This is a genomic window from Photorhabdus kayaii (genome assembly GCF_025384895.1).
GTDB lineage: Bacteria > Pseudomonadota > Gammaproteobacteria > Enterobacterales > Enterobacteriaceae > Photorhabdus > Photorhabdus kayaii.
Genome location: NZ_JAJAFZ010000039.1, coordinates 1 through 46123 on the forward strand (window position 1 = coordinate 1; position 46123 = coordinate 46123).

The 46123-nt window shown below is 40.6% G+C and carries 36 protein-coding genes and 2 pseudogenes; 21 read left to right on the forward strand and 17 right to left on the reverse strand.

Annotated features, from left to right (window positions below):
* Positions 1–537 precede the first annotated feature (537 nt).
* Complete coding sequence (locus LGZ98_RS14640) at positions 538–669, forward strand: hypothetical protein (protein ID WP_262405182.1); 132 nt, start codon at positions 538–540, stop codon at positions 667–669.
* Between the two features lie 604 nt (positions 670–1273).
* On the opposite strand, the pseudogene LGZ98_RS14645 reads toward LGZ98_RS14640, so the two are convergent.
* The 5 genes and pseudogenes from LGZ98_RS14645 to LGZ98_RS14665 all read right to left on the reverse strand — a co-directional run.
* Positions 1274–1436: pseudogene (locus tag LGZ98_RS14645) on the reverse strand (transposase); the annotation flags it as partial.
* A gap of 127 nt (positions 1437–1563) precedes the next feature.
* Positions 1564–3594 (reverse strand): hypothetical protein, encoded by a 2031-nt coding sequence (locus LGZ98_RS14650; RefSeq protein ID WP_113043856.1) that lies wholly within the window; start codon positions 3592–3594, stop codon positions 1564–1566.
* Positions 3595–3596: 2 nt separating this feature from the next.
* Positions 3597–4403: a hypothetical protein gene (locus LGZ98_RS14655; protein WP_262978225.1), complete on the reverse strand. Its 807-nt coding sequence runs from the start codon at positions 4401–4403 to the stop codon at positions 3597–3599.
* An 8-nt stretch (positions 4404–4411) separates the two neighbouring features.
* On the reverse strand, positions 4412–4789 hold the full coding sequence (locus tag LGZ98_RS14660; RefSeq protein ID WP_262978226.1) for a hypothetical protein: 378 nt from the start codon (positions 4787–4789) through the stop codon (positions 4412–4414).
* The gene (locus LGZ98_RS14665) at positions 4777–5073 is read right to left on the reverse strand and encodes a hypothetical protein (protein WP_262978227.1); all 297 of its coding nucleotides are present in this window, start codon (positions 5071–5073) and stop codon (positions 4777–4779) included. Before LGZ98_RS14665 ends, LGZ98_RS14660 begins: the two co-directional genes overlap by 13 nt.
* 520 nt (positions 5074–5593) lie before the next feature.
* Between LGZ98_RS14665 and LGZ98_RS14670 the strand changes: the two genes are divergently transcribed.
* Together LGZ98_RS14670 and LGZ98_RS14675 are read left to right on the forward strand one after the other, a co-directional pair.
* Positions 5594–6961, forward strand: coding sequence for a pyridoxal-phosphate dependent enzyme (locus LGZ98_RS14670; RefSeq protein ID WP_113043858.1), 1368 nt, complete (start codon positions 5594–5596; stop codon positions 6959–6961).
* Between the two features lie 17 nt (positions 6962–6978).
* Entirely contained in the window at positions 6979–8133 is a 1155-nt protein-coding gene (locus LGZ98_RS14675; RefSeq protein WP_113043859.1) for a trans-sulfuration enzyme family protein, read from the forward strand.
* 90 nt (positions 8134–8223) lie between these two features.
* On the opposite strand, the gene deoD is transcribed toward LGZ98_RS14675, so the two are convergent.
* From deoD to LGZ98_RS14695, 4 genes are all read right to left on the reverse strand, one after another.
* Positions 8224–8940: a purine-nucleoside phosphorylase gene (gene deoD / locus LGZ98_RS14680; protein ID WP_262978228.1), complete on the reverse strand. Its 717-nt coding sequence runs from the start codon at positions 8938–8940 to the stop codon at positions 8224–8226.
* Between the two features lie 78 nt (positions 8941–9018).
* The gene (gene deoB, locus LGZ98_RS14685; RefSeq protein ID WP_262978229.1) at positions 9019–10242 is read right to left on the reverse strand and encodes a phosphopentomutase; all 1224 of its coding nucleotides are present in this window, start codon (positions 10240–10242) and stop codon (positions 9019–9021) included.
* Between the two features lie 199 nt (positions 10243–10441).
* The gene (deoC, locus tag LGZ98_RS14690; RefSeq protein ID WP_113043862.1) at positions 10442–11221 is read right to left on the reverse strand and encodes a deoxyribose-phosphate aldolase; all 780 of its coding nucleotides are present in this window, start codon (positions 11219–11221) and stop codon (positions 10442–10444) included.
* A gap of 326 nt (positions 11222–11547) precedes the next feature.
* Positions 11548–12813 (reverse strand): NupC/NupG family nucleoside CNT transporter, encoded by a 1266-nt coding sequence (locus LGZ98_RS14695; protein ID WP_191214955.1) that lies wholly within the window; start codon positions 12811–12813, stop codon positions 11548–11550.
* Between the two features lie 345 nt (positions 12814–13158).
* On the opposite strand from LGZ98_RS14695, the gene LGZ98_RS14700 reads away from it, so the two are divergent.
* Complete coding sequence (locus tag LGZ98_RS14700) at positions 13159–13854, forward strand: phosphohydrolase (protein ID WP_109791941.1); 696 nt, start codon at positions 13159–13161, stop codon at positions 13852–13854.
* 204 nt (positions 13855–14058) lie between these two features.
* Here LGZ98_RS14700 and LGZ98_RS14705 read toward each other — a convergent pair whose 3' ends face one another.
* Both LGZ98_RS14705 and LGZ98_RS14710 read right to left on the reverse strand, forming a co-directional pair.
* Positions 14059–14832 carry a TatD family hydrolase gene (locus LGZ98_RS14705; RefSeq protein ID WP_113043864.1) on the reverse strand — a complete coding sequence of 258 codons (774 nt, stop codon included), beginning with the start codon at positions 14830–14832 and terminating at the stop codon, positions 14059–14061.
* An 11-nt stretch (positions 14833–14843) separates the two neighbouring features.
* Positions 14844–14981, reverse strand: a complete 138-nt coding sequence (locus LGZ98_RS14710) for a hypothetical protein (protein ID WP_158536608.1) — start codon at positions 14979–14981, stop codon at positions 14844–14846.
* Positions 14982–15231: 250 nt separating this feature from the next.
* On the opposite strand from LGZ98_RS14710, the pseudogene LGZ98_RS24135 reads away from it, so the two are divergent.
* Positions 15232–15522 (forward strand): annotated as a pseudogene (locus LGZ98_RS24135) (hypothetical protein); the annotation flags it as partial.
* 220 nt (positions 15523–15742) lie between these two features.
* The gene (tcaC, locus tag LGZ98_RS14720) at positions 15743–20197 is read left to right on the forward strand and encodes an insecticidal toxin complex protein TcaC (protein WP_113043865.1); all 4455 of its coding nucleotides are present in this window, start codon (positions 15743–15745) and stop codon (positions 20195–20197) included.
* Here tcaC and LGZ98_RS14725 read toward each other — a convergent pair.
* Both LGZ98_RS14725 and LGZ98_RS14730 read right to left on the reverse strand, forming a co-directional pair.
* Positions 20157–20543, reverse strand: coding sequence for a hypothetical protein (locus LGZ98_RS14725; RefSeq protein ID WP_146748128.1), 387 nt, complete (start codon positions 20541–20543; stop codon positions 20157–20159). The two genes, tcaC and LGZ98_RS14725, sit on opposite strands and share 41 nt — an antisense overlap.
* A complete protein-coding gene (locus LGZ98_RS14730; RefSeq protein WP_262978230.1) occupies positions 20491–22083 on the reverse strand; it encodes a glycosyl hydrolase family 18 protein in 1593 nt (530 codons plus the stop codon). The genes LGZ98_RS14725 and LGZ98_RS14730 overlap by 53 nt, the downstream gene beginning before the upstream one ends.
* Before the next feature lie 719 nt (positions 22084–22802).
* Here LGZ98_RS14730 and LGZ98_RS14735 point away from each other — a divergent pair.
* Complete coding sequence (locus LGZ98_RS14735; RefSeq protein ID WP_113043867.1) at positions 22803–23021, forward strand: hypothetical protein; 219 nt, start codon at positions 22803–22805, stop codon at positions 23019–23021.
* A 140-nt stretch (positions 23022–23161) separates the two neighbouring features.
* Here LGZ98_RS14735 and LGZ98_RS14740 read toward each other — a convergent pair whose 3' ends face one another.
* Positions 23162–23830, reverse strand: a complete 669-nt coding sequence (locus LGZ98_RS14740; protein WP_113043868.1) for an epoxyqueuosine reductase QueH — start codon at positions 23828–23830, stop codon at positions 23162–23164.
* Positions 23831–24241: 411 nt separating this feature from the next.
* Between LGZ98_RS14740 and LGZ98_RS14745 the strand changes: the two genes are divergently transcribed.
* The 14 genes from LGZ98_RS14745 to LGZ98_RS14810 all read left to right on the forward strand — a co-directional run bounded on the left by LGZ98_RS14745 (position 24242) and on the right by LGZ98_RS14810 (position 42216).
* Positions 24242–25435 (forward strand): benzoate/H(+) symporter BenE family transporter, encoded by a 1194-nt coding sequence (locus LGZ98_RS14745; RefSeq protein ID WP_113043869.1) that lies wholly within the window; start codon positions 24242–24244, stop codon positions 25433–25435.
* Between the two features lie 152 nt (positions 25436–25587).
* Positions 25588–26589 carry a hypothetical protein gene (locus tag LGZ98_RS14750; RefSeq protein WP_113043882.1) on the forward strand — a complete coding sequence of 334 codons (1002 nt, stop codon included), beginning with the start codon at positions 25588–25590 and terminating at the stop codon, positions 26587–26589.
* Entirely contained in the window at positions 26589–27734 is a 1146-nt protein-coding gene (locus tag LGZ98_RS14755; protein WP_113043870.1) for a BamA/TamA family outer membrane protein, read from the forward strand. The genes LGZ98_RS14750 and LGZ98_RS14755 overlap by 1 nt, the downstream gene beginning before the upstream one ends.
* Positions 27731–28852 carry a DUF4056 domain-containing protein gene (locus tag LGZ98_RS14760; protein WP_262978231.1) on the forward strand — a complete coding sequence of 374 codons (1122 nt, stop codon included), beginning with the start codon at positions 27731–27733 and terminating at the stop codon, positions 28850–28852. The genes LGZ98_RS14755 and LGZ98_RS14760 overlap by 4 nt, the downstream gene beginning before the upstream one ends.
* 953 nt (positions 28853–29805) lie before the next feature.
* The gene (locus LGZ98_RS14765) at positions 29806–30387 is read left to right on the forward strand and encodes a fimbrial protein (protein WP_262978232.1); all 582 of its coding nucleotides are present in this window, start codon (positions 29806–29808) and stop codon (positions 30385–30387) included.
* Positions 30387–30551 (forward strand): hypothetical protein, encoded by a 165-nt coding sequence (locus LGZ98_RS14770; RefSeq protein ID WP_162120596.1) that lies wholly within the window; start codon positions 30387–30389, stop codon positions 30549–30551. The genes LGZ98_RS14765 and LGZ98_RS14770 overlap by 1 nt, the downstream gene beginning before the upstream one ends.
* 28 nt (positions 30552–30579) lie before the next feature.
* A complete protein-coding gene (locus LGZ98_RS14775) occupies positions 30580–31278 on the forward strand; it encodes a fimbrial biogenesis chaperone (protein WP_113043873.1) in 699 nt (232 codons plus the stop codon).
* 25 nt (positions 31279–31303) lie between these two features.
* Positions 31304–33778 (forward strand): fimbria/pilus outer membrane usher protein, encoded by a 2475-nt coding sequence (locus LGZ98_RS14780; RefSeq protein ID WP_113043874.1) that lies wholly within the window; start codon positions 31304–31306, stop codon positions 33776–33778.
* Between the two features lie 11 nt (positions 33779–33789).
* On the forward strand, positions 33790–34896 hold the full coding sequence (locus LGZ98_RS14785) for a fimbrial protein (RefSeq protein WP_229015779.1): 1107 nt from the start codon (positions 33790–33792) through the stop codon (positions 34894–34896).
* A 1271-nt stretch (positions 34897–36167) separates the two neighbouring features.
* Positions 36168–36956, forward strand: a complete 789-nt coding sequence (locus LGZ98_RS14790; RefSeq protein ID WP_113043875.1) for a protein bax — start codon at positions 36168–36170, stop codon at positions 36954–36956.
* A 377-nt stretch (positions 36957–37333) separates the two neighbouring features.
* Positions 37334–38755 carry an MBOAT family O-acyltransferase gene (locus tag LGZ98_RS14795; RefSeq protein ID WP_113043876.1) on the forward strand — a complete coding sequence of 474 codons (1422 nt, stop codon included), beginning with the start codon at positions 37334–37336 and terminating at the stop codon, positions 38753–38755.
* Entirely contained in the window at positions 38742–39878 is a 1137-nt protein-coding gene (locus tag LGZ98_RS14800) for an SGNH/GDSL hydrolase family protein (RefSeq protein WP_113043877.1), read from the forward strand. The genes LGZ98_RS14795 and LGZ98_RS14800 overlap by 14 nt, the downstream gene beginning before the upstream one ends.
* Positions 39865–41085, forward strand: coding sequence for an SGNH/GDSL hydrolase family protein (locus tag LGZ98_RS14805; protein WP_113043878.1), 1221 nt, complete (start codon positions 39865–39867; stop codon positions 41083–41085). Before LGZ98_RS14800 ends, LGZ98_RS14805 begins: the two co-directional genes overlap by 14 nt.
* Positions 41086–41295: 210 nt before the next feature.
* Positions 41296–42216, forward strand: coding sequence for a GNAT family N-acetyltransferase (locus LGZ98_RS14810; RefSeq protein WP_113043879.1), 921 nt, complete (start codon positions 41296–41298; stop codon positions 42214–42216).
* A gap of 110 nt (positions 42217–42326) precedes the next feature.
* On the opposite strand, the gene gntU is transcribed toward LGZ98_RS14810, so the two are convergent.
* The 3 genes from gntU to gntR all read right to left on the reverse strand — a co-directional run bounded on the left by gntU (position 42327) and on the right by gntR (position 45366).
* Complete coding sequence (gene gntU, locus LGZ98_RS14815; RefSeq protein WP_113043880.1) at positions 42327–43664, reverse strand: gluconate transporter; 1338 nt, start codon at positions 43662–43664, stop codon at positions 42327–42329.
* Positions 43664–44203 (reverse strand): gluconokinase, encoded by a 540-nt coding sequence (gene gntK, locus LGZ98_RS14820; RefSeq protein ID WP_113043881.1) that lies wholly within the window; start codon positions 44201–44203, stop codon positions 43664–43666. Before gntK ends, gntU begins: the two co-directional genes overlap by 1 nt.
* Before the next feature lie 167 nt (positions 44204–44370).
* Positions 44371–45366, reverse strand: coding sequence for a gluconate operon transcriptional repressor GntR (gene gntR / locus LGZ98_RS14825; RefSeq protein WP_112879097.1), 996 nt, complete (start codon positions 45364–45366; stop codon positions 44371–44373).
* Positions 45367–46123 lie beyond the last annotated feature (757 nt).

Here is a 46123-nt window from a genome sequence, read left to right on the forward strand (position 1 = left end):
TATTTAAAAATATTATTAAAATCGATTCCTTTGGGAAAATAGATCATCTAATTAAATTATTCATATGTTTATCTTCCTTTTTTCCAGGAATATGAATATTAACAAAACCCATTTTTTTCTTGTTTTTCACTAAAATGTTTATGATGGGTAAGTTTTAAACTACTATTAAAAATCATTTTTTAATCTCTGGTTTTAATCGGCATAAGGTTTTAACCGTTATTTTTACCCTCTCTACATTTTATTTTTACTGGCTCTGTTTTACTGGCAATCCTAAGAGCCTATCCCAATAAGCGTAATTGTTGCAGGCCGTTCTTATAAATAAACAGTGAACATGGACAGCGCGGAAAAATCGGAACGTACACGTAGTACGTGAGGATTTTGAGCACTGCCCAGGTTCGCTCTTTATGGCAAAGAATAGCAAATAAAATAGCCCTATTGGGATAAGCAGTAAGTGGCTTTTATACCCTATAGATTTCAAGATGCATCGCGACGGCAAGGGAGCGAATCCCCGGGAGCATAGATAACTATGAGACCGGGGTGAGTGAGTGCAGCCAACAAAGAGGCAACTTGAAAGATGACGGGTATATAAATCAGCCAGTAAATAGCCTGACTATATTAAAGATATCTCTTGATGTTTTCTCGGATAAACCCTCCTTTTCCATGGCTTAAATCCTGCCAAATTAACCGTTTTATCTCTTTTTTATTGCATTATTTTTATAGCTTACGTCTTAAAATGACGGTGAGAAAACATCTCACTTTCAGTTCATTAAAAAACTTTCCCTATCGTGCTGATTTCTTTTCAACTTTCCGTTAATGGTTAATAGGTTTCGATTAAATATCATTAACTATTCTGCTAAAAAGTGGTATTTATTATGTTAAATCAACCTGTTATATAAAAATTTAATCTCTCTGTATTCGTGCTTTTAAATGGTTATGGCAGTAAATAGGCCATCTTTAATCACTCTATACCTTTTAAAAATCTGGCATTAATGGAGTATCTGTTTTTCCCCCTTAGCTGACTAATCACCGATAAAAAGGATTTTACGACCGCTAGAAAAGATTTAATGAATGATATTTACGTTTTATAGCCTATATTTATCCTCCCCATTTTCATTAAATTGGCATTCAGTTTTCTCGTTTTTCCTGTATTTTATTTTTCAGGTTTAAAACTAGATTAGCTAATGGTATTAAAATCAAAACCCATTTTTTTAATCATTTTCAAAATCCCGTTAATCCTGTTAAATGTTTTGAATCAGTTCAGGAATATGTAAAAACTAAGGTTTTTCACCTTTAAGTCCTCAATGACGATCATTGAGTGGTTTTTGCTGGTGGTTTTCGCTGATAGTCATCGTGACTTTATGAAGGTAATCTTTGCGGATATTGGCGATACGGGCATGTATGCGCTGGATTTTGCGTTTCTACTTTTGCCAGTTATTCCCCTCCCGCTTTATGTCAGCGGGAGTACCCTTTCGAAGGAAGAGATGGCACCGTGACTTTTAGCATGGCCTCGGTGCCGCCGGTATAATCCTTCCGCTTTTTCAGAGAAAACCTTTTAATTTTCACCTAGTTTTCAATGTATATCTTAGCTATTTTCTCAAATAAAGAGCTTTTACTAACTTCCCTTAACCTTAATATATCGCTGGTAAAAGAACGTAGGAAAATAGATGTAATATTTTGTTCCATCGCATTTATCTGTTTACCCTCTTTATCCATAGTCAGAATATTATAAATTAAGTTCTCTTTTGCAATCGTTTGATGAGGTGAATTGCATGGTGATACAAAATACAATAAGTCATCTCCCCTCGGTTGAAGATAAATATGTTCATACTGACTATTCTGTTTAGGCGCTAAGTAATAGGGCAAAACTGTTTCAATCGGATTACATACCCTATTCACTAAATTTTCATCTTCCAAGGCATATTCAATATTATCTATTTTCTGATTACCGATGATTCTAGGAATTCTATCCGAGTGATATCGACTAAGACATACTTTTTCAACATTATCAAACAAATAAAAAGAATCATTATAAAGTTTTGATATTTTTTTCATAAACTTGCATTTTTCCCCAAGAGCATCTGCATTATTCACCAGTGAATGCTCATTGATGAAAAGCGTTTTATTATGAATATCAACATCAACTATTGAAGCAAGTATTTCCTTATTTTTCTTATATTCTTCTGGAATCCTAATATACACAAGAGTTATCTTTAAATCAGGAAGATCAATATTTTCAATTTTTTTCTCTTTGAAAATTCTCTCTTTTAACCAAAGTTCACTTTTGATCTTTTGAATTTTTATAATTATTTTATTACTTAATCTTTCCAAGCCGGTCTTCTTATCGTTTTCCACAATATCATTATCTAAATTTATACCCTGAATAACTGTTTCACCTTGCTCTTCAAACCTATAGTGTTTTAATTCCGAATAGTAATCCAATTCAGCATCTTCTATTCCCTTTTCTCCAATATGCTTAAATGCATCCCATGTCGTGTTTTTAATTTCACCCTTGACCAATATACTGGTTTTAGCTCCATCATCCAATGAATTGAGAACTAAATAGTTTTTATTTTTATCCAATGCATTAAAATCTTTAGCAGAAGAATAAGTTAATTCTTTTAGTTCAAATACTTCCTTAATCTCTTTTTCCAAAAACATTTTGGATTTACTATCAGCAGAATGCTTTGGCATTCTGGCATCTATTAATACCAGAGGATGTAATAAATTTTTATTAACCGTGATAAAGTCATGAAGGACATAATCAGCTCTAAAGTATCTTTCATTAAAAGAGATCTCAGCATGATTTAATAGTTCTTTTATTTTTTGTATAATCAAGTTTTGAACATAATTTTTACTATTTCGATATCCTTTCATGAATCGCATAAATTTTTTCTCAGAGTGTTCATTGGTATTGATATTATCTGTGACCTGAAAATTATTTTCTTTAGTTCTAAATAACAATTGAATTTCTTCTGTATTGTATGAATCCACTTTTTTTTCAATTCTAAAAACCTTTCTATGTAAATTTACGACTAATTCTTTTTGATAAAAGAAATGAAAATGTGGATAAAAAGTATCAATTATATTACCTCGTTGTTCTGCTGATAAATAAATTCGTGAATTATAAAATTCAGGTTCTATTTCATAATTCTCTGCAAGTTCTTTCAGAAAAATTCTTTTAATATGCAATCCCACAATCGCAGAAAAAACATTGCATAAAAATTTGCTATTTTCTTCAAGTTTATCAATAAACCCTTTTATGTCATATTCCTGGTCGGAAAGATAAAAAAAGTGAACTGCTTTATTACTCCAAAAACTATCGTAAAACACTTTTTCTGATGGATTTAAATTTAGTTTTTTCCTTATGATTTTTTGTATTTCCTTATCTACTTTAGTATAGAAATCTTTGTCTCTTTCTCCTACTTCTTTAACAAAACTCTTTTGACCGTGAGTAATATATAATCCACTACCATCATCTACTTCAAATAGCTTTTCTATATTAACAGAAATACTCCCGTCAATGTCTAAAATATTAGTTTTAGCTACAGGAGAAACGCCAGAACAATCTTTAGCAATATCAGCTAACTTTATCATTATCAACCACCTTGCAATAAGTTTAAAATTTGTTTATTAATACGAACTTCTTTAACTAACTCACTTCCTGAACCTATACGAAAATCCTGATCATAATCTTGCTTTTTGTTTTCATACCCAAAGTATTCTTTAAATAAGTTAAGATAATAAATTTTACTATCTGAAGATATTTCTTGTTCAAGATTTAATGGGTTATTTTCTATACGAGTATTTAAGTATACGAACTTAACCGATTCATATTTATTATCAATATAACTTAAAATAGTTTCAGCTTTTCTTTGCGCATTATTATGCGTTTTTAAAGATTGATATCTTTTATCTAAAGTAGATGACCAATTTTTTGTATCAACACAAATTAAATGCTTATCCACCTCAATATAAAAATCAAACAACTCATAAGCTTTTTTTCCTATTTTTCCACTCAATAATTTAGGATCTATTGGCTGACAATGATGTAATCTAGCCAAAAGTAAGGTAAATAAATACTCACCAATATTCCCTTTGAGCAATGGAATAAAAAAGGGATGTGGAATGCAATCTTTAAACACATTCTTGCTTAGAATTGTAATTTCTTTTAAAAGATGTGTGACATGTTCATCTTTTCTACCACCAACTCGATTACCAATACCTGAAAATATCCATTCCTTAGGATGATATATTGAATAGCCATGTTCAATATCAGTTAACGTTACTATCCCATCTTCAAGATTTTTAATACTTAACTTTAACTGTGGAGCAGTAGATATATCAATATACCCATCATCTTTCAAGTTGCCTCTTTGTTGGCTGCACTCACTCACCCCGGTCACATAGTTATCTATGCTCCCGGGGATTCGCTCCCTTGCCGTCGCGATCCATCTTGAAATCCATAGGGTATATATAATGCATCAACCGCATCCATCATTACTTGGTATTTTTGAACATGAGGATTTGATTTCAATTTTTTTACATAGTTTGATGGCGATATCAAACTTTCAATAGATCGAAGCTGTTCATTAAATATAATCGCTTCAACATTATCTTTCCTTGCAACTGAGAGAATCTCTGGAACAAAATCTTCAAAAAATTCTTTAAGTAAAGCCGAATTTCGAGCTATTTCTTTCTCAAATGATTTTCTCTCTTCACACGATTTAAAACTACATATCACTCTTTCTTTTTCGCATAGCCGCATAAAATTATGATTTAATAGAGACATACTCTCCAATATCGGACGATTTTTTTAATTCGAGTAAATTGATTAAACAGAACTATTCCATCCTCTACAGCACTATCTGGAATAAATATCTCTGTGTTCATCTTCGTATCTTTACGCTCAACGCGCCCAATAGCTTGCATTAAATCTTTTAGTTTAGAAATCATATGCTCACGCATTAAAAACTGGTAATCTTCACCACTAGATAAATTGATATCAAAATCTTTTAGAAATTTTTCTTCATCTGAATCAGAACATTGTTTCATTAACAGCAGATAGTTTTGCAACGAGTGAAGTGTCCTATCATTTGTTTTTTCATCCTTAATGATCGCACTCCAGAATGGTACACTCGTTAATTATTTTTTCACGATCAAACTCTACACAAAATGCATATGATTTTCCAGAGTAAAAAAATCTCATATCTTAATGACAGTAAACAGGAAGATGTTATTTTAAAATCACAACGGAGACTCCAAGAAACAAGATGAAAATAGCCATCATCTTGTTCATGGAATATTTTTGAAACCTGAATACTTCTTAGATTAATAACTAAGTTATCGAAGTATAAATTGTCGATAAAAATCATCGTTTTTATTCTGATTAGCTCCTGACAGTAAATTAAATGATTTTATTTACCTCACACTTTAATAAATCAGGAAATCTAAACGTCTATACTTCTTCACATCTAAAGTAAAACTAATATATTCCTTTTGGCTATATATGGTTGCTATTCATTCTTTCAAACAAATACATATACAGCGTTATCCTCCATAACTATCTGAATACAACGGATTATCTGGATATGATATGACCACATCACGCTCTGTTCTCGATATGATTGGCAATACCCCGTTGCTGGAGTTAACCCATCTAAATACCGGCCCATGTCAATTATTTATTAAGCTGGAGAATCAAAATCCCGGTGGCTCTATTAAAGATCGCGTTGCTCTTTCCATGATCGAGCAGGCAGAAGAACAGGGGCTACTTCAATCTGGTGGTACAATTATCGAAGCGACTGCTGGTAATACCGGCATCGGGTTGGCACTGGTCGCCGCCCTGAAAGGCTATAAATTGATTCTGGTTGTTCCAGATAAGATGAGCCGAGAGAAGGTGTTTCATCTGCGTGCACTAGGTACCGATGTACGTCTTACCCGTTCTGATGTCAGCAAAGGTCATCCAGAGTACTATCAAGATTATGCCCTACGTCTGGCGCAAGAGATCCCCGGTGCTTATTACATCGATCAGTTCAATAATCCAGCTAATTCAGCAGCGCACACTACCACTACCGGACCGGAAATCTGGCAGCAAATGGACCACAATGTCGATGCAGTGGTGATCGGTGTCGGGTCCGGTGGCACGCTTGGCGGCTTGAGCCACTATTTCGCTCAAGTTTCGCCGGAAACTGAATTTGTTCTGGCAGACCCAAATGGTTCTATCCTGGTGGACTATATCGAACACGGCAAATATGGTGAGGCCGGGAGTTGGCAAGTGGAAGGTATTGGCGAAGATTTTGTCCCTCCTCTGGGCAATTTTAGTCGAGTGCGCCACGCATACCGTGTCAGTGATGCAGAAGCTTTCTCCAGTGCCCGTGATCTGTTGCTAAAGGAAGGTGTGCTGGCGGGTTCTTCCAGCGGAACCTTGCTCGCCGCCGCACTGCGCTATTGCCGAGCGCAAACTACCCCCAAACGTGTGGTTACGCTAGCGTGTGACAGTGGAAACAAGTATCTGTCAAAAATGTTTAACGATTATTGGATGCTAGAACAGGGGTTCCAATCGCGTGTGCTACAGCACGATCTCAGCGATTATATTACTTACCGTTATCAGGATGGCGCTACGGTTTTTATATCGCCAGAAGATACGTTAAAAACGGCACATACCCGAATGCGCTTGTATGAGATTTCTCAATTACCCGTGCTGGAAGGAGGGCAAGTCGTTGGCATCATCGACGAGTGGGATTTGATGCACACCGTGCAGGCTGATCCACGCAATTTTAGCCTGCCCGTTAGCCACGCCATGACTCATCAGGTGAAAACGCTGGATAAGAACGCTTCTTTGCAACAATTGATGGCAACTTTCGACGCCGGACATGTGGCGCTGATCGTCAATAATGACCATTTTCTTGGGCTGGTAACTCGCACAGATGTGCTGAACGCATGGCGTCAGCAACTTAATTGATTTTTAGGAATGACTTTATGACCAAGTTCGATACTAAAACTGTTCACGCCGGCTACACACCAGATCACACTGGTGCGGTAATGCCGGCAATTTATGCAACATCAACTTACGCCCAATCAGCCCCCGGTCAACACACGGGTTATGAATATTCCCGCAGTGGTAATCCGACACGTGACGCTCTGGAAAGCGCGATAGCCGAACTGGAAAACGGTAGCCGAGGCTACGCTTTTAGCTCAGGGCTCGCTGCCAGTTCCACGGTGCTAGAACTCTTGGATAAAGATAGCCATTTGGTGGCAGTCGATGATCTGTACGGTGGTACCTACCGGCTACTCGAAAAAGTACGTAGCCGCACCGCCGGTTTGCGTGTCACTTACGTGGAAGCCAATGACATTACCGGCCTTGAAGCAGCTATTCGTCCCGACACAAAAATGATTTGGGTGGAGACCCCCACCAATCCCTTGCTGAAACTGGCAGATCTGACGGCTATCGCACAAATAGCGCAACGTCACAGTATTATTAGTGTGGCAGATAACACTTTCGCCTCACCATATCTCCAGCGCCCACTTGATCTGGGATTTGATATCGTCGTGCACTCCGCCACTAAATATTTAAACGGCCACTCCGATGTGATCGCCGGGCTGGCAGTTGTCGGAAAAAATGCAGAGCTAGCAGAAAAACTTGGTTTTCTGCAAAACTCTGTAGGTGGTGTGCTCGATCCATTTAGTAGTTTCCTGGTACTACGCGGAATGCGGACACTTGCTCTGCGTATGCAACGCCACATTGACAGTGCATCAAAGATCGCTCACTGGCTGGAACAACAGCCTCAGATCGAAACCGTCTTCTATCCCGGCCTCGCTTCCCATCCACAGCATGAACTGGCGAAACGTCAAATGAAGGGCTTTGGCGGTATGATTTCTGTTCACTTAAACGGTGATGATGATTATGCCCGTCGGTTAATTCAAGAGCTAAAACTATTTACCCTGGCAGAAAGTCTGGGCGGGGTGGAGAGTCTGATCAGCCAACCATTCAGTATGACTCACGCGTCTATTCCATTAGAAAAACGCCTTGCTTCTGGGATCACGCCACAGTTGGTACGCATTTCTGTGGGTATAGAGGATGCAGAGGATCTTATCGCCGATTTGGCTCAAGCGTTAGAAAAAGCCACTCAATAAAAAAGCAATGCCAGCCAATTTTTTCAACTGGCTGGCATTTAAATAAAAACGGCTCTTTTTATGCAATCAACAGCAAATGTAGAACCGGAATTATTTATCACCCAACAGAACGGATTCCAGTGCGATTTCAATCATTTCATTGAAAGTCGTCTGGCGTTCCTCGGCGGTCAGTTTTTCATGAGTGCGGATGTGATCAGAAACGGTACAGATAGTCAGTGCTTTTGCGCCATATTCAGCCGCAACACCGTAAAAACCCGCAGCTTCCATTTCTACGCCCAGAATGCCATATTTTTCCATGATATCGAACAGTTGTGGATCAGGAGTATAGAACAGCTCAACCGAGAAAATGTTACCTACGCGCACATTGATGTTTTTTGCTTTAGCCGCATCAACAGCGTTACGGACCAGATCGAAATCAGCAATCGCCGCAAAATCGTGATCTTTAAAACGTATACGGTTAACTTTGGAATCAGTACATGCCCCCATGCCAATAATTACGTCACGCAATTGAACATCTTGACGTACTGAACCACAGGAACCTACACGGATAAGGACTTTAGCACCAAAATCAGTGATCAGCTCTTTCGCATAGATAGAGCAGGATGGGATACCCATACCATGCCCCATCACAGAAATCGGGCGGCCTTTATAAGTACCGGTAAATCCCAACATGCCGCGTACATCGTTTACCTGCCGCGCATTTTCCAGAAAAGTTTCAGCAATATATTTCGCACGTAACGGATCGCCAGGCATCAGAACAACATCTGCAAAATCACCCATCTCAGCATTAATATGGGGAGTAGCCATCATTAAATTCCTTATATTTTTTTATTTACTGGTTATTTTAGTGATATTTGGCTGCCCAAAAGCAGCCAGTCAGTAGGTTCAGAACATTGATTTGCCATATTCCATTGGCGACAGTTCGAAATATTTAGCGACTGTCTGTCCAATATCAGCAAAAGTTTCACGGTGACCCAATGAACCAGGTTGCACTTTTGGTCCATAAATCAGCACCGGAATGTGCTCACGAGTGTGGTCAGTACCAGACCACGTTGGATCACAACCGTGGTCGGCGGTCAGGATTAAAATGTCATCATCTTTCACCCGTTTCAGCATTTCAGGCAGACGACGGTCAAACAGTTCCAATGCCGCCGCATAACCCGGAACATCACGACGATGACCATAAGAAGAGTCGAAATCGACAAAGTTAGTGAATACGATGGTGTTATCACCTGCTTTTTCCATTTCCACCAGCGTTGCATCAAACAATGCATCAATGCCGGTCGCTTTCACTTTTTGCGTAATGCCGACGTTTGCATAGATATCGGCAATTTTACCGATAGAAATGACTTCGCCATTTTTCTCATCGACTAATTTTTTCAGCATGGTAGGAGCAGGTGGCTCTACCGCTAAATCATGGCGATTACCGGTACGCTGGAAGTTACCCGCTTTGTCTCCAACAAACGGACGCGCAATCACCCGGCCAATGTTGTAACCGCCATCAGTCAATTCTTCACGGGCAATTTCACATAGCTCATACAGACGATCTAAACCGAATGTCTCTTCGTGGCAAGCAATCTGGAATACCGAATCAGCAGAAGTATAGAAAATCGGTTTACCCGTTTTCATATGCTCTTCACCCAGTTTATCCAGAATAACCGTACCAGAAGAGTGGCAGTTACCGAGATAACCTGGCAGATTTGCGCGTTCTACCAGTTTATCCAACAATGCCTGCGGAAAGCTGTTTTCTTCATCTTTGAAGTAACCCCAGTCAAACAGCACCGGGACACCGGCAATTTCCCAATGACCTGACGGTGTATCTTTACCGGAAGAGAGTTCACTGGCGTAAGCGTAAGCACCAATAATGTCCGCGTCTTTATCCAAGCCGACAGGGAAAGTTCCACAGGACTCCTCAGTCGCTTTCCCCAAACCTAAACGGCTTAAGTTCGGCAAATACAGAGGCCCTTTGCGACCGATATCCGCATCACCACGGGCACACGCTTCTGCAATGTGCCCCAAGGTGTTAGATCCTTGATCACCAAATTTTTCGGCATCTTTACTGGCACCAATGCCAAAAGAATCCAATACCATGATGAATGTACGTTTCATAATTTTCTCCTGCGTCAAATCACGCTATACCCGTTATCTTTCAAATTGCCTCTTTGTTGGCTGCACTCACTTACCCCGGTTACATCGTTCGCTATGCTCCCGGGGATTCACTCCCTTGCCGTCGCGATCCATCTTAAAATCCATAGGGTATTAATCATGATTAAAGCCGTTACGCGCCGACTGATGCGGTGAGCGATTATCAATAATGGCTGCTTTGTTTTTGCCCCTGATGACCCAGAGTATTTAGCAAGTTGCCTAACAAGCTAGAAGCCCCAAAACGAAAATGACGGGCATCAACCCATTTGTCACCCATGATATGATCAGCTAATGCCAGATATTGTGCAGCCTCTTCAGCGGTACGCACGCCACCAGCCGGTTTGAAGCCAACCGTTTCACCCACACCCATCTCATGAATCACCTTCATCATGATTTCAGCACTTGCCAATGTCGCGTTAACCGGCACTTTACCTGTAGATGTTTTGATAAAATCGGCACCCGCGTTGATTGAAATTTCAGATGCCTTACGGATCAGAGATGCCTCTTTCAGTTCACCCGTTTCAATAATAACTTTTAGCAGCACATCCGCTTCTGCACAGGCGGCTTTACACGCTTTTACCATCTCAAAACCGACTTGTTCATTACCGGCCATCAATGCACGGTATGGGAAAACCACATCGACCTCATCAGCGCCATAAGCAATAGCCGCTTGGGTTTCAGCTAAAGCGATGTCAATATCGTCATGACCATGTGGGAAGTTTGTCACTGTTGCAATGCGGATTTCAGGTGTGCCCTGTTCACGTAATACTTTACGTGCCAGAGGAATAAAACGAGGGTAGATACAGATAGCCGCAGTATTGCCCGCGAGGCTTTTCGCCTGATGACAAAGTGCCGTCACTTTTTCATCGGTATCATTATCATTGAGTGTCGTTAAATCCATCAAACTCAGCGCACGCTGCGCTGCTGCGGTTAAATCGGTCATAAAACTCTCCAACGTTATTATCGCGGCTAGCTTCTGCTAGATTATCATCAAATAATACACGACAAAAAATATATACCCTATGGATTTCAAGATGCATTGCGGCGGCAAGGGAGTGAATCCCCGGGAGCATAGATAACTATGTGACCGGGGTGAGTGAGTGCAGCCAACAAAGAGGCAACTTGAAAGATGACGGGTATAACTCACGTCCAACAAACAATAGAGTATAAAGAGTATAAAGACGCTGCTTCTTCATCACGAATTAAAGATAAACCGGTAGGACGATAGATTGCAGGCGGGATTATCCCACCTGCCTAATTTCAGCAACGTTACAGAGCCAGGAAGAAGCCTGCGATAGTTGCACTCATTAAGTTGGATAATGTGCCCGCGATAATGGCTTTCATTCCCAAACGAGCAACATCTCCGCGGCGGTTCGGTGCCATACCGCCCAGACCCCCTAGCAGGATAGCAACGGAAGCAAGGTTAGCAAAACCACACAATGCGAAGGAGATAATTGCTTTAGTATGATCTGATAGAACCTGCAAACCCGCCGCCATAACCACATCATCCGGTTTCAAATAGGCACCGAAATTCATAAAAGCAACAAATTCGTTCACAACTATTTTTTGACCGATGAAAGAACCTGCTACCGTTGCTTCATTCCACGGAACACCAATCAGGTAAGCAATTGGCGCGAAGACCCACCCCAACACCAGTTCAAGAGAAAGTTGTGGATAATTAAACCAACCACCGATTCCACCGAGAATACCATTCAACAATGCAATCAGGGCAACAAACGCCAATAACATTGCCCCGACGTTCAATGCCAATTGCATACCAGAAGCAGCACCAGAGGCGGCTGCATCAATAATGTTAGCAGGACGTTCCTCTTCAGCGACCAGTGACATTGCATCAACAGTATCGCGTGGCTTTTCAGTTTCAGGCACCATCAATTTCGCGAACAACAGGCCACCTGGTGCCGCCATAAAGGAAGCCGCAATCAGATATTCCAAAGGAACACCCATTGATGCATAACCCGCCAGTACTGAACCCGCAACGGATGCCAGACCACCACTCATTACCGCAAACAGTTCAGATTGAGTCATAGTCGCAATATAAGGGCGAACAACCAGTGGTGCCTCAGTTTGGCCCACGAAAATATTCGCTGTCGCAGACAAAGATTCTGTACGTGAAGTTCCGAGAATCTTTTGCAGCCCCCCCCCCAAGACTTTGATAACTAGCTGCATAACACCAATGTAGTACAACACTGCAATCAATGAAGAGAAGAAAACAATAATAGGCAGTACACGCAGGGCGAAAACAAATCCCCCACCACCAAACAGTTCAAACATTTTGGGGGAAACTAATCCACCAAAAATAAAATCCATTCCTTGTTGACCAAACTGGATAACACTAGAAACTCCCTCAGACATACCCATTAATATTTTCTTACCTGTGGGAACATAAAGTACAAAAGCACCGATAGCGATCTGAATCAAAAAGGCACCAAGGACAGTACGGAGTTTAATAGCGCGATAATTACTGGAAAAGAGTACTGCGATCAAAATCAGCACTACCATCCCGACCAGGCTCATAAAGAGTTGCATTGGAAGAATCCCTGTTCACTTAATAATAAATTAAATATGTCAGTTGAACGTAAATCGCTCACTGACGCTGAGTCGGCGCTGATTATACTCAGTCATCGGAATGAACAAGCTATTGACATCACAAATATCTACTGCAAAAAGCAATAAAAAAATGATAAATGTGATGTGAATCACACAAATTTGCGGAAATAATCTTCAATAGATAATCTAATCTCGGAATGGCAAAATAATCAACAATTAAGAAATAATTATCAGGTAAGCACAGCTAAAGGACAGAAGATAGAAGATAGAAGATAGAAGATAGAAGATATGAAGACATATTATATGAAAATAATGAAAGCCAATATGCTAGAAGAACGCTTGAGAGAATTTTTGAAACATCGACTCGCTCACTCTAATGATAATGCTCATGATATTGGGCATCTGATCCGTGTTGCAAATAACGCGAAAAGAATCATGGAGAAAGAAGGAGGTGAGCCTTTAATTATCATTGCCTCAAGTTACTTACATGACATTGTGTCATTACCAAAGGATCATCCAGAAAAAAAACAGTCTTCAAAACTTGCAGCACAGGAAGCCGTAAAAATTCTATCTATTGAATTTCCAGAGTTCCCAAAAGAACTTTATGATGCGGTAGAACACGCCATTATAACCCATAGCTACAGCGCAAACTTACCTGCCAAAACAATAGAAGCTAAAATACTCCAAGATGCAGACCGATTGGATGCATTAGGGGCTATTGGACTCGCCAGAGTATTTTATATAGCGGGTATGCTCGGTCAGGGGCTTTTTCATCATGATGATCCCTTTGCACTTAATCGCCCCTTGGATGACAAATCCTATACAATCGATCACTTTCAGACAAAGTTATTTAAACTCCCCGAAAAAATGAATACCACAGAGGGTAAGAAGATTGCACAATTGAATGCCCAATATTTGGTTGACTTTTTGAGCAAACTGTCGAGCGAAATTAAAGGTGATTTAATTGATACGGATGAATTTATAAAGGATTTTTTCAAGGAAAATTAATTGCAAATATTATAACCTTGGAGCTTTACCAATAGTCGTTAAAATCACTCTGTAACTGCCTATCCCAATAGAGCTATTTTATTTGCCATTTTGAACCTGGGCAGTGCTCAAAATCCTCACGTACTACGTGTACGCTCCGGTTTTTCCGCGCTGTCCGTGTTCAAACTGTCTGCAACAATTACGCCTATTGAGATAGGCTCTAAATCATATAATTAATCCAAATAACTCAACACTGTTATGATAAAGTTGGCGAGCAATCTCATCAGGAACTTCGCGGCGGAGCTCACATAACGAAGCAAAAACTCCGGCAATTTTTTCCGGCCGGTTAGGTTCTCCCTGAAAACCGAAAAGCGGCATATCTGGAGCATCGGTTTCCAGCACCAGAGACGTTAACGGGAGTTCAGCCATTACGCGACGTGTTTTCTGCGCTCTTTCATAAGTAATGGTTCCCCCTACCCCAAGGTAATATCCCAAACCGATAAAAGCCTCCGCCTGCGATAAGCTACCCGCAAATCCGTGTACTACACCGGTACGGTGAAGGTTGATTCTTCTTAGGATCGCTGCCAGTTGATCATGGCTTTTTCGGGAATGAAGGATAACCGGCAGTTCATACTGTTTTGCTAACCGCAATTGATCGCATAACAACGCTTTCTGTTTTTCAAATTGGGGTTCAGTCATATAGAGATCAAGCCCAATCTCCCCAACCGCCACCAACTTTTCGTGTTTCTGTTTCAGAAACGATTCCAAATCCGCAAGATGCGCTTCCTGATGTTGATCGATATAAAGAGGATGTAAACCCAATGCAGCATAAATTGCAGGATAAGTACAAGCCAATTCAGATACCTGTTGCAAATTTGCACTACTAATAGCGGGGACAATAATTCTATCCACACCAACCTGTGCCGCCCGTTGCAGGCTCTGCTGTTCATCATCACGAAACGGAGGGAAATCAAAATGGCAGTGAGTATCAATAAACATGAAACTATCCGTTATTTATCTGTTCTGACGATAGAAAAATTGAGGGCATACTGAATATCAATACCATTTTTGACGGAAACTGTGTAGATATCTATGCCGATAAGGCGAGGAGCCATCACCCGGTAAAAGACCAGAAATGCCCCGATCAATTCAAGTCTGATTATTTTCAGTCTGAAACTGTTACGAGGTTTCTTTACCGCTATGATTAAATTAATTTTTTATTCCTACATTAATAAAAATTAAGCTTAACATAATAAGCTTTCACGCTATAAAGTCATTCCTCCATCAGTTAACACTCTTACCAAATAGTGAAAATGATTCTAAATACCTAAGATAGATATTGATTGCGGGTAATCCAGATCAAGCCGCCGCTTCAATAGTTGTACCACTAAAACTCACTTATTACTCACACTATCATGTTTTAAATAGTGGCAAACTCAGGTCACCGTTTCCCGTGATGAAATGATCCGCTATTTCGATCAATTAAATGCTAAAGATATGACGGCTGAAAATGCAGCTTCACTTATCGCCACATTGCATGAGATGGATAAAGGTACGATAGCGCAAGTGAATACCTTGCTATTAGGAGAAAATAACTGGCCGAAAAGTTTTACATCACTTTGGCAACGTCTGACCTGGTTACGTGTCGGACAAAGTTTGAATGTCGGTAGTACCACTCTGAGCAACCTAGATAGCCGTTTTCTGCCTTTTGAAGGTCGAAAAGCAACAACCGGTACACTGGAGCTCAATATTTTCCATGCCGGTAAAGAAAGAACGCAACGTGGGCTAGTTGCCAATCTGAGTGACATCATTGTGCATCTGAATTACATCATTCGAGACGCATAAATTTTTTTTCTTTGTCGATCACAGGTCCCTCCCTATTAGGGGCCTGTTATTAAGGAGTACTTTTATGCAGGATTCACCAGAAGTATCGATTACAACGCTGTCACTTCCCAAAGGTGGCGGAGCTATCAATGGCATGGGAGAAGCGCTAAGTGCTGCCGGCCCTGATGGAATGGCCACTCTATCTCTGCCGTTGCCCCTTTCGACTGGCAGAGGGACTGCGCCTGGATTATCGCTGCTTTACAGCAGTAGTGCAGGTAACGGGCCTTTCGGTATCGGCTGGCAATGTGGCGTCATGACTATTAGCCGACGCACCCAACATGGCATTCCACAATACGGTAATGACGACACGTTCTTATCTCCACAAGGCGAAGTCATGAATATTGCCCTAAATAACCAAGGGCAACCAATCCGTCAAGACGTTAAGACGCTGCAAGGCGTGACCTTGCCAATCTCCTATACCGTGACCCGCTATCAAGCCCGCCAGATCGTGGATTTCAGCAGAATCGAATACTGGCAACCGGCCTCCGGTCAAGAAGGACGCGCTTTCTGGCTGATATCGTCACCGGACGGCCAACTGCACATCTTAGGGAAAACCGCACAGGCTTGTCTGGCAAATCCGCAAAATGATCAACAAATCGCCCAGTGGTTGCTGGAAGAAACCGTGACACCAACCGGTGAACATGTCAGTTATCAATACCGAGCCGAAGATGAAACCCATTGTGACGACAATGAAAAAACCGCTCACCCCAATGCTACCGCACAGCGCTATCTGGTACAGGTGAACTACGGTAACATCAAACCGCAAACCAGCCTGTTCGTACTGGATAACACACCTCCGACACCGGAAGAGTGGCTGTTTCATCTGGTCTTTGACCACGGTGAACGCGATACGTCACTTCATACCGTGCCGAAATGGGATGCAGGTACAGCACAATGGCCTGTACGCCAGGATATCTTCTCTCGCTATGAATACGGTTTTGAAGTACGTACTCGCCGCTTATGCCAACAAGTACTGATGTTTCACCGTACCGCGCTCATGGCCGGAGAAGCCGGTACCAGTGACGCCCCGGAACTGGTTGGACGCTTAATACTGGATTACGATAGAAATGCCAGCGTCACCACATTGATTGCCGCCCGCCAATTGAGTCACGAACCGGATGGCAGCCCAATCACTCTGCCACCATTAGAGTTGGCCTGGCAGCGGTTCAACCTAGAGAAGATGCCAACATGGCAACGTTTTGATGCACTAGATAATTTTAACTCGCAGCAACGTTATCAATTGGTTGATCTGCGAGGAGAAGGGTTGCCGGGTATGCTGTACCAAGATCGCGGTGCTTGGTGGTATAAAGCGCCGCAACGTCAGGAAGACGGGGATAGTAATGCCGTCACTTACGACAAAATCGCCCCACTGCCTACCCTACCCAGTTTGCAGGATAATGCCTCATTGATGGATATCAACGGAGACGGCCAACTGGATTGGGTAATCACCGCCTCCGGTATTCGCGGATACCATAGCCAGCAACCCGATGGAAAATGGACGCACTTTACGCCAATCAATGCCTTGCCAGTAGAATATTTTCACCCAAGCATCCAGTTCGCTGACCTTACCGGGGCAGGCTTATCCGATTTAGTGTTGATCGGGCCGAAAAGCGTGCGTCTGTACGCCAACCAGCGAAACGGCTGGCGTAAAGGACAAGATGTCCCCCAATCCACAGGTATCACTCTGCCAGTTACTGGAACCGACGCCCGCAAACTGGTGGCTTTCAGCGATATGCTCGGTTCCGGTCAACAGCACCTAGTGGAAATCAGGGCTAATCGCGTCACTTGTTGGCCTAATCTGGGACATGGCCGTTTCGGTCAACCACTGACCCTGCCAGGATTTAACCAGCCCGAAACTAGCTTCAATCCCGAACGGCTGTTTTTGGCGGATATCGACGGCTCCGGCACCACTGACATTATCTATGCGCAATCCGGCTCTTTGCTCATTTATCTCAACCAAAGTGGTAATCAATTTGATGCCCCGCTGACGTTAGCTTTGCCAGAAGGCGTACAATTTGACAATACTTGCCAACTCCAAGTCGCTGATATTCAAGGGCTAGGGATAGCCAGTCTGATCCTGACAGTGCCACATATGGCACCACATCACTGGCGTTGCGATTTGTCGCTAACCAAACCTTGGTTGCTAAATGTGATGAACAATAACCGGGGTGCACATCACACTCTACATTATCGTAGCTCCGCGCAATTCTGGTTGGATGAGAAATTACAACTCACCAAAGCAGGCAAATCTCCAGCTTGTTACCTGCCGTTTCCAATGCATCTGCTGTGGCATACCGAAATTCAGGATGAAATCAGCGGTAACCGGCTCACGAGTGCAGTCAGCTACAGCCACGGTGTTTGGGATGGTAAAGAGCGGGAATTCAGAGGATTTGGTTGCGTCAAACAGACAGATACCACAACATTTTCTCACGGCACCGCCCCCGAACAGGCGGCACCGTCATTGAGCATTAGCTGGTTTGCCACCGGGATAGATGACGTAGACAGCCAATTAGCCACAGAATATTGGCAGGCAGATACTCAGGCTTATAGCGGATTTGAAACCCGTTATACCGTCTGGGATAACGCTAACCAGACAGACCAAGCATTCACCCCCAATGAGACACAACGTAACTGGCTAACGCGGGCACTTAAAGGCCAACTGCTACGCACCGAGCTCTACGGTCTGGACGGAACGGATAATCAAACGGTGCCTTATACCGTCAGTGAATCACGCTATCAGGTACGCTCTATTCCCGTAGAGAAAGAAACCGAATTATCTGCCTGGGTTACCACCATTGAAAATCGCAGCTACCACTATGAACGTATCATCAGTGATCCACAGCTCAGCCAAAGTATCTGGCTGCAACACGATATCTTTGGTCAATCACTGCAAAGTGTCGATATTGCCTGGCCGCGCCGCGAAAAACCGGCAGAAAACCCCTACCCGCCAACCCTGCCGGAAACACTATTCGACAGTAGCTATGATGATCAGCAACAACAATTACGTCTGGTGAGGCAAAAAAATAGCTGGCATCACCTGACTGATGGAGAAAACTGGCGATTAGGTTTACCAAATGCACAACGCCGTGATGTTTATACTTATGACCGGACCAAAATTCCGGCCGAAGGGATCTCTCTTGAAGTCTTGCTGAAAGCCGATGGCCTGCTAGCAGATGAAAAAGCAGCCGTTTATCTGGGGCAACAACAGACGTTTTACACCGCCGGTCAATCGGAAGTCACACTAGAAAAGCCCACGTTACAGGCGCTGGTAGCGTTTCAAGAAACCGCCATGATGGACGATACCTCATTACAGGCGTATGAAGGGGTGATTGAAGAACAGGGGTTGAATACCACACTGACACAGGCCGGTTATCAGCAAGTCGCGCGGTTATTTAATACCGGATCAGAAAGCCCAGTATGGGTGGCACGGCAAGGCTATACCGATTACGGTGATGCCACCCAGTTCTGGCGGCCTCAGACTCAGCGTAACTCGTTACTGACAGGGAAAACCACTCTGACCTGGGATACCCATCATTGCGTAATAATTCAGACTCAGGATGCCGCTGGATTAACGACGCAAGCCCGTTACGATTATCGTTTCCTTACGCCGGTACAACTGACAGATATTAATGATAATCAACATATTGTGACACTGGACGCGCTAGGTCGCGTGACCACCAGCCGGTTCTGGGGTACGGAGGCAGGACAAGCCACAGGCTATTCTAATCAGCCCTTTACACCACCGGATTCCGTAGATAAAGCGCTAGCGTTAACAGGAGTACTCCCCGTTGCCCAATGTTTAGTCTATGCCGTTGATAGCTGGATGCCGTTGTTATCTTTGTCTCAGCTTTCTCAGTCACCAGAAGAGGCAGAAGCGCTATGGGCGCAACTGCGTGCCGCTCATATGGTTACCGAAGATGGGAAAGTGTGCGCGCTAGGCGGGAAACGGGGAATAGGCCAGCAGAACCTCACGATTCAACTCATCTCGCTATTGGCAAGTATTCCCCGTTTACCTCCACATGTACTGGGGATCACCACTGATCGCTACGATAACGATCCGCAACAACAGCACCAACAGACCGTGAGTTTTAGTGACGGTTTTGGCCGGTTACTCCAGAGTTCAGTCCGTCATGAGCCCGGTGATGCCTGGCAACGTAAAGAGGACGGTGGGCTAGTTGTGGATGCAAATGGCGCTCTGGTCAGTGCCGCTACAGATACCCGATGGGCCGTTTCCGGTCGCACAGAATATGACGATAAAGGCCAACCGGTACGTACTTATCAACCCTATTTTCTGAATAACTGGCGCTACGTTAGTGATGACAGCGCACGAGATGACCTGTTTGCCGATACCCACCTTTATGATCCACTGGGACGGGAATACAAGGTCATCACCGCTAAGAAATATTTGCGAGAAAAACAGTACACTCCGTGGTTTATCGTCAGTGAGGATGAAAACGATACCGCATCAAGAACCCCATAGTTTTACCTATTTTTATCTGTTGCCCCGCGGTATATTGCGGGGCAGTATCTATCAACTTTGAAAATTTAGCATTTCCGATAAGTTCCACCGTTTTGATAATGCAAATCACCTTTAAAGGAAACCCACATATATACCCGTCATCTTTCAAGTTGCCTCTTTGTTGGCTGCACTCACTCACCCCGGTCACATAGTTATCTATGCTCCCGGGGATTCGTTCCCTTGCCGTCGCGATGCATCTTGCAATCCATAGGGTATATACTTGCAGAATTAAAAATGAAATATCAACGTCAATGTTATTTCTTAATAAAAGCCGGAACAGGATCAGGTGTCGGGACAGAACTATCACAATTATAATGCTCTCCTGTCAGCCCTATTTTTTTGCAAGCTGTAGACAAAACATCATTAGGTGTTGCCCACTCATCTTTCCAGTTACTACCGTCATAACGTTCATTCTTAAATAGATCCCACATTATCAGACCCGTTTTACCATATTTGATCGTACCATCTAATATGCTGTTAAGAGCGCTCTTCGTCAGCGGTAAATTACCGGTTGCGGGTCTACCAACTTCAAATCCAACGGTAATCGGCGGCAAAACCAATAATTTTTGCGGTTGAACTGATGCCTGAGCGTAATTACGTGCCCCTTTCAGTTTGATATGAAAGGTAACAACTTCATTGCCCGATTTAAGCCAATTAATATATTGACCATAATAATACTTAACCTGTCCAGGAAGGTCACAAGGAATATATGTTTCACCCTCGCCGATAATTCCACAATCTGTTTCACTTAAATCATAGGTCATTACACCAATATAGCTGAGTCGGTTGATCAGATTGGGATAACTCAGAGCGGTATTATAAATCAAACCATAGAGATTTCCTCCCCACCAGGCACCACCATAAATATCACTATTCCTCGCATTGGTTCCCCAGTTAGCGGACATATTCGGGATACCTCCCGTTGCAGGACCTGCGGTACTTAGCTTAAGTGATGGCTTAACTGCATTAATCGAAGTGTAAAAAGACTTTAAAATAGCGGCGAATTTATCCACGGTTGCAGGCATTGCGCGGGGAATTTTTTCTGCACCAGGAACAATATTCATTGATGCATCATAAACATAACCGCCTAATCCCTTTGCTATTAAAGTTGATGTAATAAGATTCTCACTGTTATTAGAGGGAACCTTGATTGAGTCAGGTGTTAATTTCCAGCTTTTTGCATTAATATCAGCGTGCCAAAACTCTTCATAATCCACATCAATCCCGGCTACACCTAAATCAGCCGCCAAATTAACAATATTTCTATATGCCTTATCTGCGGCTTTACCCGTAATAGTACTGTCAAATCGAGGAACTTTAGTCAGTGGATTGGGAAAAATATCATAAACTGCACCGGGTTCATTACCACAAGCATTTTTTTTGCCAGCAGTTATATCATAAATTTTCGGATAACAACTAAAATTCCATCCACCTATAGCAATATAAGTACTCACTCCATGAGATTTTAAATCAGCAATAACTCTTTTTAATGCCACAAAATCAGCCCTGGCATTTTCAGCTTCTTTGGTGCTAATGATTTGACCAGAAGTACAGGTATAACCAAACAATCCTGAACATTTCAGACTGTTTTTCTCATAGTTAACAAAACTAGGCTGGACAAAAGACAATACCAGCATATTAAAGTTGCTCTTATTCTTAGAGATATTTTTACTCAATTTTTTAAAATTATCAAGGCTGGCATAATATTCTTGAGTATCCACCTGTGCAGCAGGCCCACTCAGATAATATGCAGATATTTTAGGGTTGGCGGCAATAACATTTCCTGATGTGAAAAAACATAATATAGAACTCGCTAATAAATATCGGTTTAATTTGTATTTAGACATATATCTATCTCCACTTGGTTAACATTACTTTTCCGATTACAGCCAATGAGTTATCATGACGCCTCATTGCCTTTTCATCATGAACGGTATAAGTTTTTCCCTAATAGAGCGTTAATATGCTCAGTCTGTTATTATAGACTGTGATGTAGTTACTGAACTGTTATATCCGTTATCTTTCAAGTTGCCTCTTTGTTGGCTGCACTCCCTTGCCGTCGCGATTCATCTTGAAATCCATAGGGTATATATCAGCATTAATTATTTCAATGCACCAATTTCATAATAGTATAGTTTTCACCATTGTCCACAAAAGAGATAGAAATTAGTTGTAATAATATTTCTCTCTAATCTATCTAAATAAAAAACAATAGGGTATATGTGATAATTCCTCTAGATTATACCTATGTTAATTAATTACCGCTTGTGCAAACCTGCCTATGAATGAACAGTGAATACGAACACCAGAGTATACATGTCAATAGAAAACCCACCGCTTTAAATAAACGCCCTCTGTTATCAGGCAAATTATGCCCAAAAACTTCAACGATTCTTCAACGAATTATAAAAAACTATAAAAAAGCATTATCTTAAATTGCTGAATTAATGATCAGGCCCGTATACTCACTGTGCGTTAAAACAAATCTGGAATAGCAAGTAGCTTACTGAGTCGCGCAAAATGTATTCCAGCAAGTGAAACAAAGTTAAAACACAGGAAAATTATCATGACACGTTTAGGCTTATCTATAACTGTATTATCACTGTTATTCTCTGGCGCGGTATTGGCTGCACCTAGCACACCCGCCCCCCAATCTTCGAATACCAAGGCGACGTCTTCCCATATGGAAAATACCAAAGCAGAGAAGAAATCTGGCAAAACCGCCCCCAAACAACGCTCACACCAGAAGGCAAAAAGCAAAGAAGCCAAGAAGAAGGCTCACTGAGTTTTCCGGCCTAAAACTACTATTTATGTCCGCAATTATGTCCGCAATTATGTCCGCAATCGTTATGACACAAGTTTAGTCGTATCATAACTGTAAATTCAGGGGGGAAATCCCCCCCTCAACAGGCTATCGTGAAAAGCTTAACAAGCCCCTTCAGTATCTTCATCACCATAATATTTAACACCAATCCTGATGATATCCCGTCCCTGAGATTTACGGTGTTTATTCGTGTCACGCAATGAATAGATACAACCACAATATTCCTGCTGATAAAATCTTTCCTGTTTACTAATTTCAATCATCCGAGCTGAACCACCTTGTTTACGCCAGTTGTAATCCCAGTATTGAATCCCCGGATACTGACTTGCCGCTCGTTTTCCACAATCATTTATCTGCTGCATGTTTTTCCAGCGGGAAATGCCCAACGAGCTTGAAATAACGCTGAAATTATTTTCATAAGCATACAAAGCCGTACGCTCAAAACGCATATCAAAGCACATGGTGCAGCGAACACCTCTTTCTGGCTCCAATTCCATGCCTTTAGCACGTTCAAACCAGTTATCGCTGTCATAATCCGCATCCACAAATGGCACATTGTGTTGCTCCGCAAAACGAATGTTCTCTTCTTTGCGAATTAAATATTCCCGTTTGGGATGAATATTTGGATTATAGAAAAAGACGGTGTAATCAATTCCAGAGGCACGTAGCGCTTCCATCACTTCACCAGAACAAGGAGCACAACAAGAGTGTAATAATAATCGTTCCGCATTATCCGGTAACGTTAAAACAGGGCGAACATAGTTTTCCATTTAGCAGGCTCCATATATACCCGTCATCTTTCAAGTTGCCTCTTTGTTGGCTGCACTCGCTCACCCCGGTCACATAGTTACCTATGCTCCCGGGGATTCACTCCCTTGCCGTCGCGATCCATCTTGAAATCCTAGGGTATAATTATAAGAATTAATTATAGAATATAGTTATTTTTAGCTTCAAATTTTTCGAATGAAATTTATCATGACTGACTTGTCGTTATGATCTTTGCCTTTACGATCCTTACCTTTGTGATCATCGTAAATTACTTGAAACTCTGACAGGTTCTACCGTTATATTGTCGTCATCAAAGTTTGTACGATACCGATAAATCCGTTTTACGCTGATAGTTAATAAATTATAGCCAAATTCAGATGCTTTTAACCAAAATAATTTAAATGGAGACCACGATGCGCCATACAATTTCTCTGAGTGACCTCTCTTTTCCGGCAATCATCGCCGGATTTGTCGCTGTTTTAGTCGGATATACCAGTTCAGCGGCAATTATCTTTCAGGCTGCGGAAGCGGCGGGCGCCACCCCCATGCAGATCGGTGGTTGGCTAAGTATGCTAGGACTTGGAATGGGCATCAGCTCCCTGGGGCTATCGCTTTATTACCGCACCCCTGTCCTTACCGCATGGTCAACACCGGGTGCCGCGCTACTGGTGACAACGCTACCAGGAACATCAATCAACGAAGCCATTGGTATCTTTATTTTTGCTTCAGCGCTGATCTTGCTGTGCGGTATTACTGGCCTGTTTGCCCGGTTGATGAACTATATTCCACAGGCACTTTCCGCAGCCATGCTGACCGGTATTCTGTTACGCTTTGGTTTGGATGCCTTTTCCTCATTTTCAGTCAACTTCGTACTGACTGCCGGAATGTGTTTGACTTATCTTCTGGCACGCAGATATTTATCCCGCTATGCCATCATCTTAACACTATTATCAGGGCTGATTATCGCCGCTTTACAGGGAGATATTCACTTTGAACAACAATCCACAGTCGCGTTTGTTGCCCCTGAATTTATTGCACCCAGTTTCACATTCTCTTCGTTATTGAGTGTCGGTATCCCATTTTTTATCGTTACAATGGCATCTCAAAATGCACCCGGCATTGCCACACTAAAAGCCGCAGGGTATCCGGTTTCTGTTTCATCACTGATAAGCTGGACTGCGCTCATCTCACTGATCTTATCACCTTTTGGTGGTTTTTCCGTCTGTATTGCCGCCATTACTGCCGCAATTTGTATGAGCCCGGAAATCCACGCTGACCCACATCGCCGTTATATGGCCGCTGCCGTAGCGGGTGTGTTTTACCTGATAGCGGGCCTGTTCGGTGGTTCAATCAGTATGTTATTCAGCGCGCTACCGGCGGCGCTTATTCATATTATTGCCGGATTAGCATTGCTTGGAACAATTTCTGGCAGCCTGCTACAAGCGCTACAGAATGAAAAGCAACGAGACGCAGCAATAATCACATTTTTGATCACCGCTTCCGGTGTGACGTTACTTGGCGTAGGTGCTGCATTCTGGGGGTTAATAGGTGGAGTAATAACCATGATCCTTTTATCTTTGCCTGAGAAAAACAAAATAGTTCATTAGATGAACAGTAAAATTATACTTTTCAGCACTTTATGATACTTATTATCAATAAAACTTATGATAGTTTGCCGAGTCTGTTGCGCTTTGAATATTACGATGGGACATATCTAACAACCTTAAATCTTATTACCCGCAAAACCGAGCTTTCTATTATGAAATTTTTTGATATAGAATTTTCTGATATTAGCAAGTTAGCTGTTATTTCATTCTGTCTGGCAATCCCTTATAGCTATGCAGATGACCGCCCAATTCTTTCTCTCTCGGTTAGCCAGTCCGGTGGAAGCCAAACGACTGCTGATGGCAGTTTATCCAGAAAACCAAATAAGCAAGAATCACGGATACTCCCAATTTGGGGTGACGAGGCCAGAGCTAAAGGTTATGACCTACCGGAGCCTTTTGGCGCCAGTTACGGTTATATGAATATGCGACAGAATGTCATTGTAGATGATATTAAAATCATTATACCGGACACCCCAGGCTTTGAAGATGTACTGGATATAAACACAGGAAAAACCAGAGGAAAGAATGAATCACATATGCTCAAGCTGGATACTTGGGTTCTGCCTTTTCTGAATGTTTATGGCGTTTATGGCTGGACAAAAGGCTCATCGAAAACCAACATTGAGGGAATCAGTTTTTTTGGTCAGACTATTCAGGAAATGAAAGATATTCCCTTCGCACTAGATTTTAAAGGTAAAACCTATGGTGGCGGTTTTACTCTGGCAGGGGGCTACGATCAATTTTTCGGTACGCTTGATACCAACTATACCTACACTAATCTGGATATTCTGGATGGTAAAATTAGCGCTCTGGTCGTCACTCCACGAATTGGTTATGAATTTGTATTCCAGCCAATCATTCCAGGGCAAGGAAATACCAAATTGCAAGTATGGACCGGTGGTATGTACCAGAAAATTACTCAGGAATTTGAAGGCAATATTAGTAATCTGGATTTACCCCCCATGTTTGACAAATTGGTAAGTGCATTCGATGATTATGAGAATATGAAATTCAAAGTAAAACAGCATGTTGCATCTCGCTGGAATAATACCGTCGGCGCAAGGCTGGAAGTCACACGCAATTTCAATATGCTGACTGAAGTTGGCTTTAACAAACGTAACAGCGTCTATATCTCAAGTGAGTTCCGTTTTTAATGAATATCCGCTGTACTTTACATGGGCTGGCTCTAGTCAGCCTTTTTATTTCTAATTTCTCATATGGCGAAGCACTACTCAGCAGGGAAAAAATCGATGGCTGGCTAGAAAAATTAGGTGGCAGTAATACCTATGACAGCAGTAAAGCGATTGACTGGGGCATTTTACCCGGCCCTTTCTATACTCCAGAGTTAGGTGCTGGTCTCGGTGTTGCTGTCATTGGTCTCTATCGGCCAGATGATAATGATCATACCAGCCAAATCTCTTCTCTTTCCCTGAATGGATTTGCCTCTTCAACAGGCGCCTTTGGCTTCACATTTGATAACTACAATTTCTTTGCTGATGATCAATGGCGTTTTTTCCTTTCCGGTACATTGAACAACGTTCCCACCTATTATTGGGGAACGGGATATCAAGCAGGTAAGGTAGATGATCGCAAAGAAAAATATCACTCACAGGAACTGCACCTGCAACCCAGAGTGCTCTATCGAGTTGCTGATTCTACCTATTTAGGCGCCGGCTGGGATTTTTCATCATTACACGCTAAAGACCCTGATAACGGCGCTAAAAAACTTTTTGCAGCAGAAAACGATGGCCGGTCCATATTGAGTTCGGGCGTCAGTGCCTATTTCAGCTACGACACACGGGATTTTCTGCCTAACGCTCATCAAGGATACGTTCTTGATATGACCTATACCCATTTTTCCCCGGCATTAGGCAGTGATCGCCGGTTTAATACCGTTGATATGCAATACAGCACCTATTATCAATTAGATGAAAAATCTGTACTGGCATTCGATAGTTATGGTCGTTTCACTGACGGCCAAGTACCCTGGAATATGCTGTCAATGCTAGGTAATAGTAATCGGATGCGCGGATATTATGAAGGTAGATACCGGGACAAAAATGTTATCAGCACCCAATTGGAATATCGGCGCAAATTGGACTGGCGGCACGGATTTGTCTTGTGGGCAGGGGCGGGCACCCTAAGCCATTATGCAAAAGATATTGGCTCAGAAAACTGGTTACCCACCGTTGGTGCTGGCTATCGTTTTGAATTCAAACCTAAAATGAATGTCAGACTGGACTTTGGTATCGGTAAAAAAAGCAATGGATTTTATTTTCAGGTGGGAGAGGCGTTTTGAAATTGCGTTTATGGATTACTGCTTTAACGTTAGTTGCAGGATGCCAGGGAACTTTTTCTTCAATCGTACCAGTACAACCTGACTTAAATAGTGAAACAACCGCCGAAGCCACTCGTGCATGGCCGGTTCTTGCTCCGATTCCCTCTCCCGAAGGATTAAGAGCTTGCTGTGCTTTTGGCTACAATTTAAAAACTGAATTACTGACCATTCCAGTACCTTTTTACCACATAAGTAATGTGCTGGATGCCGATAATCTTGGGGCACATAATTATAACAACAGTTTTTTTGGTACCGTTGCTTCATTAACAGGGCTCAGTAATGAAAAAGTGGGGATGATATATACCCGCCGGGGCGGATTCATTGATATTTCCCATGTACGGGATACCGCTGATAATGCGGTTTTTCTGTTCAGTCAAATCTGGCCTCGTCTTGGAGAAGAGTGGCAAATAGAACTCAGCAGCGAATTAGCATTACGCCGTATCCAATTCTATCAATTCACACCACCAGCATCGATAGAACAACGTTATACCTTAACTGCTTATCTAGCCGCAAAATTGGCTTTTGAACTTGCTGCATGGCATGAAATCGCCCAATGGTACGGTTATCAGTCTGTACCGGGATTTTCTGAAAAAGTATCTGCGTTCTCTCCTGAAGATCTCTACTCCAATCTATTAGGCGCTCGTCTTTCCCTCTCTTTGATACTGGCTGGGCAAGTACCGTCAATGAAACAGTACCGTCTATCAATGCAAGCTATTCTGCCTCCTGCACTACGTGAACTGGAAGCCTTATCCCCTGATGAAACGCGGAAAATGTTTGAACAGGTTGATGGTATCTGGTGGGACAGCAAACGCCGTATACCTGATAAGCACTTAATACTTCAACGTGATTTCCATACTCACAGCGATCGTACCCCTAATATGGTGCCTACAGAACAACAAGTTCCACTCAGGCTTACCCTGCCACAACAATATACTGGCTACAGATTATCTGAATTGGCCGAATTACAATTGTGGCCTAGTCGCCAGATGAAAGATCTTCCTGTACCAGAAAGCTACTGGATTGCACTTGATTTTCCACAATTGGCAGAAAAAGCGAAAGAACAGCAAGAGAATCATTGATGCATATATTTTCTATGAATCAATGAATATACCCGTTATCTTTCAAGTTGCCTCTTTGTTGGCTACACTCGCTCACCCCGGTCACATAGTTTGCTATGCTCCCGGGGATTCACTCCCTTGCCGTCGCGATGCATCTTGAAATCCGTAGGGTATATAACATTATGAGTTAAAATATATGGGAAATTTTAGATTACTATTTCTCAAACAATAATCCCATTTTAATATCATCAATTATAATTTACTATTTCCATAATGTTACATCATAATATAAACTCAACATCATCCATAATAAAATCAAACTATGCCGACCATACTTAAATTAAGCTATAAAGAGAAAGCCTACATCAATAAGGCATTATTTCACAGGATAAAAAATCGTATTGAAATATTTACAAAGATAAAAAATCAATAAACAACTGATATAAAATAATTAATATTACATAACATCTAAAAAAACAAATCAAAAAATCATAAAAATATTAACCACCCCAACAACCAAAAAAGAAACAAAATCTCAAAAAGATCACAAAAATAAGGATATAATTCTTTATTATACTCTTAATATGTGTATTGCACTTACTTTTATCGAAAAATTAGACTTTCACTCTTAATTTAACTCAAATAACAAAAATCCCTTCTTAAGTAGGTTTAATCGTCTATAATATACATTTCCAAGTTATAAATATGTATAAACAATATCAGCTTTATCTAAGTAGATAAAATAATAACTTACATTATCAACAATTAGATTTATTCAACCAAAACTCAAGTTACTAAACTATTTTCAACTATATGATATATTGATTTTTATTTTAAATTTACAACATTAAATAAATTTAATAGATAAACACTCATATTGTTTTTTAATTTTTCTGATGTATTTGGGGATTCAGGGCCCCTATCTTCACCCCTGATAAAGTCAATTAAGATGTCCCTACTCCTGGAGAGGAAAAATGAATAAACTAGCGTTATCGACCACCACCGCGCTTATTTTTGCTACAGGTTCTGCTGTTGCAGCCAATGAAGCCGCTGGCGGTATATTACATTTCTCTGGCGCAGTCACTGATGCCACTTGTACTATTAACAGTGGTGCTTCAGCTAATCTGTCGATTATATTGGAACCTATCTCAGTCACTCAAGCCGGACAAAAAGAAGGCTTAATTGATTATGGCAAGAAAGCATTTTCACTAGAATTTTCTAACTGCCAGTCCAAAGCCGTTGGTTTTGATCCAGCAACCTCTATGTTGAAAATCCAGTTCTCATCATCACATACTATTTCTAACGATGCTAAGTACCTGGTTAACCAAGAACTCAATGCAAATGGTAAGCCGAAAAACGTAGGTATCGCTATTGTTAAACACACCGAAGAAAATAACCCTATTATGCTGAATAAAGCGTTTGATACAGGAATCAAAGGCTCAGAGACAACACCTGAAATTGTCGATTTCTATGCGAAATACTACAAAGTAGGCACTGATGCTGCTGAGCCAGGTAAAGTAGTAACGATGGTTACTTATCACGTTACTTATTTATAATGATTTATACCCTATGGATTTCAAGATGCATCGCGGCGGCAAGGGAGCGAATCCCCGGGAGCATAGATAACTATGTGACCGGGGTGAGTGAGTGCAGCCAACAAAGAGGTAACTTGAAAGATGACGGGTATACTACAATAAACAAAGCCTATTTAGATAAATAGGCTTATTTAATTTGGCAAAAATAACGTTATGAAAAAATTATTTTTAACTATATTATTAGGGATAACGACTTTATCTGCTCATGCCAACATCGTTATTAACACAACACGTGTTATTTATCCAGCCAGTAATAAAGAGGTATCAGTTCAATTATTAAATGCAGGGGCTCAACCCTCTCTGGTACAATCCTGGATAGATGATGGCGATCCTAATTCAACACCTGAAACAGCTAAAGTCCCCTTTTTACTCATCCCTCCAGTCGTCAAAATTGATGGCAATAACGGGCAACAATTAAGAATTAAATACATCAACAGCAATCTACCCACGGATCGTGAATCGCTATTTTATTTAAATATTCTGGATATTCCACCCACAGCAGAAAACATTGGCGATAAAAACGTTATGCAGATTGCTATTCGTACCCGGATCAAATTTTTCTATCGGCCAGAAAAGCTTTCTATCTTACCGAAACAGATCCAACAACATATTGGATTAAAACGTGAGGGTAGCCAACTAAAATTGGAGAATTCATCACCCTATTTCATGAATATCGTCGGCCTTAAATCTTCTGACATTCAACCTAACTTACTAAATGAAGGAACAATTATAAAACCGTTCTCTTCTCATTCATTCAGTACCAATGAAAAAGTAAAAGTTGGAGATAAATTAACTCTGGCTATTGTTGATGATTTTGGTGCTATAAATAAATTAACTTTACCACTTCAATAGTGATATTACTGGCATAGCATAGAACATGATAAGACAAAAAATTAGTCCGTTAGCTCTGATAATAGGTCCCCTTCTGTATACAGATTGTTTATGCTATGCCACAACATTTAATACTGATTTTCTGGTTGGTGAATCTGCGAAAGCGGATTTATCCCGATTTTATACCACTTCAGAGCTACCCGCTGGCCGTTACGGTATTGACATATATCTGAATAATGACTGGAAAGGAAGATTTGATATTAATATCCAGAACGATGGCAAAGATATTTACTTACTCAATGAAGATCTTCCTAGGTTAGGTATAAAAATTGATAAAAACCAATTACCAGAATCAAATTTATCCAAAGATGAAATTCTTCTTACTAAAATAATACATGAAGGAACCGCTAATCTCGATGTTCCTAAACTCAGCCTGCATCTGGTCGTCCCGCAAGCATATATCAAAAACGAGCTAAAAGGCTATATCGATCCTGCGTCCTGGGACAGAGGTATCCCCGGAGCTATGCTGTCCTACAATGCCAACTATTACCATACCCAAAATAGGAATAAACAAAACCGTAACCGTGAAAATGAAGATAATGCTTACGTGTCACTTAATAGCGGTTTGAATCTATTTGGCTGGCAATTACGTGATCAATCCTCTTATCACTACACACATTCAAATGGTGATAAATGGAGTAACAATACCCGTTATCTGCAACGAGGAATTTCATCAATTAATTCAGAATTTCGCATTGGTGATAGCTATACATCAAGCGATTTATTCGACTCTTTCCGCTTCCGAGGTATCAATTTGAAAACAGATATGCGTATGTACCCAGATGCCTGGCAAGGGTTTTCCCCTATCGTCCGGGGAGTTGCGCAGACTAACGCTCTGGTAAAAATCACCCAAAATAATATCGTTATTTATCAAGGTAATGTACCACCCGGGCCGTTTGCTATTGATGCTATTTTACCAACAGGTTCAGGTGGTGATTTGCTAGTTGAAGTGACGGAAGCAGACGGACGTACTAACAGTTTTACCGTCCCCTTTTCATCCGTTCCTAATATGATGAAAGAAGGTCTTGGCAAATATGATATCAGTGCAGGTAAAACACATATTGCCAACAGTCGTTATAAACCAAACTTTTTTCAAGCCAGCTACCAATATGGTTTTAATAATGTCCTGACCGGTTATACAGGCACCATTATCAGCAAAGATTATTACTCACTACTGTTAGGGAGTGGCTTTAATCTACCCATTGGCGCTGTATCAATTGACGTTTCGCAGTCCAGCGCCAAATTTGATAATAGCCCAACCATGAAAGGCCAAAGCTACAAATTAGCTTATAGCCGCTATATCCCACAAACAAAAACAAATTTTTCGCTGGCGGCTTATCGTTATTCAACTAAAAATTATCTCACCCTAATCGATGCGCTTGATCTGCATGACTGGATAAGCAACGGATATAACCAACAATACTATTCTCATCAAAAAAATACCTTTAATATCAATTTGAACCAGAATCTTGGCAGTCGTGCAGGTTCACTTTTTCTTTCGGGAACATTCCGTGATTATTGGGGAACCCAGAATAAAAGTAGAGAATATCAAATGGGGTATTCCAACAGTCTGGGAAAAATCAATTATTCCCTGACAGCAAGCCGTGTCCGATACAATATCAATGAAACAGAAAGTAAAGAGGAACAGCGCTACTATCTGATGCTGTCTGTTCCTTTTGAGTTGTTTGGCTACCCTGCCTATTTGACCAATAATGTCTCAATCAATGAAAGTCACTATGACAACAGTAACTTAGGATTAAGCGGCAGCGCAGGCCCAAACAACCGTTTAAATTACCACTTCAACATTTCAGATCAGAAAAGTGGTTCGACAACAACCAGTGCAAATTTGACCTATAAAACATCCGTTTCCACATTGAGTAGTTCTTATAGCCAATCCAAGGAGTACCGCCAAATGGGGCTTGGCGCAACCGGCAGTTTAGTTGCTTATCGAAGCGGAATTCTGGCTGCTAATCAAGTTGGGGAAACTTTCGCCATCATTGACGCACCGGGCACAGCAAACGCTTCTGTGAATGGTGATAAAAGCATGGTGACAAACAACAGCGGTAAGTTGCTGATACCTTATCTTTCTCCTTATCGTAAAAATGCCATCATGCTAGATACCAGTGAAGTACCAGAAGATGCGGCTGAACTTATCGGTAACATCAGAGATGTTGCGCCATATTCCGGTGCGATTACCCATATCGGATTTAAAACAGACCAGCGGAAGGCTTTTGTCTTCTACGCCGCTCAGGCTGATGGTAAACCTTTACCTTTCGGTACTGAAATTGTCGATTCAGAAGGTAACAGCTTAGGATACGTTGGTCAGGGTAGTATGGTTTTCCTACGTGTAGAAAAATTACCACAGCAAATTTATGTCCACATCGGTCAACTAGGCGAAAAGAGCTGCATAATAAATAATCCACAACCTGAAATGGGTTCAACCGCCAATATTTGCCGTTAAAGGAGAAAATAATGAAATTTAAGCCATTGTATCTTAAACCATTGTACCTTAAACCATTGTATCTGGCGGCCATAATCAGTCTGAGCAGTAGCATAGCCTATGCAGATTGCCAACCCAAATATGCAATACCGGCACCGGCAATCCTAGTTGATATGACAGATCATCTCACTCTGAACAGTAATGCAACCTGGATACTCAACACCCAATATTCTGGCTATTTTACATGCACAAGAAATTCACTATGGAAACAAAACTCTGTCGCTAACGGTTCGCCTTTTACTAAAAACAAAGTTGTTTTAGGATTCAATGGTGGCAAAAATTATGCCGAAGTAACTATCACGAATCTTTCTCCTAGCAACAATATTAATCTGGGAAACAGTAACGACACATACCCTGCCAGCAAATTGCAAGCCCAATTTACACTTAATGTAAAGCTACTGAGTGGCAGACCCGGTGGTAGTAATATTCACGTCTTTTCCGGCAATTCCGCAACATTAAAAACTGCTGTAATTGCGATGGATACCACCAACTTAGGACTCCTTGATGCCATTCTCCGTTTCGCTACCGATTTCCTGACCTTTATTCTTACCTGGGAGTGGCCGACACATTCTGAAGATATATATTATCAACCCATCACAATGATTTTTAATCACAGAGATACAACTTGTCACTTCTTAAATGCGGGATTGACAGTGAATCTACCAAAAGTCAACCGCATTAGATTGCTTAACGGAACAGATAAAGGAGAAACACCTTTTACCCTTAACTTTGAATGCAAATATCTCCAAAACGGTAAAACTTCACGCTCAGTTAAAGCTTACCTGAGCAGTAATAATCTGCTACCAAATGACAATCGAACTTTAATTGACAGCAAAGCAGGTGCCGCTAAAGGTGTTGGCATCCGTGTTTCTCAGACAAGTGATTCAACGCCGATAACTTTCAGTGCTTCGCAATCCTCATCCCACGGCGCAACACGACTATTCAGCAAAAACTCCGGTAATGTCATCGATAAACACTTTACCATCGACCTTAATGCCTACTACCACGTTTATGATCCCCAAAACATCATAGCAGGGGAACTGAAAGCAACTTCTGTACTGAACTTTGAATACAATTAATCAAGAGGCAAAGGAGATGTCTCTTATTTCCCTCATTCGAATTAAAATTTTATGTTTCAATAAGTAATAATTTGTAATAAAGTGTTTCTATCGAAAAATTCATTTACATTTATAACCTACCCTGAATTGATGTAACACAATGATAATCCTAACATTAAGTAATCATTCAAACTCGCTTAATTTATCAATAAAATAGTGTAATTCTATGAAAAATAGAAAAAACATACTTTCACTTATCAATAAAATTAAAAAAAAACAATATCAAGATAATATTTCCAAACCTTGTTAAATAATAAATAAAAATAACAATCAACCAGAAACAAAAATATATATTAAGGATAAAAAAATACAAAAAACCACATAAGCAGAAAAATAAAACATATGAAAAAAATTCAATCACCATTAATTAAAAATGAAATAAATTTATTAAAAATCAATGACATAAAAATAAATCACAAATAAAAACCTTAGGGGAAAATATAATCACACGTAATATAAAAATGTGAGAAATAATTTAATCTAGCACGAGAAAAATATAAATTTAATTCTCCAAAAACACCTTTAATATAAAAATAGAAAGATAAATATTTATATTATCAACAAATAAATTATTAAATTTTCTTTATTCTTATATACACCTCCATTATTATATTCTTACAATATCACCCGCAGTAAATATTTGTAACACATTGTTACTTATTTTAACTTAACATTTAGAACCATATCGAATATCCTGCACCGCACCAATAACAATGGATCTATTATAAAATTAGCTCAAGCCTGACAGATACGACTTAGTTTTAGCTCACAGAGGAAAGAGACCATATCGGTAACGGGTTACCTTTTTATGAAAATGATACTTATTCTTATAACGGCAATATTAATATCAATTAGTTTATTACTCGCTGCGGTGTTCTTACGATTGGCAGTACTATAATTAACAGTACTATATAAAACTAAGTTCAATCACTTCCGATATTATACTAGCTGGTTTACAAATCACTTTTCTTTTGATAAAGCGACTTACAGGCACAAAATTAACTCAAAAATCATGATCATATCTGATGAATAATTCAACCTAGGCAGGCAATATTTTGTACACAAACAGCACATAACCATATATAAATTAATAAAAAACCACAGAACAAATTAGCAAAATAATAATTTTCATTCCAGAAAATATATTTATGAATCACTAATAACTCTGGCTATGCTGGATTTATTTTGCTAACATCAGCTTGTTTTTTATTCAGAGCAAACGAGGAAAAGCAATGCCCTCTCAAACGATGAGGACGACTGCCATCTTCGCTTTCTTTATCTCACTATTGTTTTCCGCTTTTAGTCATGCTTCAACTAGCACAGCTAAAAGCATAGAGTATTCTCACAATGGCATGCAAAGCAATTTGCCAGATTTGCGAAAATACCCTTCGGGCACCCTACGTAAGAAAGCGTTTTTAAATGTTGTTGTCCCTGTGATTGATCAACACAATCAACAAATTATGCAGGAACGGAAATGGCTACTGGAACACCAAAATGCCAAGCATTGGTCTATACAGAACATCAAGCGCCTGCAACAAATTTGTAAAAACTACAACGTGAGCTGTAGCAGCTCGCCTAAAAAAGTTAACTGGAACAAGCTACTAAGTCGTGTTGACATCATCCCAACCCATTTTGTTGCCACTCAGGCCGCAACAGAATCTGGTTGGGGAACATCTAAGCTTGCACAACAGAACAACAACTTATTTGGTATGCGTTGCGGTAATAACTGTAAGAAAACCCAAGGTAAGATAAAAGGTTATTCCACCTATCCAACTATCAATGATTCGGTCAAAGCCTATATGAGAAATATGAACACCCATAACGCTTATGAATCATTACGTGCTTCACGCGCCAAGCAGAGAAGCCTTCAGGAATCACTAAATACCAGCAAATTGATTGATAATCTTGAAGGATATTCACAATTGGGTTCAACTTACAACAACTACCTGCACAAAGTATTTAACAGCAATAAAGGGCTTATTACTCAGGCGCAGAAGTTAGCTAAAAACGATCACGAGTAAGTGCCAATCTCAATAGGCGTAATTGTTGCTTGTTGCAAGCTATTTTTATCAATGAACCGTGAACACGGACAGCGCGGAAAAACCGGAACGTACATGTACATGTAGTACGTGAGGATGACTCGCTTCGCTCGCCTTACGGGCCGCACTAAAGTGCGTTCAAAAGCGCATGCTTTTGTCTGAGCGCTGCCCGGGTTCGCTCTTTATGGCAAAGAAGGGCACATAAAATAGCCTTATTGGGACAAGCAGTCACTATGGAATGGATGATTTTCTTATATCCACCCATTTGTTCTTTTCATTGACAGAATGTTTAGATTAAATACTATAGTATCCCTCGATATTAACCTGTATTGAGATAAAATGATTGACCAGAGTTTAATATGAATTTCTTTTCTTTTGAGTTTCTTGGTTCCTTTGTTGCTTTCTTTCTCTTGTATTGGATGCTACAAAAACATGCGAAAACACAAAACTACCTGCTGATAATCGCAAGTTATCTGTTTGTCTTTTCCTTTAATCCGCTTTTCACCGGCATCCTATTTGGCTATACGCTATTTATTTATCTTTTAACAAACATAGCCAGCAAATTTCTATCCAACCGCATCACGTTTACTATCCTGACAATAGGTATTCTGGGGTGTTTCACTCTATTCAAATATTATTCTTTCTTTCAAGAAAGTCTCCAACAAGCGTTTGTCAAATTTGGCTTGTCCATAGATTTACCCGTACTAACACTACTCGTCCCTTTGGGTTTATCTTTTTATGCATTTCATTCCGTCAGCTATGTCGTTGCTGTCGTAAGAAAAGAAATACCCAAAGCATCATTTCCTGATGTCGCTTTATATCTATGCTTTTTTCCGAGTATTGTTGCCGGACCAATAAACCGAGCTAAAGATTTCCTGCCTCAAATCCAGATATCATCAAGAGTGATCATTGAACCATCAAGAGCCATATTATTAATTACATTGGCAATAACCAAACTATTTTTGTTCAGCTCTTATTTATCCGAAAATTATGTTAATCCGGTTTTTGATGATCCCGTCAGCTACAATGCAGGGCAAATCTTGGTTAGTATCTATGCCTATGCCTGGCATATCTATTTTAATTTTTCTGGTTATACCAATCTTGTTACTGGATTAGCATTACTCCTTGGATTCAGAGTACCTGAAAACTTCAATGCCCCTTATCTGGCTGAAAACTTACAAGCCTTCTGGCGCCGTTGGCATATCAGTTTATCTGAATTTATCCGTGATTATATCTATATTCCTCTTGGTGGTAATAAGAAAGGATTTGTACGTAAAAATCTCAATTTTTTTGTTGCTATGGTAATCTCTGGGTTATGGCATGGAGCCGGAATTAATTTCATTATCTGGGGAGCTATTCATGGATTGGGATTAATAATCCTAAATGTTAAATATCAGTTATTTCCCCCAATAGACAAAAAGAATCAAAATATTCCCCAAAATCCAGTCATTTCATTTTTATCCAGAATCATCACTTTCCACTTTGTCTGTCTGGCATGGGTTTTCTTCCGTTGTCCTACTCTAGATGATGCAATAATTCTATTAAATCAATTGATATCATCAAATTTATTTCACTCGATAATAGCCAATAGTGGGTTGTTACTGATGTTCTGGGGACTCTTTATTATTTATCCGTGGCTGATTAATCTAAAAATAATGGTTGAGAAAATGTATTCTCAGATTTCATGGATATGCTACCCAATACCATTAGCGATTATTCTGACTTTGGTATTTATGATTTCACCACAAGGAATACCAGGATTCATTTATGCCAATTTCTGAATTCAAATCTAATTTAAAAACGGCCGGGCAAGTTATTTTTATCGTAATATTAACTAGCCTACTGTTAATCTGGCTAAATCATCGTTCACTGGATAGATTCTGGCAACAAGAATATCACCAGCAAAGTCTTTGGGCGACTTTGCAAGGCCATCCGCTCTGGGATTTCGGTGATAACCTGGAACAAGGTGTACTCGCTGCGGGGGAAGCTTTCATGTCACATACTACCAGCAATAACAGTAGCAACCATCAGCAAACTCTCCAAGAAACTGATATCACACTGCCTGCGGATTTTCAAATTGGACTCAAGCTCCTGAGTGGTTATCCCTCTCCTGTTACAAATCTGCCTGCAATTTTCCCTGAGTTATTACAGAAATCTCCCCATACTCATCCTGTTAATTCACCAATACCCCATAATTTAAGAAATAATGTTTCCCCCAGCACAGTTATCGCTAAAACCAACGTAACACTGACAGCCAAAGATAAAGTGCTGTTTGCTGGAGATTCAATGATGCAAGGTATCGCTCCCCATCTGAAACGTCGGCTCTACCGGGATTACAGTATTTCAAGTATTAATCTCAGCAAACAAAGTACTGGGCTTGCTTATCCCAGTTTTTTTAATTGGCCGGAAACTATCAATAAAACACTGGAAGCCAACCGTGATATCAAGCTAGTTGTTATTTTTTTGGGGCCAAATGATCCCTGGGATATGCCACCAAGACATGGAAACATCTACCTGAAATTCGCCAGCCCTGATTGGGAAAACCTCTATCGCCAGCGTATCGAAATGGTCCTTACCGCAGCACGTAACCACGGTGCTGATATTATCTGGGTTGCTCCTCCCAATATGCGACAGAAAAAACTTTCTGCCAGCATGAAATATCTGAGATCCTTATATCAATCGGAAGTAACGAAAGCTGGAGAAATCTATGTTTCTGTTAATGATATTTTCAAATATCATGCAAATGATTATTCCGATTATGTCGGCGACAATAGTAACAAAATTAAACTCAGAAGCGGTGATGGTATACACTTTAGCTTGAAAGGCCAGCAAGCTATCTCAGATAACATATTTTCATTGATTAAATTTATTCAGGAACCCGCTAAACAAAATGAAAATAATTAAACAACTTCGTCGGCGATACCAATCTGCTGGCATTAGTCTGGTCATCACACTCTCTTTAAGTTTGATATCGTGCCATAAACAAAAACCATTGCCGTTGCCAACACAACAGTCTGCAAAAGAGAGCCAACAGCTAATAGACTTTGGTGAACCGAATTTAGCTTTACTGGCGGATAAACTCCACAACAGCCGCCATAATCAACTGCATTTTGTTCAGATAGGAGATTCCCATACTGCCGCAGACTTTTTTACCGGCAAGCTTCGCTCTTTATTGCAACAACGTTTTGGCGATGCAGGGATTGGTTTTGTTAGCCCAATTAATGTACCTGGTCAACGTAACGCTATGGTCAGTATGACCGATGATAAGCAGCAATGGAAACTCACCACCAGCCGCAAAGATAATCGGCCTGATTTTCCTATCGGCGGTGCAATTGCAGAACCCAATAGCCAAATAAGTCAATTAATTCTAAGACTGTTTGCACCATCCCATGACCGCTATCAACTCAAAACGTTATACCAAGCATCGGGTGATGCTCAGATTCTGGTACAATCTGCAACCAAACGAATACTAAAATTACCGGCAACCCATGATCACTGGCAATTTTCTACTGAAGAATCAGTTACATTCCCAGTTAATATTATGGCGATACAAAATAATCAGTTAAAATTAGGCGGCTGGTTTATCAAACGTAAACAACCAGGTATTATGTTATCTGCCTTGGGTATTAATGGTGCAACCATTAATATGATGGATAAATGGCAGCCAAAATGGATTGATACATTAGTTCAAATGCATCCTGATATGGTGATCCTCGCCTATGGCACAAATGAGGCATTTAATCATTCGCTGGATTTATCAAACTATCGCCAGCAACTGGAAACTAAGATAAAGCAGATTCGTAATCAGTTACCACAAACAGTTATCCTTATCATTGGGCCGGGTGATTCTTTGAAAAACAACCAATTTACAAGTTGTATAGCACAACAACCAACAATGTTGGATAATATCATCCATACTCAACAAAAAGTCGCTCAAGATCAGCACACACTATTCTGGAACTGGCGTGCATATATGGGTGGAAAATGCTCAATTAGGAGCTGGGCGCAACAAGATCTTGCTCGTCCTGATTATGTTCACCTTTCAGCCGCAGGTTATGAACGCAGTGCTGAAGCTTTATACCAACAGTTAATAGATGTTCTCGGTCAATAAGCAACAATAAGGCTTGATTGGGAATAGTACTAAATACTTATCTTGTTTTTAGTGCAGAAAAATTAAACTTATAATCTTAGATTTACAATATGTATGAGCTCACAAGAAACCCATTTAATAAAGACAAACTATCTTTTTTGTTGTATTTAATGCGTTGAAAATAAGTTTATACCATGTGTAAAACATAGCGTTAAAAAGAGTATTTAAAATATGATTTTTCCCAAAAAGTATCCTCTCAGCTCTATAAAAAGGCTCATCTCCGGCTGGAAAGAATGTAGTTTCGAACGTTACCAACAAGCGTATTCTCTCTATGGTGGTGGAATATCTACTCATCCAGATATTGTACGTTTTTTAAATGAAAAATTTGGCAATAGTTTTATCTTTTACGTCAAAGAAAATCCACAAATAGAAAACGTTATCGAAGGGGCATACTTTACATGTAAAGATCATCATCTGGCAGCAAGTCACCAAAAGGACTACTATTTTTTCAGTTACGATGAAATTCTCTTCCCTATCGCCAAACATCTAAAAACTATCATCCCTGGGAAGTCAAAAACCATATCGCCTCTGCACAAAGAAAACTTCGTCAACATCTACTATGGCCGATTAAACAAGCGAACAATATGCCTTGCTAAAGAAGATTTTTCTTATAAAACAAGAAGAAATCGGAGTAATGAAATTAATAAATTTAAGCGTGCAGGCGGAGAAATACATCAAATTGATGATTTCACCTGCCAGGAATTTGTTGATATTTACACCACACTGTACGAAAAACGGTGGGAAAAAAAACACAGTGAAGAAGAAAAAGGAAAATTAACCGAACTATATACCGAACTCAAACAACATCTGTACGGATGTGTATTAACTATCAATGGAACCCCAGCAGCCTACGATTTAGTTATAAAATCAGACAGCCCTCAATGGGTTTCATTCGATGCAGTAAACGGTGGATACGATCCTGAATACGCTAATCTCAGCCTTGGAAGCATTGTCATGTGGTTAAATATTCAAAATGCTTCAACGCTCTGTCAGCAAAATCAAAAAACGATGCGCTATTCTATTGGCAAACCTACTTTCTCCTATAAAGATCGCTGGTGCAATCGCCATCCATTAGCGAGAACGCTGTTCTAGCTTTATTAATCATCTGCATAGTTGGCTTATCATCCGCCTTCTATAGAAGGCGGCATTATTTAACGCCGAGAAAAGCACTTTAAATTTTAGCTATTAAGATGGCAAAAGAGTTACATCACAGCAAAAAAAATCATCCCTACAACGGCACCTGTTATTCCAAGAATAGTTTCCATAATTGACCAAGTTTTCAGTGTTTGAGATTCTGTTGCACCAGTAAATTTACCAAATAACCAAAAGCCTGAGTCATTAACATGGCTCAATACCAAAGAACCACCCGCAATACAAATTGAAAGAGCTGCAAGCTGGGCACTAGAATATTCCAGAAGATCAACAACGGGCAAAATCAGACCAACAGTTGTCAAACAGGCAACAGTTGCAGAACCTTGAATAACGCGTACTGTACCAGCAAGGATGAAACACGCTAATGCAATAGGCAGCCCTGCCCCAATCAATGCGTTTCCCAAAGCAGGACCAACACCAGAATCCACTAATACTTGTTTGAATACACCACCAGCCCCAGTCACCAATAAAATAATTCCAGCCGGTTGAATAGCCGAAGAGCAAATATCCATCACTTTTTCTTTACTCATCCCACGGCGAATTGCCAAACCATAAATAGCAATCAAACAAGCAATCAAAATCGCAGAAAATGGATGACCGATAAATTCAAGCCACTGATACAACTCAGAACCCTGTTCAACAAAATTCTCACCAATAGCCTTTAACCCAACCAAAGCCAAAGGGAATAGAACCAGTGACAAACTCAAACCAAAAGATGGCATCTTACCTTGACCAAGGCTTGGCTCACTTATATCCACGGGCAAATCCAGAGTGACATACTTACTGATAAAATTACCGAAGATTGGCCCCGCCAGTAACATCCCAGGAATCGCTGCACTGATACCGATCAAGATCATCCAGCCAAAATCAGCATTCATCTGTGAAGCCAACAACATCGGTGCTGGACCAGGTAACAAAAATGCTGCGGCGGCTGCGACACCAGCAAACAGAGGAATAACCAGCTTCACTACATTACCGCCAGTACGACGCGCGACTGCGAACGCCACACCAATTAATAAAACAATAGCTACATCAAAGAACAATGGCAAAGCACAAACCAGGCCAGCGATCCCCAATGAATAATGAGCATTCTTTTCACCAAAACTATTTAGTAGTTTAATCGCAATCTGATCCAGTGCGCCTGTTTCATGCAGAACTTTACCAAACATCGCCCCCAGTGCGACAACAATAGCCAGAAAACCTAACGTTCCTCCCATTCCTTCTTGCATTGTTTCAGCAATTTTATCCAGTGGCATACCAGAAAAAACACCCGCTCCCATAGAAACCAGTATTAACGCAACAAAAGCGTGGATTCTGGCCTTCATCACCAAAAACAACAGTAAAAAAACAGAACCCACCGCTGTCAGCACTAAGGTTAAAGTACTCATTATTTTCCCCCTGAAATGACATTATTAATTATTCTTATCGAGTGATTTATCACTTCATCAAGAGATGATCTAATGTCAACCAGATAAACATCCTGTTCATCACTCCCCGGCTCTTCTAATACCTCAAACTGAGATACCAACATTTGAGATTTAAAAAAATGATCTTTACGTGCCTTCAATCGACTTTCAATTAAATCAAAGTCGCCTTTCATATAAAGAAATGACAGATTCTTATTATTACCACGCAGTATATCCCGGTAATGTTTTTTTAAAGCAGAGCAAACAATCAGGGAAACCGGGTTTGTGCGTTGCATAGCAAAAATTGCATGATTCAGTGATTTCAACCAAGGTTCACGATCTTCATCATTCAGTGCATAGCCTTCAGCCATCTTATTAATGTTAGATCTTGGGTGTAAAAAATCACCATCTAAAAAAGCAGAATCCAATTTATAGGCCACAGCACTGGCAACAGCAGATTTACCACTACCGGATACCCCCATAAGCACAAAAACATGATTCGAATGTTGGGTATCGCTCATATAAACTCCTCAGCGTAGATATTTTATCCACAAATGTTACCGGTAACTGTTATCGGTAACATTATCAGAAGTAGAGACGAAATTCGCAACAACACGGAATATTCAGGAAATATAAATGTGATATTTATCACAAATGAGTTCAAAAAAACGCAAATCCAGCAGACCGATTAGATACTCTCTCCCAGAGATAACTGAAAGCCGATATCAATCATTTTTTGCGGTAAATGTTCGCCCTTCAGCCGAGCCATTAATAATTCGGCAGCCCTCCGCCCCAATAAGTCACGAGACGTCAATACACTGGCAAGTTTTGGTGTCATCACCTGACCAACATCATGACCATGAAAGCCAGCTATCGCAATATCATGTGGTACAGCTATCCCTTGACGTTGGCACTCGAAAATTGCTCCGATTGCGAGGTCATCGTTAGTGCAGAATAGACCATCAACATCAGGATATTTTGTTCGTGCTTCATTCAGTAACTGTCCCCCTAATGTGTAAGAAGAGCTGTCTGGTGTCATTATCTTACCTGGCTTTAACCCGGCGCTTTTCATTGCAGCTTCATAGCCCTCCAGACGAATAATTGTCCTTTCATCTTGTCTCGCACCAAGATAAATCACCCGCTGGCAACCACGCTCAATCATTGCCATTACCATCTGCCGAGCTGCTTCAAAGTTGTCAATACCAACTGCCATATCAAAACAAGGAGAAACACAATCCATCAGTTCAACGACAGGGATACCAGCCGTTCCCAACATCTTTAAAGTTCGTGGAGTATGAGTACGTTCTGAAAGAATCAAACCATCAATATTATAGGAAAGTAAAGAAATCAAACGCTCTTCTTCTTTTTCTGAGCGATAGCCATAGTGGGCCAACATAGTTTGATAACCATAACTATCCGTCACATATTCGATACCACGAATAACCTCCGCAAAAACTTGGTTAGTCAAAGAAGGCAATAAAATACCAATAGCATGACTAGTGGAATTAGAGAGAATATCCGGTACTTTATTTGGGATATAGCCTAACTCATCTAAAGCATCCGCTATTTTCTTTCGCAATTGCTCAGAAACTTGATCAGGATTACGCAAGAAACGACTTACCGTCATTTTAGTTATACCAACACGATCAGCAACATCTTGTAAAATAGGACGTTTTTTCTTCATATTTCAACGCAATATAGAATGAGTAAAGTTTAGAATAATAAACGTAGTGTTATGATATATTTATACACTATAAGGATACATTTTTTTAAAATTTAGTCTGGCTGTGAAACTGTAATCCCAATTTATTTAGTGTATCGTAAAATCTTATCCTTTAGAGTGGAGATATAAGACATATTTTTTTGTGACCAGGAGGATTTCGCCGCTGATATATTACCGAATGATTTAGAGCAATGGGCCACCACAACCAGCAAGAACCACACCATGACAATGAATAAGAACTTGAAAATTGCCAAACTTATCAAAATCAGAAGCAGAGACATTAAGCCAGCTTAGGAGAAATGTCCAGGCGAAATTAAGGTTTAATCATTCAATGCTGGCTCAAACTTGATATGAACTACGTCGTCAGCTTAAGTACAAGTAGGCATTCAATTAGGAAAAAACTCTCGTTAACTTATGCCAATTAAGAAAAAGCTGAGGCTCTCTCTAATTTACTGTCCGGAATTAGTTGACCACTACAGGTTAAGATGGCTTATTAAAGCCGAGTGGTTTTTTAGGAACATCTGGCGCGGAACTCATCGAGGCGCGGGCATCCTTGCCTATAGTGACGCCGGATAGATTTAAGCAAGCCCAAAATTCATCAAAATGCGGGTTGCAAAAACGAGGGTGGTCATAGATTTAATCTTTCATATGGAAAAATAAAATGATACAGACCCTGATATGCAAAAATCCCCAGCGTTCGCTGAGGGTTTCTACGGTA

Bases quoted from the DNA above. Each gene is read 5' to 3' on its own strand.
- LGZ98_RS14650 (WP_113043856.1), bottom strand. From the start codon at position 3,594: ATGATAAAGTTAGCTGATATTGCTAAAGATTGTTCTGGCGTTTCTCCT.
- LGZ98_RS14660 (WP_262978226.1), bottom strand. From the start codon at position 4,789: ATGTCTCTATTAAATCATAATTTTATGCGGCTATGCGAAAAAGAAAGA.
- LGZ98_RS14670 (WP_113043858.1), top strand. From the start codon at position 5,594: ATGACCACATCACGCTCTGTTCTCGATATGATTGGCAATACCCCGTTG.
- LGZ98_RS14675 (WP_113043859.1), top strand. From the start codon at position 6,979: ATGACCAAGTTCGATACTAAAACTGTTCACGCCGGCTACACACCAGAT.
- deoD (WP_262978228.1), bottom strand. From the start codon at position 8,940: ATGGCTACTCCCCATATTAATGCTGAGATGGGTGATTTTGCAGATGTT.
- deoB (WP_262978229.1), bottom strand. From the start codon at position 10,242: ATGAAACGTACATTCATCATGGTATTGGATTCTTTTGGCATTGGTGCC.
- deoC (WP_113043862.1), bottom strand. From the start codon at position 11,221: ATGACCGATTTAACCGCAGCAGCGCAGCGTGCGCTGAGTTTGATGGAT.
- LGZ98_RS14695 (WP_191214955.1), bottom strand. From the start codon at position 12,813: ATGAGCCTGGTCGGGATGGTAGTGCTGATTTTGATCGCAGTACTCTTT.
- LGZ98_RS14700 (WP_109791941.1), top strand. From the start codon at position 13,159: ATGAAAGCCAATATGCTAGAAGAACGCTTGAGAGAATTTTTGAAACAT.
- LGZ98_RS14705 (WP_113043864.1), bottom strand. From the start codon at position 14,832: ATGTTTATTGATACTCACTGCCATTTTGATTTCCCTCCGTTTCGTGAT.
- tcaC (WP_113043865.1), top strand. From the start codon at position 15,743: ATGCAGGATTCACCAGAAGTATCGATTACAACGCTGTCACTTCCCAAA.
- LGZ98_RS14730 (WP_262978230.1), bottom strand. From the start codon at position 22,083: ATGTCTAAATACAAATTAAACCGATATTTATTAGCGAGTTCTATATTA.
- LGZ98_RS14735 (WP_113043867.1), top strand. From the start codon at position 22,803: ATGACACGTTTAGGCTTATCTATAACTGTATTATCACTGTTATTCTCT.
- LGZ98_RS14740 (WP_113043868.1), bottom strand. From the start codon at position 23,830: ATGGAAAACTATGTTCGCCCTGTTTTAACGTTACCGGATAATGCGGAA.
- LGZ98_RS14745 (WP_113043869.1), top strand. From the start codon at position 24,242: ATGCGCCATACAATTTCTCTGAGTGACCTCTCTTTTCCGGCAATCATC.
- LGZ98_RS14750 (WP_113043882.1), top strand. From the start codon at position 25,588: ATGAAATTTTTTGATATAGAATTTTCTGATATTAGCAAGTTAGCTGTT.
- LGZ98_RS14755 (WP_113043870.1), top strand. From the start codon at position 26,589: ATGAATATCCGCTGTACTTTACATGGGCTGGCTCTAGTCAGCCTTTTT.
- LGZ98_RS14765 (WP_262978232.1), top strand. From the start codon at position 29,806: ATGAATAAACTAGCGTTATCGACCACCACCGCGCTTATTTTTGCTACA.
- LGZ98_RS14770 (WP_162120596.1), top strand. From the start codon at position 30,387: ATGATTTATACCCTATGGATTTCAAGATGCATCGCGGCGGCAAGGGAG.
- LGZ98_RS14775 (WP_113043873.1), top strand. From the start codon at position 30,580: ATGAAAAAATTATTTTTAACTATATTATTAGGGATAACGACTTTATCT.
- LGZ98_RS14780 (WP_113043874.1), top strand. From the start codon at position 31,304: ATGATAAGACAAAAAATTAGTCCGTTAGCTCTGATAATAGGTCCCCTT.
- LGZ98_RS14785 (WP_229015779.1), top strand. From the start codon at position 33,790: ATGAAATTTAAGCCATTGTATCTTAAACCATTGTACCTTAAACCATTG.
- LGZ98_RS14790 (WP_113043875.1), top strand. From the start codon at position 36,168: ATGCCCTCTCAAACGATGAGGACGACTGCCATCTTCGCTTTCTTTATC.
- LGZ98_RS14795 (WP_113043876.1), top strand. From the start codon at position 37,334: ATGAATTTCTTTTCTTTTGAGTTTCTTGGTTCCTTTGTTGCTTTCTTT.
- LGZ98_RS14800 (WP_113043877.1), top strand. From the start codon at position 38,742: ATGCCAATTTCTGAATTCAAATCTAATTTAAAAACGGCCGGGCAAGTT.
- LGZ98_RS14805 (WP_113043878.1), top strand. From the start codon at position 39,865: ATGAAAATAATTAAACAACTTCGTCGGCGATACCAATCTGCTGGCATT.
- LGZ98_RS14810 (WP_113043879.1), top strand. From the start codon at position 41,296: ATGATTTTTCCCAAAAAGTATCCTCTCAGCTCTATAAAAAGGCTCATC.
- gntU (WP_113043880.1), bottom strand. From the start codon at position 43,664: ATGAGTACTTTAACCTTAGTGCTGACAGCGGTGGGTTCTGTTTTTTTA.
- gntK (WP_113043881.1), bottom strand. From the start codon at position 44,203: ATGAGCGATACCCAACATTCGAATCATGTTTTTGTGCTTATGGGGGTA.
- gntR (WP_112879097.1), bottom strand. From the start codon at position 45,366: ATGAAGAAAAAACGTCCTATTTTACAAGATGTTGCTGATCGTGTTGGT.